This window comes from Cellulomonas pasadenensis (assembly GCF_047229365.1).
GTDB lineage: Bacteria > Actinomycetota > Actinomycetes > Actinomycetales > Cellulomonadaceae > Cellulomonas.
The window spans coordinates 1-54,979 of the sequence record NZ_JBFTEP010000001.1; the positions used below are offsets into that span (position 1 = coordinate 1).

The 54,979-nt window shown below is 73.6% G+C and carries 59 protein-coding genes and 1 pseudogene; 22 read left to right on the forward strand and 38 right to left on the reverse strand.

Translation table 11 applies throughout. The features are described from left to right. Positions 1 to 867 (reverse strand): sigma-70 family RNA polymerase sigma factor (locus tag AB6N23_RS00005; protein WP_412863551.1); only part of this gene is annotated, 867 nt, incomplete at its 3' end. 261 nt (positions 868 to 1,128) lie between these two features. On the opposite strand from AB6N23_RS00005, the gene AB6N23_RS00010 reads away from it, so the two are divergent. Together AB6N23_RS00010 and AB6N23_RS00015 are read left to right on the forward strand one after the other, a co-directional pair. Beyond that, complete coding sequence (locus AB6N23_RS00010) at positions 1,129 to 1,992, forward strand: hypothetical protein (protein ID WP_412863553.1); 864 nt, start codon at positions 1,129 to 1,131, stop codon at positions 1,990 to 1,992. A 122-nt stretch (positions 1,993 to 2,114) separates the two neighbouring features. Then, positions 2,115 to 2,858, forward strand: coding sequence for a BUD32 family EKC/KEOPS complex subunit (locus AB6N23_RS00015; protein WP_412863555.1), 744 nt, complete (start codon positions 2,115 to 2,117; stop codon positions 2,856 to 2,858). A gap of 79 nt (positions 2,859 to 2,937) precedes the next feature. Here AB6N23_RS00015 and AB6N23_RS00020 read toward each other — a convergent pair whose 3' ends face one another. The 3 genes from AB6N23_RS00020 to AB6N23_RS00030 form a co-directional block, all read right to left on the reverse strand. Next, a complete protein-coding gene (locus tag AB6N23_RS00020; protein WP_412863557.1) occupies positions 2,938 to 4,065 on the reverse strand; it encodes an FUSC family protein in 1,128 nt (375 codons plus the stop codon). Positions 4,066 to 4,163: 98 nt separating this feature from the next. Further along, complete coding sequence (locus AB6N23_RS00025; protein ID WP_412863559.1) at positions 4,164 to 4,460, reverse strand: DUF1540 domain-containing protein; 297 nt, start codon at positions 4,458 to 4,460, stop codon at positions 4,164 to 4,166. Between the two features lie 213 nt (positions 4,461 to 4,673). Beyond that, positions 4,674 to 5,114, reverse strand: a complete 441-nt coding sequence (locus AB6N23_RS00030) for a winged helix-turn-helix transcriptional regulator (protein WP_412863561.1) — start codon at positions 5,112 to 5,114, stop codon at positions 4,674 to 4,676. A gap of 132 nt (positions 5,115 to 5,246) precedes the next feature. Here AB6N23_RS00030 and AB6N23_RS00035 point away from each other — a divergent pair, with 132 nt between their 5' ends. Continuing rightward, the gene (locus AB6N23_RS00035; RefSeq protein ID WP_412863563.1) at positions 5,247 to 6,122 is read left to right on the forward strand and encodes an aldo/keto reductase family oxidoreductase; all 876 of its coding nucleotides are present in this window, start codon (positions 5,247 to 5,249) and stop codon (positions 6,120 to 6,122) included. Positions 6,123 to 6,220: 98 nt separating this feature from the next. Here AB6N23_RS00035 and nrdF read toward each other — a convergent pair whose 3' ends face one another. The 5 genes from nrdF to AB6N23_RS00060 form a co-directional block, all read right to left on the reverse strand. After that, positions 6,221 to 7,201 (reverse strand): class 1b ribonucleoside-diphosphate reductase subunit beta, encoded by a 981-nt coding sequence (nrdF, locus tag AB6N23_RS00040; RefSeq protein WP_378207312.1) that lies wholly within the window; start codon positions 7,199 to 7,201, stop codon positions 6,221 to 6,223. Positions 7,202 to 7,257: 56 nt separating this feature from the next. Beyond that, positions 7,258 to 9,405: a class 1b ribonucleoside-diphosphate reductase subunit alpha gene (nrdE, locus tag AB6N23_RS00045; protein ID WP_412863565.1), complete on the reverse strand. Its 2,148-nt coding sequence runs from the start codon at positions 9,403 to 9,405 to the stop codon at positions 7,258 to 7,260. After that, positions 9,375 to 9,791, reverse strand: a complete 417-nt coding sequence (gene nrdI, locus AB6N23_RS00050) for a class Ib ribonucleoside-diphosphate reductase assembly flavoprotein NrdI (RefSeq protein ID WP_412863567.1) — start codon at positions 9,789 to 9,791, stop codon at positions 9,375 to 9,377. The genes nrdE and nrdI overlap by 31 nt, the downstream gene beginning before the upstream one ends. A 194-nt stretch (positions 9,792 to 9,985) precedes the next feature. Then, positions 9,986 to 10,231 carry a glutaredoxin-like protein NrdH gene (gene nrdH, locus AB6N23_RS00055; RefSeq protein ID WP_378207303.1) on the reverse strand — a complete coding sequence of 82 codons (246 nt, stop codon included), beginning with the start codon at positions 10,229 to 10,231 and terminating at the stop codon, positions 9,986 to 9,988. A gap of 509 nt (positions 10,232 to 10,740) precedes the next feature. Next, complete coding sequence (locus tag AB6N23_RS00060) at positions 10,741 to 10,968, reverse strand: chemotaxis protein CheW (RefSeq protein WP_412863569.1); 228 nt, start codon at positions 10,966 to 10,968, stop codon at positions 10,741 to 10,743. A 533-nt stretch (positions 10,969 to 11,501) separates the two neighbouring features. Between AB6N23_RS00060 and AB6N23_RS00065 the strand changes: the two genes are divergently transcribed. Beyond that, positions 11,502 to 12,977: an AAA family ATPase gene (locus tag AB6N23_RS00065; RefSeq protein ID WP_412863571.1), complete on the forward strand. Its 1,476-nt coding sequence runs from the start codon at positions 11,502 to 11,504 to the stop codon at positions 12,975 to 12,977. A 96-nt stretch (positions 12,978 to 13,073) separates the two neighbouring features. Here the strand turns inward: AB6N23_RS00065 and AB6N23_RS00070 are convergent, their stop codons facing one another. The 8 genes from AB6N23_RS00070 to AB6N23_RS00105 all read right to left on the reverse strand — a co-directional run bounded on the left by AB6N23_RS00070 (position 13,074) and on the right by AB6N23_RS00105 (position 21,527). Continuing rightward, positions 13,074 to 14,939: an AAA family ATPase gene (locus AB6N23_RS00070; protein ID WP_412863573.1), complete on the reverse strand. Its 1,866-nt coding sequence runs from the start codon at positions 14,937 to 14,939 to the stop codon at positions 13,074 to 13,076. A 193-nt stretch (positions 14,940 to 15,132) separates the two neighbouring features. Beyond that, positions 15,133 to 15,618, reverse strand: coding sequence for a heat shock protein transcriptional repressor HspR (locus tag AB6N23_RS00075; RefSeq protein ID WP_412863575.1), 486 nt, complete (start codon positions 15,616 to 15,618; stop codon positions 15,133 to 15,135). Between the two features lie 26 nt (positions 15,619 to 15,644). After that, positions 15,645 to 16,643 (reverse strand): DnaJ C-terminal domain-containing protein, encoded by a 999-nt coding sequence (locus AB6N23_RS00080; protein WP_412863577.1) that lies wholly within the window; start codon positions 16,641 to 16,643, stop codon positions 15,645 to 15,647. 43 nt (positions 16,644 to 16,686) lie between these two features. Beyond that, positions 16,687 to 17,331, reverse strand: a complete 645-nt coding sequence (grpE, locus tag AB6N23_RS00085) for a nucleotide exchange factor GrpE (protein WP_412863579.1) — start codon at positions 17,329 to 17,331, stop codon at positions 16,687 to 16,689. Beyond that, positions 17,328 to 19,199 carry a molecular chaperone DnaK gene (gene dnaK / locus AB6N23_RS00090; protein ID WP_378201277.1) on the reverse strand — a complete coding sequence of 624 codons (1,872 nt, stop codon included), beginning with the start codon at positions 19,197 to 19,199 and terminating at the stop codon, positions 17,328 to 17,330. The genes grpE and dnaK overlap by 4 nt, the downstream gene beginning before the upstream one ends. A gap of 605 nt (positions 19,200 to 19,804) precedes the next feature. Further along, entirely contained in the window at positions 19,805 to 20,329 is a 525-nt protein-coding gene (locus tag AB6N23_RS00095) for a hypothetical protein (protein ID WP_412863581.1), read from the reverse strand. 231 nt (positions 20,330 to 20,560) lie between these two features. After that, entirely contained in the window at positions 20,561 to 20,905 is a 345-nt protein-coding gene (locus AB6N23_RS00100) for a hypothetical protein (protein ID WP_412863583.1), read from the reverse strand. Between the two features lie 283 nt (positions 20,906 to 21,188). After that, positions 21,189 to 21,527, reverse strand: a complete 339-nt coding sequence (locus tag AB6N23_RS00105; protein WP_412863585.1) for a DUF7674 family protein — start codon at positions 21,525 to 21,527, stop codon at positions 21,189 to 21,191. 313 nt (positions 21,528 to 21,840) lie between these two features. On the opposite strand from AB6N23_RS00105, the gene AB6N23_RS00110 reads away from it, so the two are divergent. The 3 genes from AB6N23_RS00110 to AB6N23_RS00120 all read left to right on the forward strand — a co-directional run bounded on the left by AB6N23_RS00110 (position 21,841) and on the right by AB6N23_RS00120 (position 24,825). Further along, positions 21,841 to 22,512: a class I SAM-dependent methyltransferase gene (locus AB6N23_RS00110; protein ID WP_412863587.1), complete on the forward strand. Its 672-nt coding sequence runs from the start codon at positions 21,841 to 21,843 to the stop codon at positions 22,510 to 22,512. An 81-nt stretch (positions 22,513 to 22,593) separates the two neighbouring features. After that, positions 22,594 to 23,811 carry an MFS transporter gene (locus tag AB6N23_RS00115; protein WP_412863589.1) on the forward strand — a complete coding sequence of 406 codons (1,218 nt, stop codon included), beginning with the start codon at positions 22,594 to 22,596 and terminating at the stop codon, positions 23,809 to 23,811. An 87-nt stretch (positions 23,812 to 23,898) separates the two neighbouring features. Continuing rightward, positions 23,899 to 24,825 (forward strand): DNA polymerase III subunit beta family protein, encoded by a 927-nt coding sequence (locus tag AB6N23_RS00120; RefSeq protein ID WP_412863748.1) that lies wholly within the window; start codon positions 23,899 to 23,901, stop codon positions 24,823 to 24,825. 195 nt (positions 24,826 to 25,020) lie between these two features. On the opposite strand, the pseudogene AB6N23_RS00125 reads toward AB6N23_RS00120, so the two are convergent. The 8 genes and pseudogenes from AB6N23_RS00125 to AB6N23_RS00160 all read right to left on the reverse strand — a co-directional run. Further along, positions 25,021 to 25,695, reverse strand: a pseudogene (locus AB6N23_RS00125) (phosphotransferase family protein); the annotation flags it as partial. Between the two features lie 178 nt (positions 25,696 to 25,873). Next, a complete protein-coding gene (locus AB6N23_RS00130) occupies positions 25,874 to 26,137 on the reverse strand; it encodes a hypothetical protein (protein WP_412863591.1) in 264 nt (87 codons plus the stop codon). A gap of 578 nt (positions 26,138 to 26,715) precedes the next feature. Continuing rightward, positions 26,716 to 27,015, reverse strand: a complete 300-nt coding sequence (locus tag AB6N23_RS00135) for a hypothetical protein (protein WP_412863592.1) — start codon at positions 27,013 to 27,015, stop codon at positions 26,716 to 26,718. A 263-nt stretch (positions 27,016 to 27,278) separates the two neighbouring features. Further along, positions 27,279 to 28,025 (reverse strand): hypothetical protein, encoded by a 747-nt coding sequence (locus AB6N23_RS00140; RefSeq protein ID WP_412863594.1) that lies wholly within the window; start codon positions 28,023 to 28,025, stop codon positions 27,279 to 27,281. 380 nt (positions 28,026 to 28,405) lie between these two features. Beyond that, positions 28,406 to 29,284: a nuclease-related domain-containing protein gene (locus tag AB6N23_RS00145; protein WP_412863596.1), complete on the reverse strand. Its 879-nt coding sequence runs from the start codon at positions 29,282 to 29,284 to the stop codon at positions 28,406 to 28,408. Between the two features lie 105 nt (positions 29,285 to 29,389). Then, complete coding sequence (locus tag AB6N23_RS00150; RefSeq protein ID WP_412863598.1) at positions 29,390 to 29,788, reverse strand: VOC family protein; 399 nt, start codon at positions 29,786 to 29,788, stop codon at positions 29,390 to 29,392. A 188-nt stretch (positions 29,789 to 29,976) separates the two neighbouring features. Further along, complete coding sequence (locus AB6N23_RS00155) at positions 29,977 to 30,270, reverse strand: DUF72 domain-containing protein (RefSeq protein ID WP_412863600.1); 294 nt, start codon at positions 30,268 to 30,270, stop codon at positions 29,977 to 29,979. Between the two features lie 102 nt (positions 30,271 to 30,372). Next, positions 30,373 to 31,371 carry an NAD-dependent epimerase/dehydratase family protein gene (locus AB6N23_RS00160; RefSeq protein WP_412863602.1) on the reverse strand — a complete coding sequence of 333 codons (999 nt, stop codon included), beginning with the start codon at positions 31,369 to 31,371 and terminating at the stop codon, positions 30,373 to 30,375. A gap of 125 nt (positions 31,372 to 31,496) precedes the next feature. On the opposite strand from AB6N23_RS00160, the gene AB6N23_RS00165 reads away from it, so the two are divergent. The 4 genes from AB6N23_RS00165 (at position 31,497) to AB6N23_RS00180 (ending at position 34,953) form a co-directional block, all read left to right on the forward strand. Then, the gene (locus tag AB6N23_RS00165) at positions 31,497 to 32,009 is read left to right on the forward strand and encodes a hypothetical protein (protein ID WP_412863604.1); all 513 of its coding nucleotides are present in this window, start codon (positions 31,497 to 31,499) and stop codon (positions 32,007 to 32,009) included. Positions 32,010 to 32,839: 830 nt separating this feature from the next. Continuing rightward, the gene (locus AB6N23_RS00170) at positions 32,840 to 33,739 is read left to right on the forward strand and encodes a lytic polysaccharide monooxygenase (RefSeq protein WP_412863606.1); all 900 of its coding nucleotides are present in this window, start codon (positions 32,840 to 32,842) and stop codon (positions 33,737 to 33,739) included. Between the two features lie 148 nt (positions 33,740 to 33,887). Then, positions 33,888 to 34,454 carry a dihydrofolate reductase family protein gene (locus AB6N23_RS00175; protein WP_412863608.1) on the forward strand — a complete coding sequence of 189 codons (567 nt, stop codon included), beginning with the start codon at positions 33,888 to 33,890 and terminating at the stop codon, positions 34,452 to 34,454. A 253-nt stretch (positions 34,455 to 34,707) separates the two neighbouring features. Further along, positions 34,708 to 34,953 carry an iron chaperone gene (locus tag AB6N23_RS00180; protein ID WP_412863610.1) on the forward strand — a complete coding sequence of 82 codons (246 nt, stop codon included), beginning with the start codon at positions 34,708 to 34,710 and terminating at the stop codon, positions 34,951 to 34,953. A 189-nt stretch (positions 34,954 to 35,142) separates the two neighbouring features. Here AB6N23_RS00180 and AB6N23_RS00185 read toward each other — a convergent pair whose 3' ends face one another. Beyond that, positions 35,143 to 35,838, reverse strand: coding sequence for a TetR/AcrR family transcriptional regulator (locus AB6N23_RS00185; RefSeq protein WP_412863612.1), 696 nt, complete (start codon positions 35,836 to 35,838; stop codon positions 35,143 to 35,145). 93 nt (positions 35,839 to 35,931) lie between these two features. Between AB6N23_RS00185 and AB6N23_RS00190 the strand changes: the two genes are divergently transcribed. Next, on the forward strand, positions 35,932 to 36,351 hold the full coding sequence (locus AB6N23_RS00190) for a hypothetical protein (protein ID WP_412863614.1): 420 nt from the start codon (positions 35,932 to 35,934) through the stop codon (positions 36,349 to 36,351). 111 nt (positions 36,352 to 36,462) lie between these two features. Continuing rightward, complete coding sequence (locus AB6N23_RS00195; RefSeq protein ID WP_412863616.1) at positions 36,463 to 38,082, forward strand: cellulase family glycosylhydrolase; 1,620 nt, start codon at positions 36,463 to 36,465, stop codon at positions 38,080 to 38,082. Between the two features lie 97 nt (positions 38,083 to 38,179). Here the strand turns inward: AB6N23_RS00195 and AB6N23_RS00200 are convergent, their stop codons facing one another. From AB6N23_RS00200 to AB6N23_RS00220, 5 genes are all read right to left on the reverse strand, one after another. Continuing rightward, the gene (locus tag AB6N23_RS00200) at positions 38,180 to 38,731 is read right to left on the reverse strand and encodes a hypothetical protein (protein ID WP_412863618.1); all 552 of its coding nucleotides are present in this window, start codon (positions 38,729 to 38,731) and stop codon (positions 38,180 to 38,182) included. Between the two features lie 35 nt (positions 38,732 to 38,766). Further along, positions 38,767 to 39,744, reverse strand: a complete 978-nt coding sequence (locus tag AB6N23_RS00205) for an alpha/beta fold hydrolase (RefSeq protein ID WP_412863620.1) — start codon at positions 39,742 to 39,744, stop codon at positions 38,767 to 38,769. A gap of 174 nt (positions 39,745 to 39,918) precedes the next feature. After that, positions 39,919 to 40,368 carry an HIT family protein gene (locus AB6N23_RS00210; RefSeq protein WP_412863622.1) on the reverse strand — a complete coding sequence of 150 codons (450 nt, stop codon included), beginning with the start codon at positions 40,366 to 40,368 and terminating at the stop codon, positions 39,919 to 39,921. Positions 40,369 to 40,515: 147 nt separating this feature from the next. Next, positions 40,516 to 41,352, reverse strand: a complete 837-nt coding sequence (locus tag AB6N23_RS00215) for a hypothetical protein (protein WP_412863624.1) — start codon at positions 41,350 to 41,352, stop codon at positions 40,516 to 40,518. A 54-nt stretch (positions 41,353 to 41,406) separates the two neighbouring features. After that, complete coding sequence (locus AB6N23_RS00220) at positions 41,407 to 42,087, reverse strand: VOC family protein (RefSeq protein WP_412863626.1); 681 nt, start codon at positions 42,085 to 42,087, stop codon at positions 41,407 to 41,409. Between the two features lie 147 nt (positions 42,088 to 42,234). Here AB6N23_RS00220 and AB6N23_RS00225 point away from each other — a divergent pair, with 147 nt between their 5' ends. Together AB6N23_RS00225 and AB6N23_RS00230 are read left to right on the forward strand one after the other, a co-directional pair. Beyond that, the gene (locus AB6N23_RS00225) at positions 42,235 to 42,756 is read left to right on the forward strand and encodes an ATP-binding protein (protein ID WP_412863628.1); all 522 of its coding nucleotides are present in this window, start codon (positions 42,235 to 42,237) and stop codon (positions 42,754 to 42,756) included. A 74-nt stretch (positions 42,757 to 42,830) separates the two neighbouring features. Further along, positions 42,831 to 44,000 carry a VOC family protein gene (locus AB6N23_RS00230; RefSeq protein WP_412863630.1) on the forward strand — a complete coding sequence of 390 codons (1,170 nt, stop codon included), beginning with the start codon at positions 42,831 to 42,833 and terminating at the stop codon, positions 43,998 to 44,000. Between the two features lie 32 nt (positions 44,001 to 44,032). Here the strand turns inward: AB6N23_RS00230 and AB6N23_RS00235 are convergent, their stop codons facing one another. Then, entirely contained in the window at positions 44,033 to 44,965 is a 933-nt protein-coding gene (locus tag AB6N23_RS00235; RefSeq protein ID WP_412863632.1) for a cold-shock protein, read from the reverse strand. Between the two features lie 349 nt (positions 44,966 to 45,314). Between AB6N23_RS00235 and AB6N23_RS00240 the strand changes: the two genes are divergently transcribed. Next, positions 45,315 to 46,580, forward strand: a complete 1,266-nt coding sequence (locus AB6N23_RS00240) for a benzoate/H(+) symporter BenE family transporter (protein ID WP_412863634.1) — start codon at positions 45,315 to 45,317, stop codon at positions 46,578 to 46,580. A 21-nt stretch (positions 46,581 to 46,601) separates the two neighbouring features. Here AB6N23_RS00240 and AB6N23_RS00245 read toward each other — a convergent pair whose 3' ends face one another. Beyond that, the gene (locus tag AB6N23_RS00245) at positions 46,602 to 47,612 is read right to left on the reverse strand and encodes a BUD32 family EKC/KEOPS complex subunit (protein WP_412863636.1); all 1,011 of its coding nucleotides are present in this window, start codon (positions 47,610 to 47,612) and stop codon (positions 46,602 to 46,604) included. Between the two features lie 68 nt (positions 47,613 to 47,680). On the opposite strand from AB6N23_RS00245, the gene AB6N23_RS00250 reads away from it, so the two are divergent. Beyond that, complete coding sequence (locus AB6N23_RS00250) at positions 47,681 to 48,454, forward strand: 2-phosphosulfolactate phosphatase (RefSeq protein WP_412863638.1); 774 nt, start codon at positions 47,681 to 47,683, stop codon at positions 48,452 to 48,454. A 28-nt stretch (positions 48,455 to 48,482) separates the two neighbouring features. Continuing rightward, positions 48,483 to 48,740, forward strand: a complete 258-nt coding sequence (locus AB6N23_RS00255; RefSeq protein ID WP_412863640.1) for a maleylpyruvate isomerase N-terminal domain-containing protein — start codon at positions 48,483 to 48,485, stop codon at positions 48,738 to 48,740. On the opposite strand, the gene AB6N23_RS00260 is transcribed toward AB6N23_RS00255, so the two are convergent. After that, positions 48,737 to 49,546 (reverse strand): carbon-nitrogen hydrolase family protein, encoded by an 810-nt coding sequence (locus AB6N23_RS00260; RefSeq protein WP_412863642.1) that lies wholly within the window; start codon positions 49,544 to 49,546, stop codon positions 48,737 to 48,739. The two genes, AB6N23_RS00255 and AB6N23_RS00260, sit on opposite strands and share 4 nt — an antisense overlap. Before the next feature lie 79 nt (positions 49,547 to 49,625). Further along, positions 49,626 to 50,168, reverse strand: a complete 543-nt coding sequence (locus tag AB6N23_RS00265; protein ID WP_412863644.1) for a VOC family protein — start codon at positions 50,166 to 50,168, stop codon at positions 49,626 to 49,628. 194 nt (positions 50,169 to 50,362) lie between these two features. On the opposite strand from AB6N23_RS00265, the gene AB6N23_RS00270 reads away from it, so the two are divergent. Then, the gene (locus AB6N23_RS00270) at positions 50,363 to 50,890 is read left to right on the forward strand and encodes an AAA family ATPase (RefSeq protein ID WP_412863646.1); all 528 of its coding nucleotides are present in this window, start codon (positions 50,363 to 50,365) and stop codon (positions 50,888 to 50,890) included. 91 nt (positions 50,891 to 50,981) lie between these two features. Here the strand turns inward: AB6N23_RS00270 and AB6N23_RS00275 are convergent, their stop codons facing one another. Then, positions 50,982 to 51,554, reverse strand: coding sequence for a TetR/AcrR family transcriptional regulator (locus AB6N23_RS00275; protein ID WP_412863648.1), 573 nt, complete (start codon positions 51,552 to 51,554; stop codon positions 50,982 to 50,984). Between the two features lie 60 nt (positions 51,555 to 51,614). On the opposite strand from AB6N23_RS00275, the gene AB6N23_RS00280 reads away from it, so the two are divergent. Continuing rightward, positions 51,615 to 52,745 carry an FAD-dependent monooxygenase gene (locus AB6N23_RS00280; protein ID WP_412863650.1) on the forward strand — a complete coding sequence of 377 codons (1,131 nt, stop codon included), beginning with the start codon at positions 51,615 to 51,617 and terminating at the stop codon, positions 52,743 to 52,745. Positions 52,746 to 52,773: 28 nt separating this feature from the next. Here the strand turns inward: AB6N23_RS00280 and AB6N23_RS00285 are convergent, their stop codons facing one another. Next, a complete protein-coding gene (locus tag AB6N23_RS00285) occupies positions 52,774 to 53,154 on the reverse strand; it encodes a VOC family protein (RefSeq protein ID WP_412863652.1) in 381 nt (126 codons plus the stop codon). A gap of 37 nt (positions 53,155 to 53,191) precedes the next feature. After that, complete coding sequence (locus tag AB6N23_RS00290) at positions 53,192 to 53,635, reverse strand: hypothetical protein (RefSeq protein WP_412863654.1); 444 nt, start codon at positions 53,633 to 53,635, stop codon at positions 53,192 to 53,194. 79 nt (positions 53,636 to 53,714) lie between these two features. On the opposite strand from AB6N23_RS00290, the gene AB6N23_RS00295 reads away from it, so the two are divergent. Further along, complete coding sequence (locus AB6N23_RS00295) at positions 53,715 to 54,044, forward strand: ArsR/SmtB family transcription factor (protein ID WP_412863656.1); 330 nt, start codon at positions 53,715 to 53,717, stop codon at positions 54,042 to 54,044. Continuing rightward, positions 54,041 to 54,742 carry a cation diffusion facilitator family transporter gene (locus tag AB6N23_RS00300; protein ID WP_412863658.1) on the forward strand — a complete coding sequence of 234 codons (702 nt, stop codon included), beginning with the start codon at positions 54,041 to 54,043 and terminating at the stop codon, positions 54,740 to 54,742. The genes AB6N23_RS00295 and AB6N23_RS00300 overlap by 4 nt, the downstream gene beginning before the upstream one ends. Positions 54,743 to 54,979 lie beyond the last annotated feature (237 nt).

Here is a 54,979-nt window from a genome sequence, read left to right on the forward strand (position 1 = left end):
GCCCACCACGGGCTGCACCGCGAGCGCCGCCGTGCCGGCCGCGATCCCGCCGCCGACGGGCAGCGGGTGGCGCAGCGCGGCGACGCCGACGATCCCGAGGACGAGCGGCGCGACGACGGCGCGCATGCCGTGGTTGACGTCGCCGAGCTCGAGGACGAGCGCGCGGCAGTCGCCGCACTCCTCGAGGTGCCGCTCCACCTGCGTGGTGTCGCGCGTGCCGAGGCCGCCGCGCACGTACGACCCGAGCTTGCCGGCGACGCCGCGGCAGCCGCCGTCGAGCGGGTCCTGCAGGTGCTGCTGGAGGTAGGCCTGGCGCAGGCCCTCGCGCGCCCGGTACGCGAGCGCCGCGGTGCTGTTCGCCGTCAGCCCGAGGACGGGCGCGATCTCGGCGGGCGTGAGGCCCTCGACCTCGGAGTGCCACAGCACCGCCTGCCACCGCTCGGGGAGCGACCGGAAGGCGCGGGCGACGACGCTGCGCTCGAACCCGGCGAGCGCGGGGCCCTCGGCGGCCTCGACGGGCGTCGCGGCCGTCTCGAGGGTCGCGACGTCGTCGGTCGGCTCGACGCGCCGGCCCTGCTTGCGGTGCACGGTCGCGGTGCGCCGCACGGCGGTGAAGAGGTACGCGCGGAACGCGACCTCGGGGCCGGCGCCGCCGCGGATCGCCCGGTGCACGGCGGCGAACGCGTCGGCCACGACGTCCTCGGCGTCGGCGGTCGAGTCCGTGTACTGCCGGGCCACGACGAGCGCGGCGCCGGAGTGCCGCTCGTAGAGGCGCCCGAACGCGTCCGACCGGCCGGCGCGGGTGGCGCGCAGGAGCGCGGCGTCGTCATCGTCGATGACACCGTCCGTGCCCGCGTCACGTACCACGCCGGGACCCCCGTCGAAGCCTGGTTCCGACGGCAAGCGTGCCATAACCGACTCATCGGATGAACCCGGCGGATCACCGGTGGACGCCCGCCGACCCCGCGGCCGGTGCGGGTCGCCGCCCGCCCCCGTCCGGACCAGCACGGACGCCGAGCTGGACGCCGGACGGGTGAAATGGCGGCGCGCTGCGCCGAGCGGGTGAAGAACGGCAGATCGCGAGCCGGACCGGCGTCATACCCGGCCCCGTGCGCCCTCTCATCCGGCGTGACGACCCACATCGGCAAGGACGGGCGCGCCCTCCCGGAGGGCCTGCGCGAGCGGTGGCGCGAGCGGAGCGTGGGCTCCGTGTGGCGACGACCGTCCGACTGGTACCACCCGGCGGTGGACGCGCTCGTCGGCGCCGTGCTGCAGGACGCGGACCCGTCGACGCCCGCGTGGGACCTCGGCCGCGCGCGCGGGGAGAACGGCGTCGGCATCGGTGAGGCCGTCGACGACCTCGTCTGCCTCTACCGGTCGACCGGCCGGGCCGACCCGCCGATGGACGCGGTGCGCGCGCTGAACGAGGGCTGGGCCGACGCCCAGGCGGAGCTGGTGGTCGCGGGGTCGTGCGTCGACGCGGAGACGGGCCTGCCGACGCGGCAGTACCTGGGGGTGCGGCTCGCCGAGGCCTACCTCGCGGCGGAGCAGCAGGACGTCGACCCGGCGGAGCTGCACGGCCTCGCGGTCGTCGACGTGGCGGCCGGCGAGGTCACCGGGTTCCTGCGGGCGGCGCGGTCCGCGGCCGTGGGCGCGGCGCTGCGGTCCGTGTTCGGCACGGGGTACCCCATGGCGACGCTCGGCGGCGGCGTGTTCGTCGTCCTCACCCGCACCGACGACGACCTGGACGCCCAGGTCGCCGCGCTGCGCGCCGACGTCGCCGCGCGCGGCCGCGACGTCGACGTCCGGGTCGCGACGCGCCAGCCCGTCCGCGTGTGGCACGAGCCGCTGCCGGGCACGCACGCCGGGGCGCTGCACCGCCTGTCGGTGCTGGCGCGGCCCGAGCCGTGGACCGGCATCCCCCGGCCGGCCGGCCCGCCCGACCTCGGCGACCTCAGCGACGACCTCGGCGGCGACGACCCGACCGGGTGACGACGGGCACGTCCGGTGCGACGCCGCTGGTCGTGCGCCGGCCGGTCGCCACGTGACCCGGTCATGACCGGATCTCGACCCTGGGCGCGACACCGCGTCCACGGGAGGGTTACCGTCCTTCCATGCCTCCGGCCGACGTCGCCCCGACGGACCCGGCACGCGCTGCCGACGTCCCGGGCCGGCTGCTGACCTCCGGCGCCTCCGCGGACATCTACGCGGTCGACGACGACCGGGTCCTGCGGCGCTACCGCGACGGCCGTGACGTGGCGCCCGAGCGCCTGCTGCTCGACCACCTCGCCGCCCACGGCTTCCCCGCGCCGCGCGTCGACGACGCCTCCGGGGCCGACCTCGTGATGGAGTGGCTGCACGGCCCGACGATGCTCCAGGCCCTCGGCGCCGGCGAGATGTCGCTGCACGACGCGGGCGAGCTCCTCGCGGACCTGCACCGGCAGCTGCACGCGGTCCCCGCGCCCGAGGGCTGGCGCCCGGTCGGCGGCGGCGACGCCGCCCCCGGGCCGACGGTCGTGCACCTGGACCTGCACCCGGGCACGGTCGTGCTGACCGAGCGCGGGCCGTACGTCGTCGACTGGTCGCACGCGCGCCCCGCGACGCCCGACATCGACGTCGCGGTCACGGCCCTGCTCATCGCGGAGGTCGTCGTCGACGCGGGCGGCGACTACTCCCAGGCGGCGCGCGCGCTGCTCGCGTCGTTCCTGCACGCGAGCGACGACAGCCCGCTCGGGGCGCTCGACGAGGCGGCGGCGATGCGCGCGGCCGACCCGGCGCTCGTCCCCGGGGAGCGTGAGCTCGTGCAGGACGCGGCGGTGCTGATCCGCACGCTCGTGGAGCTCACCGCGCGGGACTGAGCCGGCGCGGGACGGCACGGCGGTCCGGCCGCGTCGCACCCGTCAGGCGTCGCGGGTCCGTCAGGCGTCGCGGGGTCCGTCAGGAGTCACGGGTCCGTCCGGGCCCGTCGTCCGCCTCGACGTCCTCGAGCGGGCTCTCCGACAGCCGGATGCGCTCGTGCGGCGTGAGCGCCGACAGCGACCGGCGCAGGGTCGTGACGACCGTCGACGCGACCAGCGCCACCGCCTCCGAGCCGTCGTCGCGCTCGTACCGGCGCAGCTCGGCCGCGAGCGCGCGGACCGCCCGGTCGGCGGAGCGCCGCCGGCCGGGCTCGTCGTCGCTCGTCGCGGCCTCGGCGGTCGTCGCGGCCAGCTCGCGGAGCGCGTCGGCCATGCGGGCGCGGAGCCCGGCCGGGAAGGCACGCACGCTGGTGCCCCACGGCCTGTCCTCCGACATCGCCTGGAGGTCGTCGACGAGGAGCACGACGCGCTGCAGCGCCCGGAGGTCGTCGGTGCGGCGCGCGACCGCGGCGGCGTGCCGGCGGCCGCGCGGGTTGCCGCGCGCGGCCTCCTGCAGCTCGTCCGTCGCCGACCGGGCGCGGGCGAGGGTGTCGGTGAGGTGGTCGCGGCCCGGCGGGTCCCCGGGGTCCTCGTCGTCCCCGGGGTCGAGGACGGCGGCGAGCTGCGTCAGCTGCTCGGCGCACGCGTCCCGCAGCGCGGCGAGGGCGCGGTCGGTGCGGTCGAGCGGCAGCGCGGGCCGGATCGCGCTGACGGCGACGGTGCACGCCGCACCGAGCAGGAACAGGCCGGCGTACGACGCGGCGTACCCGACCTCCTGCCCGTGCCCGAGCAGCAGCACGAACATGCCGGCGACCGGGACGTACGAGCGGCTGTCGCCGAGCCACGGCAGCCCCGCCAGCAGCATGCCGAGGCCGACGACGAGCGGGATCGCGAGCAGGCCGGGACCGAGCAGCTGGTCGGTGGCGACACCCAGCACGGCGCCGAGCAGGATCGCCGCGACCGTCCGGACGGCTGCCGACACCGAGTGGACGACGGCCGAGTACGTGGTCGCCACCGCGCCGAACGGCGCGTAGAACGCGTACTCGTCCACGCCCGGCAGCTGCCGCGCCACGACCCACGCGACCGTGGCGGCGACCGCCGCCTTGACGGCCATGTCGACGCGCGGGTGCCGCAGCAGCCGGCGGGCCGCCGCTCGGTCGGGACGCATCCGGTCAGTCGATCGGAGCGGGCGCGCCGCCGCAACCGGCGCCGCCGCGACCGGCGCGGCCGTCGACCGCTCCGGCCGACGGCCGCGCCGTGGGGTGGTCAGCGCGGGGCGAACGTCAGGCAGTCCGCCAGGTCGTGGCCCGCGCCCACCCGGATCGAGTCGGCGTTGCACTCGAGGTGGGAGTTGTGCCGGCAGTCCTGCCGCTGGCAGGCGCCGACGTGCGAGACGACCTTGTCGAGGCCGCCCTTCGCGCTCAGCGGGATGAACGTCGCGCACTGCGCGTCACCCGTGCCGCCGACCGTGATGGCCGCCGCGTGGCAGGAGTGGTGCTCGTTGTACGAGCAGCCGTCGACCGAGCACTCGGCGACGGGAGGAAGCTCTGCGAGGGTGCTCATGCCAGACCTCCGAGGGGATCGGATCCGTGCCGCAGCACGGCGTTCCCTCTCGACGGTAGACCTGTGGTGTGGATCACGCCACCAAGGAAGGACTGGCTCAGCCGCAGGTCAGAGGCACTTTTCAGGTGAGGCTACCCTGCCTTGCGGCGCGTCGGCGCAGGTCGCGGGCGCGCGCACGGGCGGTCACGGACGTGCCCGTGGGTGTGCGACCGGTCAGTCCCCGGACGCGTCGTACGCGGCCCTGCTCGCCGTGACGGCCTCGACGTTCGCCTCGGCCCAGAGCTTGATGCCCGCGACGGCCGCGCGCAGCGACAGGCCCAGCTCGGTGACCTCGTAGGTGACCGTCACCGGCACCGTGGGCGTGACCGTGCGGGTCACGAGACCGTCGCGCTCGAGGGTGCGCAGCGTCTGGGTGAGCATCTTCTGGCTGACGCCGACGAGTGTGCGGTGCAGCTCGGAGTAGCGCATCGGGCGCGGCGTCCCGCCGGCGCTGCCGGTCGGCCCCGCGTGGCCGCCGCCGAGCGCGCACAGCACGAGTGTCGACCACTTGTCGGAGATGCGGTCCAGCAGCTGCCGGCTCGGGCACGCCGCCAGGAAGGCGTCGTACCCGGGCGCGTCCGCCGCGCGCCGGGCGGCGGTGGTCGTCGTCGTCATGGTCCTCCTCGCTCGCGTCGACGCATGTTACGCACTTTCAGGTGCCTACTTCCCGTCGGAGAGCGGTCGGGCGAGACTCGGCGCGGCGCCATGAGGCGCCGCTCCTCTCCGACAGGTACAGAGGTACGACGCATGGCTCCCACTTCCACGACCACCCTCCCCGGCGGCACCTGGACGCTCGGCGACCTCACCGTGACGCGGTTCGGCTACGGCGCGATGCAGCTGGCCGGCCCCGGGGTGATGGGTCCGCCCGCCGACCGCGACGGCGCGCTGGCCGTGCTGCGCGAGGCGGTCGCGCTGGGCATCACCCACGTCGACACCGCGGACGCGTACGGGCCGCGCGTGACGAACGCCCTGATCCGCGAGGCGCTGCACCCCTACCCGGACACGCTGCACCTCGCGACGAAGGTCGGCGCGACCCGTGACGCCCAGGGCGGGTGGCCGCCGGCCCGCCGCCCCGACGACCTGCGCCGCGCGGTCGACGACAACCTCGAAGGGCTCGGCGTCGACGTGCTCGACGTGGTGAACCTGCGCCTCGGCGACGCGTCCGGCCCGGTGCCCGGCTCCCTCGCGGAGGCGTTCGAGACGCTCGTCGACCTGCAGCGGCAGGGCCTCGTGCGGCACCTCGGCGTCAGCAACGCGACCGCCGAGCAGGTCGCCGAGGCTCGGGGCATCGGCGATGTGGTGTGCGTGCAGAACATGTACAACCTCGCGCACCGCCACGACGACGACCTGGTCGACGACCTCGCGGCGGCCGGCATCGCCTACGTCCCGTTCTTCCCGCTCGGCGGGTTCACGCCGCTGCAGTCGTCGGCGCTGTCGGCGGTCGCCGCGCGGCTGCGTGCGACGCCGATGGCGGTCGCGCTCGCCTGGCTGCTGCAGCGGTCGCCGAACATCTTGCTGATCCCCGGCACGTCGTCGGTCGTGCACCTGCGGGAGAACGTCGCGGGCGCGGGCCTGGCGCTGTCCCCGGAGGACGTCGCCGAGCTCGACGCCATCGGCCGCTGACGAGCACGCGGACGAGGAGCGCCGGTACGACGACGCCCCGGCACGCGGTGCGTGCCGGGGCGTCCGTCCGCCGTGGCGTCCTCGGGGACGGGCCGGGTTCAGAAGTCCCAGTCGTCGTCCTCCGTGTTGACGGCCTTGCCGATGACGTACGACGAGCCGGACCCCGAGAAGAAGTCGTGGTTCTCGTCCGCGTTCGGGCTGAGCGAGGACAGGATCGCCGGGTTGACGTCCGTCTCGTCGCGCGGGAACAGCGCCTCGTAGCCGAGGTTCATCAGCGCCTTGTTGGCGTTGTAGCGCAGGAACTTCTTGACGTCCTCGGTGAGGCCGAGCTCGTCGTAGAGGTCCTGCGTGTACTCCACCTCGTTGTCGTACAGCTCGAAGAGCAGGTTGAACGTGTAGTCCTTGATCTCCGCGCGCTCGGCCGGCGAGACCAGCTCGAGGCCCTTCTGGAACTTGTAGCCGATGTAGTACCCGTGCACGGCCTCGTCGCGGATGATCAGGCGGATGAGGTCCGCCGTGTTGGTGAGCTTGGCGCGCGACGCCCAGTACATCGGCGCGTAGAAGCCCGAGTAGAACAGGAACGACTCGAGCATCGTCGAGGCGACCTTGCGCTTGAGCGGCTCGTCGCCCCGGTAGTACTCGAGGACGATCGCGGCCTTGCGCTGCAGGTTCTGGTTCTCCTCCGACCAGCGGAACGCCTCGTCGATCTCCTTGGTGGAGACCAGCGTGGAGAAGATCGAGGAGTACGACTTGGCGTGCACCGACTCCATGAACGCGATGTTCGTGTAGACGGCCTCCTCGTGCGGGGTCAGCGCGTCGGGGATGAGGCTGACCGCGCCGACCGTGCCCTGGATGGTGTCCAGCAGCGTCAGGCCGGTGAACACGCGGCTCGTCATCGTCTTCTCGGCCTCGGTGAGCGTGGCCCAGGACTGGATGTCGTTGGAGACCGGCACCTTCTCCGGCAGCCAGAAGTTGCCGACCAGGCGGTCCCAGACCTCGAGGTCCTTCTCGTCCTGGAGGCGGTTCCAGTTGATCGCCGACACGCGGTCGACCAGCTTGAGCTTCCCGGTGGGGCTCATCATGTCGGGATTCCTCGGTTCGTCGTGGTGGTCGAGACCTGCTTGTTGCGAATGCGTCACAACATGCAGCTGACGCAGCCGTCCACCTCCGTCCCCTCCAGCGCGAGCTGGCGGAGCCGGATGTAGTAGATGGTCTTGATGCCCTTCTTCCACGCGTAGATCTGCGCCTTGTTCAGGTCGCGCGTGGTGGCGGTGTCCTTGAAGAACAGCGTCAGCGACAGGCCCTGGTCCACGTGCTGCGTGGCCTCGGCGTACGTGTCGATGATCTTCTCGTAGCCGATCTCGTAGGCGTCGGCGTAGTACTCCAGGTTGTCGTTCGTCATGAACGGCGCCGGGTAGTACACGCGGCCGATCTTGCCCTCCTTGCGGATCTCGATCTTCGACGCGATCGGGTGGATCGAGCTCGTCGAGTGGTTGATGTACGAGATCGAGCCGGTCGGCGGGACCGCCTGCAGGTTCTGGTTGTACAGGCCGTGCTCCCGCACCAGGGCGGCCAGCTCGCGCCAGTCGTCCTGCGTGGGGATGTGCACGCCGGCGGCCGCGAACAGCTCGGCGACGCGGGCCGTGCGGGGCGTCCACTCCTTCTCGACGTACTTCGTGAAGTACTCGCCGGTCGCGTACTTCGAGTCCTCGAAGCCGTAGAACGACGCCTTGCGCTCCTGCGCGAGCAGGTTCGAGGCACGGATCGCGTGGTAGGCGACCGTGTAGAAGTAGATGTTCGTGAAGTCGAGGCCCTCGTCGGACCCGTAGTGGATCCGCTCGCGGGCGAGGTAGCCGTGCAGGTTCATCTGGCCGAGGCCGATGGCGTGGCCGCCGGCGTTCGCCTTCTTCACGGACGGCACCGACTCGATGTCCGTCTGGTCGGACACCGCGGTGAGCGCGCGGATCGCGGTCTCGACCGTCTTGCCGAGGTCCGGCGAGTCCATCGACAGGGCGATGTTCATCGAGCCGAGGTTGCAGGAGATGTCGCGGCCGACCTCGGCGTACGACAGGTCCTCGTTGAAGGTGGACGGCGTCGCGACCTGGAGGATCTCCGAGCACAGGTTCGAGTGCGTGATCTTGCCCTTGATGGGGTTCGCGCGGTTGACCGTGTCCTCGAACATCACGTACGGGTAGCCGGACTCGAACTGGATCTCGGCGAGCGTCTGGAAGAACTCGCGCGCGTTGATCTTGGTCTTGCGGATGCGCGCGTCGTCGACCATCTCGTAGTACTTCTCGGTCACGTCCACGTCGGCGAACGGCACGCCGTAGACGCGCTCGACGTCGTACGGCGAGAAGAGGTACATCGGCTCGTTCTTCTTGGCCAGCTCGAACGTGATGTCCGGGATGACGACGCCGAGCGAGAGCGTCTTGATGCGGATCTTCTCGTCCGCGTTCTCGCGCTTGGTGTCGAGGAACCGGTAGATGTCCGGGTGGTGCGCGTGCAGGTACACCGCGCCGGCACCCTGGCGCGCGCCGAGCTGGTTGGCGTAGCTGAAGGAGTCCTCGAGCAGCTTCATCACGGGGATGACGCCGGACGACTGGTTCTCGATGTGCTTGATCGGCGCGCCGTGCTCGCGGATGTTGGAGAGCAGCAGGGCCACGCCGCCGCCGCGCTTGGACAGCTGCAGGGCGGAGTTGATGCCGCGCGCGATGGACTCCATGTTGTCCTCGATGCGCAGCAGGAAGCAGGAGACGGGCTCGCCGCGCTGCGCCTTGCCGAGGTTGAGGAACGTCGGCGTCGCCGGCTGGAAGCGCCCGGAGACGATCTCGTCGACGAGGTTGGTCGCGAACTCCTGGTCACCCTCCGCCAGCGCGAGGGCGACCATCGTCACGCGGTCCTCGAAGCGCTCGAGGTACCGCTTGCCGTCGAACGTCTTCAGCGTGTACGAGGTGTAGTACTTGAACGCGCCGAGGAAGGTCTGGAAGCGGAACTTCTTGGAGTACGCGTACTGGAACAGCGACTTCACGAACTCGCGGTCGTACTGCGCGAGGACGGCCGGGTCGTAGTACTTGTTCTCGACGAGGTAGTCGAGCTTCTCCTCAAGGTCGTGGAAGAAGACCGTGTTCTGGTTGACGTGCTGCAGGAAGTACTGCCGCGCCGCCTCCCGGTCCTTGTCGAACTGGATCTTGCCGTCCGCGTCGTACAGGTTGAGCATGGCGTTGAGGGCGTGGTAGTCCAGCCCCGTCAGCTCTACGCGGGTATCTGCGACCGTCGCTGCCAAAATCGTCCCAATCCGTCGCGGACGCGCGTGACGTCCTCGGCTGTTCCCATGAGTTCGAACGCGTACAGGTAGGGCACGTGGCACTTCGCGGCCACGATGTCGCCCGCGATGCAGTACGCCGCTCCGAAGTTCGTGTTGCCTGCCGCGATGACGCCGCGGATCAGGGCACGGTTGCCCTCGTCGTTGAGGAACTTGACGACCTGCCGCGGCACCGCGCCCTCGCCGTTGCCCCCGCCGTAGGTGGGGAGCATCAGCACGTACGGCTCGGTGACACGCAGGAAGGGGTCGGTCGGCCGCAGCGGGATCCGCTGCGCCGGCACCCCCAGCTTCTCGACGAAGCGGTGGGTGTTGCCGGAGGCGGAGGAGAAGTAGACGAGCGACGCCATGGCGGGGCCCCTCTCCCTGTCTCGACCGTTCCCGGGCATGCCGCGGCGACCCTCACCGTGGCGGACGTGCTGCGGTCCGGCGGCCGAGGCCGCCGGACCGAGGAGTGCCCGCCGGGCCGACGCGGTTCGTGACCGGCGCCGACCCGGGGCGTCCGTGGGTCGGCGCGGGTGCGCACCGACCGGTGGGCGTCGCGTCAGGCGACCTGGCCGGCCAGCTGCTCCGCGAGCGCCTTGATGCGGTCGGGGCGGTAGCCCGACCAGTGCTCGCCACCGGCGACCACGACGGGCGCCTGCAGGTGGCCGAGCGACATGACGTAGTCGCGGGCGTCGGCGTCCTCGGAGATGTCGACGACCGTGTAGTCGTGCCCGAGCTTGTCGAGGGCGCGGTAGGTCGCCGTGCACTGCACGCACGCCGGCTTGCTGTAGACCGTGATCGTCATCGCGATGTCCCTCGATGCTCGTGTGGCTGATGTCCCCTGACGGCCCCGCCGACCGCGTCCCGAGCTGCGCAGGACCCCTGGCGCGAGGGCCGCCGAGCGGTCCCTGCCGGGGGTCCGCCGGCCTCGAGGGCGTGGGGGCGAACCGTCGATCTAGACACTACACCTGGGGTCTGACAGCGCCAACACCACTAGGTGTTGTGTTACAGACGTGTCGTTTTTCACCCTGTGCGGGCGCTCGTGCACCGGCTGTGGACGGCTCCGCGAGCCCCTGACGTGCACCTTCGTACACCCGCCCACCGACACGCCGACGTGCCGCCCACAGTCGTCCACAACCGTGCGGGCGACACCCCCACGGCCGTCCACAGGCGATGTGGGCGGGATGTCCGGATAGCACCCGTGCGAGGCCCGGCGCGTCGGACGGCGAGTCGCGCGGGCGCGACCCCCGGGACGCCGCGAGCCGCCCCCGCGGCGGTGCGGGGGCGGCTCGTGCGGGACGTGCGACGGGCGCGTCAGCCGATCGTCGCGAGGGCCCGGCCGAGGCCCGTCAGGACGACGAGGGTGAGGGTGGTCCACAGCAGGACGCTGCCGGCGAGGTAGCCGACGAAGCGCAGGCGCCGGCGCAGGTCGCCCTCGAAGTACGGGGCGGGCGCGTAGCGGACCGTCTCGCGCAGGTGGCGCAGGCGCGTGCGGACGGGCAGCGGGGTGGACGGTCGACGGGTGAGGGTCAGGACGGACACGGCGGACGCTCCTCGTAGGCGCGGGTGGACAACGGGGTGCCGGGGTCACCGGCCGTTCCATCGTCTCATCCAATGGGACGATGCACGGGTCCTAGGTCCTCCAGGACGGATGCGTTCGCCCATATCGGCTTGAGCCAGTCGGTGCGGGTGAAAGCCGTTCCACGGCCGAAGACACCGCCCTGCGATCCCTCTAGTGTTCAAGTGTGCTTCGACGACCGAGCAAGCGGCCCGACAACGAGCAAGCGCGCAGCGTCGGCTGCGCCGACGACTTTCGCTACTCGATCACTCGCGTCGACCTGACCGGAGGTGGGAAATTCGAGCTTCCTGCACCCGGAGTCACGGCCATCGTTGGAGGAAACAACGTAGGCAAGTCAACAGTCCTGAAGAACATCGCGCAGCATATCGCCAGGACTCCTGATGCCCCGTTAACCGGGTACCAACTTGTGGACGCTCTGACGAGCGCAAAAGCGGGTACGAGCGAAGACGTAATAGCATGGCTCACCGAGCGCGCACACCGTGGCACAAGCGCTCACGTGGCTGGATTCCTGGCCCCCGATGGGCAGATTCGGGCCACCGAGAGCATCGCGTTCCGCTGGGCTCAGTACGACCAACTTACAGACTCGCTCGCACCCTTCGTTGTCTACTTCGCCGACGCGAAGGGGCGCCTAAATTTCCCACATGAGATAGCACAGCGTCCCGACATTGCTGATCCGCCCGCTCATCCGCTACACAAACTGCAGGACGACCCCTCCTTGCTACAGGCAGTCAGCCGGCGCAGCCACGAGGTCTTCCGCCAGCCGCTGACGCTCGATCGCCTTAGTCAGTTGGCGAGACTGCGAGTAGGCGTCCCCGACGTCGCTCCGCCGACGATCGACGCCGTCACTCCCGAGTATCGCGCGGCACTCTCGAACTTGGTGCCGGTCTCGGAACAGGGCGACGGCATGAGAAGTTTCATGTCGCTATTGTTGCCATTGATAACCGGCATCTCGAAAGTTGTCATCATCGACGAGCCGGAGGCCTTCCTTCACCCGCCGCAAGCACGGGCGCTGGGTCGCACCCTAGCGGAACTAGCCAGAGACAAGCGACTGCAGATTGTGCTTGCCACCCACGACAAGAACTTGTTGACCGGCCTACTGGAACCCTCGGACGTCGAAGTGTCTGTCGTGCGCCTGACCAGAGATAACGATCGGGAAGTCAAAGCCCATCAACTCGACGACACCAGCCTGCGCACTATCTGGAGCGATGCAGCACTGCGATATACGAACGTGCTCGACGGGCTTTTTCATAGGTTGGTGGTTTTATGCGAGGCGGAGCGCGATTGCCACTTCTACACGGCAGCACTGGATTCGCTGAGTGACACCGAAGAGGTGGAGTTGCCGCCGAGCGAGGTACTCTTTGTGCCATCCGGCGGCAAGGACGGGATGGTCAAACTTGTACGCGCGCTGGGACAGATCTCCGTACCGGTCGTCGTTTCCCCAGATCTGGACGTGCTCGACGACGAAAACAAAATGCGCGCGCTGGTCGAGACGATGGGTCGATCGTGGCAAACTTTCGCTGCCGACTATAGGATCGCCACGCAGCCCTTTCGCCAGCACCGGACGCCTGCGCGCGCGAGTGACGTATTGCTGGCCATCGACGCCGTTCTTCGACCGCTCGGCGAGGCCCCTTTTTCGGCCGCCGCGCGAGAGAGTATTCTCGCTCACACGCGCCATGCTGAATCGCCGTGGAAGGCGCTCAAGCGATACGGGACCGAGGCGTTCCTCGGTGAAGCCGCAGGGGCGGCAGGTCGTCTCCTCGACTCCCTCGATCAGATCGGCATCGTGCTCGTACGTAGGGGGGAATTGGAGCGCATGGCACCGACCCTCGGCGTCGCCAAGGGCCCAGCGTGGCTCCCCGCAGCGCTGGATGCGATGGCGCACACCGACGAGCATGCGCAAGCTCACATTCGACGAGTCGTCGAGGCTGGTCGAGCGCTCATCGGAGCAATCGCGGCTGGGAAGGGATCCTGACCTGCTCACACTGACGGGATTGGTGACTCTGCCCGCTAACGCCCGCGTTTTCGACGTCCGCATTCCCAACCACATACTGGTGCCATAGTCGTGGCGTCAGGCGATGCGCAGGTGCTCCGCCGGCGGCGCCGGGCGGACGCCGTCGGGGCGGTCCGCGACGGCCTTCTCCAGCACGCCGGTGATCTCCTCGCCGATGAGCTCGTACCGCTCGAGCAGCGCGTCGCGCAGCGCCTCGACGAGGTCGCGGTTGCTCGCGAGCAGGCGCCGGACCGTCGCGCGGGCGCTGTCGAGGACGTCCTCCAGCTGCGTGCGGGCCAGCGGGTCGCCGATCACGGACGCCACGAGGTCCTTGTCCATGGCGGCGAACGAGACCAGCGAGCCCGTCATGCCGGCGGCACCCACCATCTGCGCCGCCGTGCGCGTCGCCGCCGCGAGGTCGGACGCCGGGCCCGTCGTCGTCTGCCCGAAGAACAGCTCCTCCGCGACCATGCCGCCCATCGCGATCTGCACCAGCGCGCGCAGGTCGTACTGCGTGCGCGTGTAGACCTCCTCGCAGTCGCCGTGCGCGAGCAGGCCCAGCGCGTTGCCGCGCTTGACGATCGTCAGCACCTCGAGCGTGCGGTTCGGCGCCACGAGCCACGCGGTGACGGCGTGCCCGGCCTCGTGCGTCGCGATCAGCGTGCGCTCCTGCGCCGTGTACGTCACCGGGTGCCCGATGCCGACGAGCTCGGTGATGCGCGCGTGCTCGACGTCGACGTACCGCATCGCCGAGTCGCCGCGGCGCAGCGCGTTGACGAGCGCCTCGTCGAGCAGGTGCTCGACCATGACGGGCGTCCACCCGTTCGTCGCCGCGGCGACGCGGTCGCGCAGCGCCGGCTCGTCGAGCTCCGGGTGGTGCGCGCGGCGCGCCAGGAAGTGGTCGACGAGCGCGCGGCGGCCGTGCGCGTCCGGCGGGTTGAAGGTGAGGCGGCGGTCGAAGCGGCCGGGCCGCAGCAGCGCCGGGTCGAGGTGGTCGGCGCGGTTGGTCGCGGCGATGAGCAGGATCGGCGCACGCACGGGCTTGCGCTGCTTGAGCTGGCGGTGCGACGGCAGCAGCAGGTTCACCGCGGCGATCAGCCGGTTGACGACGCGGTCGAGCCCGACCGGCTCGTCGAACGACTGCATCTGCACGAGCAGCTCGTTGACGACGCCGCCCGTGCCCTCCGACACCATCGCGTCGCGCACCACGCCCGTCCCGTGGCCGGTCAGCAGCGCCTGCGTCGACGGGACCGTCACGAACGCGGCGCGCTCCTGCATGCCGAGCAGGCCGCCGCGGCGCAGGGCGATCGCGTCGATCTCCTCGATGAACCCGATCGCGCCGCCCTCCTTGCGGGCGGCGGTGCGCAGGGCGCGGAAGTACGTGCGGATCTTGCGGGCCGTCGCGCCGTAGTACATCGACTGGAAGCTCGTCGCGGAGACGAACAGGAACGGCACGCCCGCCTCCGCCGCCATCGCCTTGGCGGTCAGCGTCTTGCCCGTCCCGGGCGGGCCCTCGAACAGCAGGCCGCGGCGCGGGGTGCCGCCCATCTGGTCGGCGAACCGGCGGTGCGTCTGGAACAGGTCGATGGAGCGGCGCACGTCGTCGACGATCGGGCCGATGCCGACGACGTCGTCGAGCGTGACGTCCACCTGCTCCGGCCGGTACGTGACGTGCGGCGAGCGGCCGGCGCCGACCTGCGTGCCGAGCAGCAGCGCGATGAGCGCGATGAAGAAGACGACCGGCGCGACCACGAGCGGGTCCACCTCGGGCAGCACCACGAGCGGGCGCCCGGTGACCGCCGCCCAGATGACGTACGCCTCGACCGCGAGCGCGACGACGCACAGGCGCACGACCCGGCGGCGGCGCACCCGCTCGCGGTCGGCGGCGATGTCGTGGGGCGCGAGCGTGGCGCGCGTGCCGGGCACGGCGGGGGCGTCGGTCACGGGCGGGCCCTTCGTCGGGGGCGCGGTCGCGCGGGGACGCACCGCCGGCGGCGACCGCGGACCGCGGCGGTCCGGCCATCGTCGTCCGGTATGTCCGGTTGCGACACCGCACGCCGCCCGGATCACCCGAACGGCCCAGACGGTCCCCGCCGACGGGTGGTCCGCAGGTGCGGCGGGCGGGCGTCCCGGCGCGTCAGCCGTCGCGGCGCTGCGCCGACGGGCCCGCCACGAGCTGGCGCGGCACCCACCGCGCCGTGCGGCGGGCGGGCACCGGCTCGGCGAGCGGGTGCCGGCGGTCCGCCACGACGTTGCCCGTCGGGTCGGCGGTGAACACGCGCCGGCCCGGGTCGACGAGCGTGCGCAGGAACTCGACCTGGCGGCGCAGCTGCCGCACCTCGGCCTCGAGCTCGAGGATGCGCTTGATCCCGGCGAGGTTGACGCCCTCGTCCTGGGACAGGCGCTGCACCTCGCGGAGCATCTGGATGTCCCGGTGCGAGTACCGCCGGCCGCGCCCGCGGGTGCGGCCGGGCTGCACGAGCCCCAACCGGTCGTACTGGCGCAGCGTCTGCGGGTGCATGCCCGCGAGCTGCGCGGCGACGGAGATGACGTAGATCTTGGCGTCGTCGTCCACGACCTGGTCCTCCTCCCGGTACCCGGGGCCCGGGCCGGCGGCGCGCATCCGCCAGGGGTGCACGCCGCCCGGCCTCAGCGCCTGGCCTCCGCCATGATGCCCGCGCGCACGTCCTCGCCGGACGTCGCGATGCCGAATGCTTGGACCGCCTCGCGGGCCGCGGCGCTCAGCTTCTGCGGGACGACGACCTGCACGGTGACGAGCAGGTCGCCGGTCCCCCGGCTCGTCGTGATGCCGCGGCCCTTGACGCGCAGCGTCCGCCCCGACGGCGTGCCGGCGGGGACCTTCACGCGCACGGTCGAGCCGTCGAGCGTCGGCACCTCGATGGTCGCGCCGAGCGCCGCCTCGTCGAAGGCCACCGGCACGGTCATGCGCAGGTTGTCGCCCTCGAGCGAGAAGACGGGGTGCGGCTCGACGCGCACGGTGATGACGAGGTCGCCGTCGGGCGCGCCGGGGTCGCCGGGCCGTCCCTTGCCGCGCAGGCGGATCTTCTGCCCGTCGCGCACACCCGCGGGGATGCGGGCGTTGACGGTGCGTCCCTCGACGCTCAGCGACACCGTCGACCCCTCGGCGGCCGTGCGGAACGGCAGCGTCGTGGTCGCGGTCAGCTCGACGCCCGGCTGCGGCCCGCGGGCGCCGAAGCCCCCGCCCCCGCCCCCGAACAGCCCGCCGAGGATGTCCTCGAACCCGGCCCCGCCGGCGCCGCCCGTCGAGTAGCGCGTGCGCCCGGCCGGGCCGTTCGCGCCGGCGCCGAACATGCCGCCGAACAGGTCCTCGAACCCGGGCGCACCCGCGCCGCCGCCGGGGCCGCCGGCGCCCGCCCGGAAGCGGGCGCCGCCGGCCATGGCGCGCAGCTGGTCGTACTGCTGGCGCTGCTCGGTGTCCGAGAGCACCGCGTACGCCTCACCGATGTCCTTGAAGCGGGCCTCCGCCGCGGCGTCCCCGGGGTTCTGGTCGGGGTGCAGCTGGCGGGCCAGCTTGCGGTACGCCTTCTTGATGGTGGCGGCGTCGGCGTCCTTGGGGACGCCGAGCACGGCGTAGAAGTCCTTCTCGAGCCAGTCCTGGCCGGTCACGGCGCCTCCCTCCCGCTCCGTCGGTGCATGGTGGTGATGATGGTCAGCCCTCCGGGTCCACGACCGCGACACGCGCGGCACGCAGGATCCGCTCACCCGCCCGGTACCCCGGCTGGAGCACCTGCTGGACGGTGGGCTCGGTGACGTCCGCCGAGTGCCCGTGCATGAGCGCCTCGTGGACGTTCGGGTCGAACGGCTCGCCGGCCTCGCCGTAGCGCTCGACGCCGAGGCGCTGCAGCGTCGCCTCGAGCTTCTCGGCGATCGACGCGAACGGGCCGGACAGGTCGCCGTGCTGGCGGGCCAGCGCGATGTCGTCCAGCACCGGGATGAGTGCCTCGGCCACCGACGCGACACCGCGCTCGTGCGCGGCGTTCGCCTCCACCTTCGACCGCTTCACGTACGCCGAGTACTGCTGCTCGAGGTTGTAGTGCGCCGCCTGGGCACGCTGCAGCTCCTCGAGCCGCTCGGCCGCGAGGCGCTCCGCCTCGGCCGGCGCCGCGTTCGCGGCCGCACCGGCGACCGCCTCGGCGGCCGCGTCGAGCACGGCCTCCTCGGGCGTCGGGTCGCGGAGCAGGTGCGTCTCCGGGTCGATCCGCCGCTTGTCGGTCACGCGCGGGGTCCCCTCCGGGGGGACGGACCCGCCCTGCGGCTGGTCCGTCCCCTCGGGGTGCTGCTGCTCGTCGGTCACTTCTTGTCGTCCTCGTCGTCGACGATCTCCGCGTCGACGACGTCCTCGTCGGAGGACGTGGAACCGGTCGCACCGGCGGTGTCACCCGCGGGCGCGTCACCGGCCGGCGACGCCTGGTTCTGCGAGTACAGCGCCTCGCCGATCTTCTGGCTCGCGGTGAGCAGCGCCGCGTGCTTGGCCTTGACGGCCTCGACGTCGGTGCCCTCGAGCGCGGTCCGGAGCTCGGCGACGGCGTTGCGGACGTCCGACTTCACGTCGTCGGACAGCTTGTCGTCGTTGTCCGTGAGGAGCTTCTCCGTCTGGTAGACGAGCTGCTCCGCCGTGTTGCGGGTCTCGGCCTCCTCGCGGCGGCGCTTGTCCTCCGCCGCGTGCTCCTCGGCGTCCTTGACCATGCGGTCGATGTCCTCCTTGGGGAGGGCCGAGCCGCCGGTGATCGTCATCGACTGCTCCTTGCCCGTGCCGCGGTCCTTCGCGGACACGTGCACGATGCCGTTCGCGTCGATGTCGAACGTGACCTCGATCTGCGGGACGCCGCGCGGGGCCGGCGCGATGCCGGTCAGCTCGAACGTGCCCAGCGGCTTGTTGTCCCGCGCGAACTCGCGCTCGCCCTGGAACACCTGGATGAGGACCGACGGCTGGTTGTCCTCGGCCGTGGAGAAGATCTCCGACCGCTTGGTGGGGATGGCCGTGTTGCGCTCGATGAGCTTGGTCATCACGCCGCCCTTGGTCTCGATGCCCAGCGACAGCGGGGTGACGTCGATGAGCAGGACGTCCTTGCGGTCGCCCTTCATGACGCCGGCCTGCACCGCGGCGCCGACGGCCACGACCTCGTCCGGGTTGACGCCCTTGTTGGGCTCCTTGCCACCGGTGAGCTGCGTGACGACCTCGGACACCGCGGGCATGCGGGTCGAGCCGCCGACGAGCACGACGTGGTCGATGTCCGCCACGTTGATGCCCGCGTCGCGGATGACCTGGTGGAACGGCGCCTTCACACGGTCGAGCAGCGACTGCGTCATCTGCTGGAACTGCGCGCGCGTCAGCTTGGTGTCGAGGTGGATCGGGCCGTTCTCGCTCATCGACAGGTACTGCAGCGAGACATTGGTGCTCGTCGCGGACGAGAGCTCCTTCTTCGCCTGCTCGGCGGCCTCGCGCAGACGCTGCAGCGCGATCTTGTCCTTCGACAGGTCGACGCCCGTCGTGTTCTTCACCTCGGTGATGAGGTGCGCGACGATCGCCGCGTCCCAGTCGTCGCCGCCGAGGCGGTTGTCACCGGCGGTCGCGCGGACCTCGATGGTGGAGAAGCCGTCGTCGTCCTTGCCGACCTCCAGGAGGGACACGTCGAACGTGCCGCCGCCGAGGTCGAAGACGAGGATGAGCTCGTCCTCCTTGCCGCGCTCCAGGCCGTACGCGAGGGCCGCGGCCGTGGGCTCGTTGATGATGCGCAGGACGTTGAGGCCCGCGACCGTGCCGGCGTCCTTGGTCGCCTGGCGCTCCGCGTCGTTGAAGTACGCGGGGACCGTGATGACGGCGTCCGTGACCGGCTCGCCCAGGTACGCCTCGGCGTCGCGCTTGAGCTTGCCGAGGATGCGGGCGCTGATCTCCTGCGGCGTGTACTTCTTGTCGTCGACCGTCGTCGTCCAGTCCGTGCCCATGTGGCGCTTGACCGACGCGATGGTGCGGTCGACGTTGGTGACGGCCTGCCGCTTGGCGACCTCGCCGACGAGCACCTCGCCGGTCTTGGAGAACGCGACCACCGACGGCGTCGTGCGCGACCCCTCGGCGTTCGCGATGACCGTGGGCTCGCCGCCCTCGAGGGTGGCGACCACGGAGTTGGTGGTGCCGAGGTCGATGCCGACTGCTCGTGCCATGTGTGATGCCTTCCTTCCGGGGCTCACGCCCCTGACTGCGACCACGTCTTGAGTCCGCTGCGCTCAAGTCTGCGTCCTCGGGGCGGCGGGCGCCAACTCGAGGGGGGCGAACTTGAGTCTGATGGGCTCAACTCTTCTGGAGGCGTGGTTGTTCCCTCAAGCCTGTCCCGCTTTCACCGAGGCAACGGCTGTGGGATCTCATCCGAGTCGGCCAGATCTCACGGAGTTGGCTACGGCAGGTTCGAATCTCACCGGCTTGGCCGAGCGCGATGCTCGACGCGTGGAGCCGCGCGCGGCTCCGTCCGCGGACGTGCCAGCCGAGGTTGTCGAGCGTGAGGTCGACCTCCCGAAGGACGACCTGCGCGACGTCGCGTGCGGGACAGCGATGCGCCTCCCACCGTCGTACGCGGGTCAGCGCAACTAACCGGAGTCGTTCTGGCTGACGACGAAGCGCGCGCACGTGGTCTACCAGAGCCTGCTCGATCTCGGATTGAGCTTCTCCGATTCGCGTCAGCGCCGCCCCGTTCTCCTGGCAACGACGATGGGCCTTTCACTCTCAGCCGGCGAGTTTCAAGGGAGCCTCGACGACATGAGGCGCCCGCGGCTCAGTAGCGCTTGGCGATGCGACGCGGGGCTGCGCGCTCCCCTTCCCCCGCGGGCGCGCTCGCGCTCCGTGCTCGCGCGTACTTGTCCTCGAACTCGAGGTCCGACGCTCTCTCGAGGTGGGCGGGCTCGGAGCCCTCTCCTAAGAGCCAGGTGCGCGGAGCCGAATCTGGGAGCTCGGAAGGTGGTGCACAGTGGTCGACGCAGCCCTCAGCGCTGGTGACGTCGTCGACAGGCGGGGCGGGCGATGCCGTCAACCGCTCGGGCGGCACGATCACATCTGGGGCGGGCGACGGTGCCACCGCGGTCGAGCGCTCGGCGTAGGCGCCGAACGCGGTGGGAACCGCGACTACCACGACGATGATCTTCAGCAGCAACCACGGCTGCGGGGCGTACGGGGTCAGGCCGCTCATCGTCCCGATGAAGAAGAAGAGTGCGGCGAACGCGAGCCAGACGGCCCCCGCAACAAGGAGCCCGCTGAACACGCCGGCGACCAGGGCGCCCAGGAGGTCCGCGACACGCTTCATATCTAAGGGTTCGGCACTAGCAGCAGGGCAGTTGAGCCGTGCACGAAGCGATGTGAGCCACCGGGCCGCCCAAACGCTCGGGCCCCGAAGCGCGCCCGGGTGATTCGGAAGGCTCCACCTCGGTGGGGCGCAGGATTGAGGATGCGGACAACTACGTGAGACGTGGCTCGTCTCAGCTAGTTGCCCCGCCCCAGGTGAAAGGAGCGAGCTCTGGACAACTCCAACGAGTCCCTACAACCGATCCTGTGGGTTCGCACGGGACCTGTCACCTTCGCGCGGAGTTGTCATCGGCGTGGCGTTCTTCGCAGGAAGTTGCCGCGGGTGTGACCGGGAGACGCGGCCGACGCTGCCCGACCGCCAGACGGCCTCGTCGTCGGTCCAGAGCAGTCGGCGATCAGTGGCGACCACGTCTAGCGCCGCTGCGCGCTTCGCGGCTTCGGTGGCGTGGCGCAGCTCGTCGGTGGCGGCACTCAGAAGCGGTGGCAGCGTGAAGGCGCAGGGCAGCGGCGGCAGCGCCATGGCGGTCTCGATCTGGTCGATGTGCGTGACCCAGGACGTCGCCCAACGCACCTTCACCGTGTCAGAGGTGATGAGCTCGCGGATCCCCTCGAGCAGCGCGGGCGCCCAACGGAGCTTGAGCTGGAACCCGTCAACCTAGGCGTACCGCTGGGACGGCGCCGCGGACCAGCCGGGCCTGGACATCGCCTTCAGGACGCCGTCGACGTCGAGCGTGGCGTTCTTCGCAGCGGTTGTCACGGGCGGACCACGCCTCGCCGAACGCGCCTGTCTGTGCACGAGCGCTCGTCAGCGGACGGTCCGCGGCGTTCCACCAGGAGCCGTCGCCCGGCCCAGCTGCTGGCTACCGGCCCAGTTCCGCCCTGAGCAGCGAAGGCCACTGCGCCAGCAGCTCGTCACTCTCACCGGGGAAGGCCCCGAAGTCCTCGACAAACGACACAGCCACCGCGTTGCGCACGTACTCGTCACCCTCGCGAAGGCCGCGCTCTGCCACAGCGAGGATGCGCCTCGTGAGGACCACGTCGCCGGCGCTGAAGGAGGCAACGACCAGACGCAGGACGTCGGCCAGCAGCAGGTGCAGGAGGACCACGTCGTCATCCTGATCGCGGTTCTCCGACACGAGGGGGCCCGCTTGCGGAGCCGCCGCCACCAGCTCGTCGACGAAGCGCTCGGCGGTCAGCACCGTGCCAGTGTGCCGCAGGTCAGTGAGGCAGGCTCGGGGACCACAAGGTGCTGGGCTGAGGAGTCGGACAGCTAGATGAGACGCGCCCCCGCTCACTTCGTCGTCTCACCGCACGTCGGGGCGCCGGGCTCCGGGCAACCTCGATGCGTCCCTACACGGAGCGCGACGGCTGTGGATCTCATCCGAGGCGTCCCGATTCCGGGTCTGCTCCCGACGATGACGTCGCCCTCGCGGGCGTAGTGGCGTTCGTCAGCCAGGGCAGCGTCACAGCAGGTCCGCGAGCAACCTCTCGGGTCGGTGCAGGACGTCGTACGTGCACTCGGCGTCCACGCCCGTGGACCGGCTCGCCGCGCTCGCGGACGGCGGGCGGGCGCTCGAGCTGGCCATCGGCACCGGCCGGGTCGCCGTCCCCCTCGCGGAGCGCGGCGTGCCCGTCGTCGGCATCGAGCTGTCGCGGCCGATGCTCGAGCAGCTGCGGACCAAGGTGGACGAGGCCACGGTCCCGGTCGTCGTGGGCGACATGGCGACCGCGGTGGCGCCGGGCAGCTTCTCGCTCGTCTACGTCGTCTACAACGCGATCCCCAACCTGCTGACGCAGGAGGAGCAGGTCGCGTGCTTCCGCAACGCCGCGCGGCACCTGGTGCCCGGTGGCCGGTTCGTGGTCGAGCTGTGGGTCCCGGAGCTGCGCAAGCTCCCGCCCGGCACGGGAGCCACCGTCTGGGCGCTCGCGCCCGGCTACATCGGCCTCGACACGTACGACGTGCTGCACCAGCGCGTCGTGTCCCACCACTTCTCCTTCGACGAGAGCCGCGAGGCCCGCCTCGGCCGCAGCCCGCACCGCTACATCTGGCCCGCGGAGCTCGACCTGATGGGTCAGCTGGCGGGCCTGACGCTCGAGAGCCGGCACGCCGACTGGTCCAAGTCCGAGCTCACCGCCGACTCGCGGTCGCACGTGTCGGTGTACCGCTCGCCGTCGACGCGGTAGTCGGCGCACACGGTCCTGGCCCGGCCCAGGACCGGCCGGCGCGGTTGACCCTCGACCGGGTCGAGGCGTGAGCGTGCCGCCATGACCGTCGTCGACGCACCGGTGCGCCCTCTCCCTCGCCCGTACCTCGCCTGGCTCTCCGGCTTCACGGTCGGGCGATTCGGTGACGCCGTCCTCGCCTTCGCGCTCGGCTGGGCGGCGTCCGGGCTCGGCGGGACGACGGCGGCTCTCGTGCTGGTCCTCAACGGGCTGCCGCGCCTCGTCCTGCTAGTCGTGGGAGGCGCGGTCGCCGACCGCGTCGGGGCGCGGCGGTTCCTCGTGGCCGGGGAGGCGGCGCTGCTCGCGTCGACGGTCCTCCTCGCGCTGACGCTGGCGCGGTTCGGACCCGCGACCTGGGTGCTCGTGACCTCGTCGCTGGCACTGGGCGCGGTGACCGCCTTGTGCCTGCCCGCCGCCGGTTCCATGCCTCGGCGCCTCGTCCCGGACGAGCAGCTGCCGCGCGCGCTCGCCCTCCGTCAGGGCGTGAGCCAGGTCGTGCTCATGGCGGCGGCGCCGTTGGGGGGCCTCCTCGTCGGCAAGGTGGGCCTCTCCCCGGTCGCGTGGGGCGCCGCCGTGTCGATCGGCGCCTCGCTGTGGGTCCTCGTCGCTGGGCGGGAGCTCTCCGGGCCGGCCCCGGCCGCCACCGTCGTCGCTCCGGGCCTCGGCCTGTCGGAGGGCTTGCGCGTCGTCGTCGGAACGCGTGCGTTGCGCACGGCGCTCGTCCTCGCGGGCGCCGGTGCGGCGCTGGTCCTGCCCGTCCCGTCCCTCCTCGTACCGCTGCTCGGCCGGGCGTCAGGATGGGGGCCCGGCCCGACCGGCGCGGTCGCCGGCGCGGTGGGGGTCGGAGCGATCTGTGCGGCACTTCGGGCGGCACGACGTCAGGCCCCTGCGCCCCGGCGCGGCGCAGCGTCGGCAGCGACCGGCCTCGCAGTGAGCGCGGTCGGAACTCTCCTCCTGACGACCGGTGCCGCGATCGACGGCTCCGGCGTCGTGGTCGCCGTCGTCGGCGGCTCGGTGTTCGGGTACGGGAACGGGACGTTCGCCGCGCGGCTCGCGCCCCTGCTCCTGGGTGGCGCGCCGCGCACGCACCTCGCTCGCGTGCAGGCGCTGGTGAGCCTGACACAGCTCGTGCCCGTGATGGTGACGACCACCGCGCTCGGCGCCCTGGCCGAGCGCACGTCACCGGGCTGGGCGCTGGGGGCGACGGCGGCGGCCCTGGCGGCGTGCGCGGTGTGGGCCCGCAGCCGGTCCGCGGGTTGACCCTCATGCCGGTCGAAGGCCCAGAGTGGCCCTGTGCACGACGACCTGCTCAGCATCGGGGCGCTGGCGCGCACCGGTGGCCCACCGGTGAGCGCGCTGCGGTACTACGACGCCGCAGGCGTGCTCCGGCCGGCACACGTCGACCCCGCGACGGGCTACCGCTGGTACACCTCCGGCCAGGTCCACGCCGCTCGCCTGCTCGCGAGCCTGCGGCAAGCAGGTCTGCCGGTGGCCGAGATGGTCGCCGTCCTCGACGCCCCGGACCAGGCGCACACCGTCCTGGCCCGTCACCGCCGACGGCTCGAGGCCGACCTCGTCGCCGCCTGTGCGCACATCGACGCGGCCGCCGACCTCCTGGCACAGCCGGCACGGTGCACCATCGCCACCGAGGACCTCCTCGCCGCGGTCACGGCCGTGCGGCACGCGGTGGGCGCCGACCCCCAGTGGCCCGGGCTCGCCGGGGTCCTGCTCCACCTCGACGGGACGGCACTGCGCCTCGTCGGCTGCGACCGGTCCCGCATCGCCGTCGCGACGGTGCCCGTGCGTCAGCCCTCGGGCTCGGAGGTCCGCGTCGTCGCGCCACTCGCGTTCCTCGACGAGGTCGTGTCTGCTGCGCTGCCCCCGGCTGGCCCCGTGGCGCTCGGACCGCACCAGCTGGAGGTCCTGGGGCTCCACGGCGAGCCGCTCGACGCGGCGTACCCGGACTACGAGCGGCTCCTGCGCGTGGACGGGTCCCGGAGCGTGACGGTCACGGCCGACGAGCTGGTGGAGGCCGCCGAGGGCGCGGACGACGTCGTCGTGGTGAGGCTCGACGGTGACCGCGTGGCGCTCGCTGCGCCCGGCGCGCACGACGCCTTCGGCTTCTCCCGGACGTTCCTGCTGGACGCTGTGCGCGCGGCGCGGGGCGAACACGTCGCCGTGGCCCTCGAGGACGCACGATCTGCCCTCAGCGTCTCCCCCGCCGACCGGCCGGACGACATCGGCCTCGTCATGCCCATCCTCTTGCGCCGGTGACACCTCCGGGCGCCGGACCCGGGCCGCCAGCGCGCCTCGGATGTCCTCGCGCTGCAGCATCCGCGCGCACCACGCGAAGTGCCCGTCCTCGCCGGAGGGTGAGAACGCGGTGCTGGTCGTGAGCGCGTACGCGGCTCGGTAGAGGCTGAGCAGCCGCGCGTCGTGGCCGAAGCGGCCGGCGAAGACGGTGTCGAGCCGGGCCTCGCTGGTGCGCGCGTGCGGGCCGTACATGTCGAACACCGAAGCGGTGACAGCAGCGTCGAACGCCGGGTCGCCGATGGTGGTGAGGAAGCCGAAGTCCAGCACGGCCGTCGGGCGGCCCTGGTCGTCGACGAGCACGTTCGCGGGGATGAGGTCACCGTGGACGAGCGTGGCGGGGCGTGGCCCCAGGGTTCGCAGCCGGTGCACCGTCCGGGCGGCGACCGTGCTGACATCGGGAACGGCCCGCTCCAGCACGTCCTCGGAGCGAGCGACGCGTCTCTCCACGAGCTCGGCCAGCTGCTCGGCGAACGACCGGGCACGGCTGAACGGTGGTTCCGCGCCGAGCACGGCGAGCGTGGCCAGCGTCGGTTCCGGGGCGACCTCTGCCAAGGTGGCGAGGACGTCGGCGAGGGCTACCGCCTCCCCCTCGGTGACCGGTGCTTGCTCGCCGACCGCGGGACGCATGGGCCGTCCGTGCAGGCGGCGTTCGACCGTCGCAAGCAGTCGGCCCTCGGCGACGACCTCCAGAACGTGGGGTGTGGCGATCGAGGGCCGGGCGGCCGCAAGGGCGCTCGTGAAGGTGTGGAGGGCGTCGATCTCGGCCCGTGCGCGGGCGTGCCAGACCTTGACCACCCGGTGGTCGTCCAGCGCGAGGACGATCCCCTCCATGCCGGAACCGAGAACCGCTCCGACCGGCAGGCCGTGTTCCTTGAGCGCGGACAGGGTCGAAGGATCCACGCGGGAACCGTATGCGCACAGCGAGCAGCGGGCGAGCACCGTGCTGGTAGGGGGCCCGGTCCACGGTCAGGGCACGCCCCGTCGGAACTGCGTCAGCAGAGAGGTCGGCCTACTCGGGGAGCATCGCGCGGAGCCGCTGCAGGCCTCGGGCGACGGCATGGCGGTTCTTGCGGCTCTTGACCCACGCGGGGAGCCGGCTGGCCAGGGAGGAGTTCCCCGGCTCCTGCTCGCGCAGACCGGCGGCGACGTACCGCTCCAGGAAGTCCAGGTGAGCCGCGTCGTAGGCCCACAGCACATGACCCTCGCACGGGGTCTGCAACCAGAGGTCGAGCCCGCGGAACCGCGGACTCTCGGGAACGTCCGCGTATCGCATCCGGAGCACGCCGTGACGGGTGACGGCGCCACACCCCTCGCAACGCACGGGAACCGGGCTGATGGCGCCCCGCACGCTCCGCTCGACAGTCGCCTTGCGGCCACACCGGCGGCACCGGCCCTGCACCACGGCGGTCGCCCGAGCACCGAGCGGCATCGGGCCGCCGCCCGTGCGGGCGAAGCCACAGGTCGAGCACGCCAACCGGGACGACGTCGCGACGGCTGGTGCGCCGCAGCGGGGACAGCGCACCAGGACCTGCGACGCCCGCAGGTACCGCATCGGTTCCTCACGGTCCCGGAAGCGAGGTAGCACGGTCACGGCTGAATCATGGCGGGCGCCGCAAGGCACGTCACCGGGAATGACGGTGAGGCGTGGTCACCATGACCGTGAGCGCCGACTCCCGTCGGCGCGGTCGAGGACGCCGACGGGCCGTCCGAGCATCGGCACGAGGAGAGATCGGCGGACCAGCGCGACCACCGTCGAGGACTCGGGCACGGAGCTGACGCGGTCGGCCCGTCGTGCACGTGTCCCACTGCGGCGCGACGCGGGCGTGGTGCCGTTCGCCAGCCGGGGCGGCGTCACAGCAGGTCCGCGAGCAACCTCTCGGGTCGGTGCAGGACGTCGTACGTGCACCCGGCGTCCACACCGACCGTGAGCGTCGCCGAGGACCGCTCCGTCACGAGCGTGCCGCCGCGCGCCGCGAGGTTCTCCGCGACGAGGGTCGCGACGTCGGTCCGCGTCGCTCGCCGCGCGACCAGCGCGCGCGTGAGCTCGCCGACGAGCCCGCCCTCGCGCTCCACGCGAGCGTGAGGGCTGCCGGGCAGCCGGAGGTCGAGGTGCACGATCTCGCGGGCGCGCACGTCGACGAGGAACGGCACGACGGTGCGCAGGCCGCCCGTGAGCGGGAAAGCGCCGGCGACGGCCGCGGGGTAGCCCGCCCCGCGCCGGTCCCGGTACTGGACGACGACGGCCGGGCCCGGCTGCGCGACCGGCTCGTCGGCTGAACGACTCAGACCTGAGCGGCATGTGCCCCCTCTGGTGCTCGAGAGGTGGAGCCGAGCGCAGCTCGAGCCGCGTACGTGACAGCCGTGGGTGTGAGAGCCGGTCAGCGGCATGACCGGATGTCGTGGTCACGCCTCCGCTACGTCAGGTCGGGGGGCTCAGGCAGGTTCAACCGTGTGGTGAGGCGACTGATGAGCGCGGTGACGTCCGCCCGTGCGATGCCTACGGGGTGGGTGCGATCGATCGTCTCGACCGGCCGCTCGATGGCGGCCGTCACCATGGCGCCGACCCGCACTCGAACGGCCGGCCGCGCTACGTCGAACCAGTAGAAGATGTTCGCCAGCTTGACCGGCGACCGTGACCACCACTCCGCCCACGAGTCGTCAGCCAGGAGATCGAGCAGCCTGCTGAGCTCGTCGAGATACGCCGTGGGCACGCCGTTGGTCGGTCCTCCTCCGACGACGCGCAACTCATGGGGTTGCTCGGGAGCGCTGGCCCCGCGCCCTTCAGCCGTCACCGGCCACCGCCGCACGCCGGCGCCGGCGCCGGCGCCGAGATCCTGCTCCACCGCCGCCTTCGCTTGGTGGAGCGCATTCGCCAGTGCGGTGCGGTTCCACCCGCGGGCGACGCCGAGTCTGACCAGGCCCGCGTGGAGCATGTCGGATACGAGCCAGCCGGCTTCGGCCGGTGAGGAAGAGTCCCAGTCGCGGTGCATTCGCGCGGTGAGGAGCTCCTGCCCGTCAGGCCTGTCGCAGTGCACGAGGACGGTGATCCCGGCGGCGTCAGGGCGGCTGTTCGGGTACAGTGCGACAGCGATCGATGATGCTGGCCCAGTGAGCCCGGACTGGGACACGGCCTGCTGGTAGTGCTCGGCGGTCAAGGTCACGGCCTCCGCCCTGGCCGGGGCCGCAACGGCAGCCGTCTGGTCGTGTACCCACAGGTGCCGTAGACGAGGCACAGCACGACCTCCTCCGGAGTTGCGGCGCCGTCGCGGGGGCCGCGCGATCCTGCGTCGCGACGAGCGGACGACGTGAACGGCGGCGGGTTCGAGCGAGCGTAGCCCTCGTCAACGAAGGCGTGAGCGAGCACTCGCACCGGCGAGCACGCGTGGAGCCGTCACGGTGCACCAGCTGCATCAGCGCGTCATTCGGGTGCACGACCGTGCGCCTCGCTCCCGAGCCCCCCGTGGCCGATCGGCCGGGCACACAAGAGGCACACCTCTCGGGTAGCGCGGCCCCCTCCTCGCAGGTCCTCGACCGGCTGAGTTCAACGCCACGTCGTGTCCCGTCGCGCGATGTCGCCGATCGCCTCGACCTGGCTGACGTCGAGTCGCGTCGGCAGGCCCTGCAGGTACGCGCGGAGTCGCCGCCGGGCGACCACGACCACTGCTCCGTCCCGTGGCTGCTGCTTCACGGTGAAGCCGCGGCGCGCACCCACCACTGCGATGACGCCCACCACCCCGACGGGGAAGCCGGCGTGCTCGGTCAGCAACCGCGACGCGCGACCGGCCTCGTTGCGGCTGTTGCGGACGTACGGCACCCGCTGGCCGTTGACGATGACGGTGTCGCCGCCGACCCAGACCGAGGCGTGCGGGTCTTTCTTGGCGTTCACGGTGAACACACCCGCCGGACCGATGAGCACGTGGTCGATGTCCGCGTCCCGATGCCCCACGCGCACGGCGTGCAGGACTCGCCACTGCGGACCGAGGGTCGCGATCTGCGCCGCGACCGCCTCCTCGCCGTCGGCGCCGATCCGCCACGCCCGTTCCTCGGTCCTGACGTCGAAGAGGCGCGCGAGGAAGCCCGTGAAGCGGCCCTGCGCGGCTCGTGCGGCGAGGGCCTGCTCGCGGGCGGCCCTACCGGGACGCGCACCGCTGATGTCGGACCACGCAGGAGGAGCTTCGGCCGAGCGCCGCTCGCGCGTTGCCGTCGGCGCCGCACCGAGGTCACCCGACGCGTCGGTGCCGCGCCGAGAAGTCAGGTGGGCGTCGATCGCTGCCTTCAGCAGCGGCAGGTTCGAGAGATCGTCGGAGTGGAACCGGCCCGTCTTCAGGTCGAGGTAACCCAGCGCCGTCCCACCGGCCGTCTCCGCGTACAGCCGCTCGTGCCCGTAGCGGGCCCACCGCCGCACGCTCCAGCTCGTCACCCTGCCCCCGTCGGTCGAGGCGGGCACCTGACGCCGCCATGTGCAGCAGATCGGCAGAAGCTGCCGGCACCTGAACCGCTGCCGGCGATGCCGGCTGGCGAACGATCACGCCTGCGCGGCCGCCTCCTCCTCCGAGCGCAGCACGCAGAAGAGGTTGCCCTCCGGATCCGCGAGCGTCACCCAGCCGGTTCCCGGTCCGTGGATCCCGCGATGGTCCTCGTGCAGCGTCGCCCCGTGCGCGAGCAGCGACCGGACCTCGTCATCGCGGTCCGAGGACCTGGGCCGGAGGTCGAAGTGCACGCGGTTCTTGCCGGGCGTCGGGTCCGGGACCTCGATGAAGAGGATCTGGTGGCCGGTCTGCGGGTCGCGGATGATGCACTCGTCGTCACCCGGGTTGTTGGGGTCGTCCTCGAGGTCCGAGTAGGCGAGCACCACCCGCCACCACTCGGACAGCGCATAGGCGTCGCGGCAGTCGACCGTCGTGTGCGAGACGAAGGCGCTCATGGCAGCACGCTCGCGCGGACGCCGTCTCCGAGCAAGGGCATTCGCTGGGTGACCCAGCCGAGCTGCCCGCAGGAAGCTCCGGGAGGCAGGCACCGGGAGGCAAGCACCGGAAGGCAAGCACCACGGCGTCCTGGACCGGCCGGTGCGTCGGCACCGGCGAACGAGGGACGTCGCCGACGGTCCGGCTGTCAGAGCAGAGCGAGGAACCGAGGTGTGGTCCGGAACGCCCCGACCTGGCCCCGTGCGCTGTCCGGCAGAGGCTGCTTCAGCCGCCGGTAGGTCCGGCTGCCGGACTCGTGGGTGACGACCTGCCACGCCTTGATCGTGAACTCGAAACCGGCCGGTACCTGGGCTCGCCAGCGCCTCAGCACGGCGTCGGACGGCGGTTCGTAGAACGTGTGCTGCACCTCGAGGACGGGGAAACGACGGACGTACGACGCCTGGGAGACCGTCCAGCCGCACAGCCCCACGTGAACACCCACCCGCCTGTCCCACCCGGCTGCAGCGCGGTCGGACCGGTGCCGCGCTCCGCATGATCGGGAGCGCCATGCTGCCGGTCCTGGCAGGCGCGTCTGCGCGGCCCGTCACAGCGGGCGGGGTCGGTAGGCCTCCAGGAGTCGTTCCGTGAGGGCCTCGAACTGCGGGTCGACCACCCGGCGCGCGGGGTCGGCGTCGTGCCACGCGACGATCTCGCGGGCGCCCTGCGCGAAGGGGATGCGGGGCGAGAACTGCGGGACCAGCCGCCGGATCTTCGTGTTGTCGAAGATCGTCGTGTGCGCCTTGTCGCCGAGGATCCCGGCGCCCAGCTCGGGGTCGGCCGCGGCGATCGCCTCGGACGCGACGTGCACGAGCCGCGGCTCGTCGACGCCGGCGGCCCGGGCCATCGCGAGGTGGATCTGGTCCCACGACGGCGCCTCGTCACCGGTGATGTGGAACGCCTCGCCGATCGCCTCCTCGCGCCCCAGCAGCCCGACCAGGCCGACCGCGACGTCGGCGCTGTGCGTGAGGGTCCACCGCGACGTCCCGTCCCCGGGGACGACGACCTCCAGGCCGCGGCGCATCCGGTCGACCACCGTCCAGCCGCCGTCCATCGGGACGAGCGTGGCGTCGTAGGTGTGCGACGGGCGCACGATCGTCATCGGCAGGCCGGTGTCGCGGTACGCGCGGACGAGGAGGTCCTCGCACGCGATCTTGTTCCGCGAGTACTCCCAGAACGGGTTGCGCAGCGGCGTCGACTCGACCACGGGCAGGTGCGTCGGGGGCGTCTGGTAGGCCGAGGCGGAGCTGATGAACACGTACTGCCCGGTCCGGCCCGTGAACAGGTCGAGGTCGGCCTGGACGTGCGCGGGGGTGAACGCCGCGAACTCGACGACGGCGTCGAACTCCTCGTCCCCCAGCGCGGCGCGGACCGACTCCGCGTCGCGGACGTCGGCGTGGAGCACGCGGGCGCCGTCGGGCACCGGACGCGTCGTCGACCGCCCGCGGTTGAGGAGTGTGACCTCGACGCCCTCCGCGACGGCCCGCCGGGCCGCCTCCGTGCTGATGATGCCGGTCCCGCCGATGAACAGGGCGCGCAGTGCCATGTCCGCAGGATACGGACCGGCGTGGCCGCCGCCGGACCGGTGAACCTGCTCGCCCGCCGTCGCCCCGGGCGGGCGACCTGTGGCACGGTGCTGGCCGTGGACCCCCGACCGGAACCCGACCCGAGGTGAGCTGGCACGCCCCGGACGACGCGATCAGGGCGGCGTTCCGGCAGCTGCGGGACGACCTGCGCACCGAGCTGTCCGACCGGGCGGCCGTCACGTCGCCGGAGCCTCCCCGTGGGGCCGGGCCCGAGGGCCGGGACTGGGACCCGGACGACGTCGCGATCACCCCGCGGGCGAGAGGCGCCGCCCGCGTCTGGTGGAGCCAGAGCGCGAGCAACGTCCAGGTCGGCGCGGGAGTCGGCGGCGCCTCCGCGAACTGGCAGCTCCCGCGCGACGACACGGCCGTCGCCGTCGTGCGCCAGGTGGTCGACGCCGCGGTCGCCGGCCGCGTCCAGCCCGGCTGGGGCGAGGTGGACTACGGCGGCCGGCTGGGCGTCGTGCGCGCCGGCTGCTGCCGCGTGTCCCTCCTCGACGGCACCCTCCTCGAGGACCGCAGCCTGGCCGCCCGTCAGCGCGCGCGGGTCTTCCCGGCCGGCCCCGTCGAGTGGGGGCCGTGGTCGGAGCCGTACGTGTAGCGCCACCCGGCGCCCGACGGAGGCGGCGGCACCAGGAGGTCGTCCAGATCGATCTGGGCGAAGCGAGCCGCGCTCAGCTCCTCACGGGCGGTGCGGACGCAGTCCGCCACGGCTGCGCTCCGACGTCGTCACCGTGCCGTCCCGGCGGGAGCGCCGGGTGAGGGAGCCACGCCTTCGGGTCATCGTTCCCCCTCGGTACGCCCGCACGGAGGTTCGGCGCGCACCACAGTGTCCAGGGCGGGTGCCGTCCTCGGCACCACCGATCGAGGGACGCCGCGGACGGCCGGCCCGGCACGCCAGGTCGCGGGGTTCGTGCGAGGTCGCGGGCTCGAACCCGCGTCCTCGCGAACGACCCGCGAGCTGGCCGGTGGAGCCGGTGCGGCCGACCCACGGGCCGCGCCACGTGCACTCCCTCGCTGGACACGTCGACGGGCGTACGGGGCCGACGGGGCCGAGGTGGCGTGCCGCGGCCGCCGTCGCCGGGGCGCGTCCCGGCGTCCACGACGGGCCGAGCCGGGTCGGTCTCGTGCCGTTCCGTATGGTGCCGGCGACGCGGGCACCATGACGCGAGGTCGCGGGCACCGTCCCAGATCGCGGGCTGGAACCCGCGCGCTCGCGCGCAGCCCGCGACCTCGCCGGTGGAGCCGGGTGGGCGGCTCCTCGCAGCCCGGGCGGAGGGACGAGCCCTCCGGGGGGTGCCCCGGACGCGTGGTTCGACCGACGTCGGCGCCCGTTGCTGAAACGGTTCTGCACCTGTCTGTCGGGATCGTCGGACCGTACGTTCGAACGCGCCGCTATGTCCGACCCCCCACCCGGTCGAGGTGACCCCCATGAGATCTGTCGCTCTTCCCCGTGCTCCGCGGTCCACCGCCGCACGGCTCCTGCTGTCCGTCATGACGGTGCTGGCACTGACGCTCGCGCTGCTGACCGCCGCTCCCCCGTCCGCCCAGGCGCACGGGTGGATCTCCGACCCGCCCAGCCGGCAGGACCTCTGCTACACCGGCGCCGTGAAGGACTGCGGCCCCGTCCAGTACGAGCCGTGGAGCGTGGAGGCCCGGAAGGGCTCGATGCTGTGCTCCGGCGGCGGGCGCTTCACCGAGCTCGACTCGACCCGCGCCTGGCCGCGGCAGGCGCTCAAGACCAACCAGACGTTCACCTGGGACATCGTCGCGAACCACTCCACGTCGACGTGGGAGTACTTCGTGGACGGCCGCCTGCACACCACGATCAACGACAACGGGGCGCTGCCGCCCAAGCGGTTCACGCACCAGATCAACAACCTGCCCGAGGGCAACCACACGATCTTCGTCCGGTGGAACATCGCCGACACGGTGAACGCCTTCTACCAGTGCATCGACGCGTACATCACGCCCGGCGGCAACCCGGCGCCGCAGCCGACGACCACGCCGACGCCCCAGCCGACGTCGACGACCCCGGCGCCGCAGCCGGGCACCGGCGCCTGCACCGCCACGGTCCGTGCCGCCAACTCGTGGGGCGGCGGCTTCCAGGGTGAGGTCACCGTGAAGGCGGGCAGCGCGGCGATCAACGGCTGGAAGGTCACCGTGAACGGCGCGACCATCACGCAGGCGTGGAGCTCCACGCTCAGCGGCAGCGACACGCTGGCCAACGCGGGCTGGAACGGCAGGCTCGCCGCCGGCGCCTCGACGACCGCGGGCTTCATCGCCAACGGCAGCGGCAGCGGCCTGACCGCCACCTGCACCGCCAGCTGACCGGTACCGACCGGCACGACGACGACCGGCCGGGGCGACGACGCCCCGGCCGGTCGTGCGCGTGCGGCACGTCGCCCGGCTGCGGCTCCCTTGCCGGTACCTCCGTGCCGCTGCCACCCTGGAGCCCCCGTCCGGCCGGAGGCCACCCATGGGCACGCTGATCTACGCCGCCAACGTCTCCCTCGACGGCTACCTCGAGGACGAGGGCGGCGCCTTCGACTGGTCGGAACCCGACGACGAGGTGCACGCGTTCTGGAACGAGCACGAGCGGGGCATCGGCACGTCGCTCTACGGCCGGCGCATGTACGAGACGATGCGGGTCTGGGAGACCGACGACTGGCTCGCGGACGAGCCCGCCGTCGTCCGGGAGTACGCGGGCATCTGGCGCGACGCCGACAAGGTCGTCTACTCGACGACCCTGCAGGAGGTGACGACGGCGCGGACCCGCATCGAGCGGGCGTTCGACCCCGAGGCGGTGCGACGGCTCAAGGAGGCGTCCGACGCGGACCTGAGCGTCGGCGGCGCGGCGCTCGGGGCCGAGGCGTTCCGGCACGGGCTCGTCGACGAGTGCGTGCTGCTCGTCTACCCGGTGCTCGTGGGCGGCGGCAAGCAGGCGCTGCCGCGGGGCGTGCGGCACGACCTGGAGCTGCTGGACCACCGACGGTTCGGCAACGGCGTGGTCCTCCTGCAGCACGCGGTCCGCAGCGCGGCCTGACGTCCGTGGCGCCCGGGCGGGAGCGTCGCGTCGCGACGAGGTCAGGGCGTGGCGGTGACGAGCCGCATCGCGCCCTGGCCGGACGCGCACGGGTCACCATGGCCAGGTCCCACCACCGACCCCGAGGGGGACGCCACCATGACCACGCCGGCCGACCAGGACGCCTACATCGCCGCCGCGCCCGAGCCGTTCCGGCCTGCGCTCACGGGGCTGCGCGCGATCCTGGCCCGCACCCCTGCCCGACGCGGAGGAGATGGTGGCGTACGACATGCCCGGCTTCCGGATCGGCGGCACGGTCGTCGCGAGCTACGCGGCGTTCAGCAGGCAGTGCGGGCTGTACGTGCTCGCCGACGCCGTCGCCCGGTACGCCGACGAGATCGCGGCCGCCGGCCTGAAGTCCACCAAGACCGGCATCACGTTCACGCCGCGCCGCCCGATCCCCGAGGACCTCGTCGAGCGGCTGGCACGGGCGTCACGGGAGACCGCCGCCGGCTCGTGACGTGGACGCCGGGCGCGCGAGGTCGCGGGGTGCGCGCGAGGTCGCGGGGTATGTCCGAGGTCGTGGGTCGCAGCCCGCGAGGTCGCGAGGTACCCGCGATCTCGCGTTTCGGCGGGGGCCGACCCGGTGGTCGCGCGGGACGTCCGTGGCTCACCGGCCGCGTCCGGGCGGGCAGGTGCCGACCGCGGGTCAGCCCGCCGCCGCGGCGAGCAGGCTCTCGACCTCCGTCTCCAGCAGGAGGCCGGCATCGAGACCCATGCCGGCGAGGGCGCCGGTGATCTCGAGCGAGACGAGGCCGTGGACGCGGGACCACGCGAGCACGGCGAGCCGGAGCGCCGCCGGGGGGAGGTCCCCGGGCGCGCCCATCCCCTGCGCCCAGCGGGTCAGCGCGTCGTCGAGCGGGGTGGCGCCGGCGGGTGCGGACGCCGCGGCGATCTCGCCCAGCGCGACGAGCACGGGAAGCATCCCCACGTTGACCGCGACGACGCCGGCCGGCGGGTCGGGGACGCCCCGCGACCGGTCGGAGAAGAGCATCGTGTACCGGCGGGGGTGCGCCGTCGCCCAGGCGCGGTAGGTGGTGAGCGCGAGCCGCAGGCGCGCGTGCGGACCCTCGTCCGTCGCGCCCCCGACGGCGTCCGCGACGGTCGAGCCGAGGTCCGCGTACGCGTCGACGACGAGCGCCGAGAGCAGTGCCTCGCGCGACGCGAAGTAGCGGTAGAGCGCCGGGGGCGTCATGCCCATGCCCTTGCCGACGGACGCGATCGTCACGTCGTGGGCGCCGCCCGCGTCGAGCAGCTCGAACGCGCGCTGCTTGATCTCGTCGACCGTCTGCTGCCGCAGGCGTTCACGGCGCGGGACGGGCTCATCGGCGGCGGTCGGCGACACATCGGCAGCGTAGTGCCGTTGCATCCGCTACGGCGCGACAGTAGCGTTATGGCGCGTAACCGAACTGAAGCACCGTAGCGACCAGGAGCCGTCATGATCACCACCACCGCCTCCCCCACCGTCGCCGCTCCGCCTCGGCGCGGCCCGGACCGCGTCGGCCGCGCGATCATGGCCCTCAACGCCGTCGCCGCCCTGGCCGCGTTCGCGAGCGGGCTGGTGATCACCGCCGGCGTGACGGACGACCGCCTCATCAGCGAGATGTGGCGGACGCTCGCCTACGTCGTCTTCGCCGGCATCTGGACGCTGCTCGCCGTCGCACCGCGGCGCCACCCGGGCCTGTGGGAGCTCCTGCTCTTCCACAAGGGCGCGGTCTCCGTCTACTCCTTCGCCATGTGGGACCGCCTGGCCGACGCGCCGGAGACGGCGCTCGTCGACCTGGTGGTCACGGTCACCACGGCGATCGCGTACGTCCTGTGCCGCGGCTGGCGCGCGTGGCGGCGACCCACGTCCTGACGTCGTCGGTCCGGACGTGCACCGGGCATGTGAAGCGCTTCGACGACTGCCCGCGGGGGCACGGGCCTGGTGGGATGCCGTGACCGTTGAAGCCCGTCGGAGGGAACTCCCGTGCACGTCCTGCGCAAGGTGCTGACCGCGACCGCGGCGGCTGTCGTCGCCGTCGTCGGCTCGATCGCCGTCACCAGCACGGCGAACGCCGCCGCCGGCTGCAAGGTGGACTACACCGTGGCCGGCCAGTGGCAGGGCGGGTTCCAGGCGGGGGTGCAGGTGACCAACCTGGGCGACCCGGTGACCACCTGGGACCTGCGCTTCTCCTTCGGCGCCGGGCAGACCGTCAGCCACCTGTGGAACGGCACCGTGACGCAGTCGGGTGCGGCCGTCTCGGTCCGCAACGCCGGCTACAACGGGTCGATCCCCACCAACGGGTCGGCGTCGTTCGGCTTCATCGGCACGTCGGCCGGGAGCAACCCCGCGCCGACCGGCTTCACGCTGAACGGCGTCGCCTGCACGGGCAGCCCGGTCACGCCGACGTCCACGCCGTCGACGTCGCCGACGTCCACGCCGACCCAGACGCCGCGGCCCACCCCGACTCCCACGCGGACGCCCACGCCGACGCCGACCCCCACCGGCGGGCCGGTGACCGTCGGCGCGACGCAACTCGTCGCCGACATGGGCGCGGGCTGGAACCTGGGCAACCAGCTCGAGGCGAACATCGACGGCGTCCCGAGCGAGACGGCGTGGGGCAACCCGGTCGTCACGGGCGCGCTCCTCGACCGCGTCAAGGCTGCCGGCTTCCGCACCGTGCGCATCCCCGTGTCGTACCTCGCGAAGATCGGCCCGGCCCCGAGCTACACCGTCGACGCCGCGTGGCTCGCCCGGATCCGGCAGGTCGTGGACCTGGCGTACGACCGCGGGCTGCACGTCGTCATCAACATGCACGGCGACGGGTACAAGAGCGTCGGCGGCGCCTGGCTCATCTGCGACGCCCCGAACCAGGACCAGATCAGGGACAAGTACCGGGCCGTCTGGCAGCAGGTGGCGTCGACGTTCCAGAACTACGGCGGCCGGCTGATCTTCGAGTCGATGAACGAGAACTTCGACGGGCAGTACGGCGCCCCGACGCAGCCGTGCTACTCGAACATCAACGCGTACAACCAGGTCTTCGTCGACACGGTCCGGCGGACCGGTGGCACCAACACCTCGCGGTGGCTGCTCGTGCCGGGCTGGAACACCAACATCGACTACACGACCGGCAGCTACGGCTTCGTCATCCCGACCGACCAGTACCGGTCGACGGCGATCCCCGCGGGCCAGCAGCGCCTCATGATCTCGGCGCACTACTACGACCCGTGGGACTTCACCGGCACGGAGAGCGGCGCGATCACGCAGTGGGGGCCGAACGCGGCCGACCGCGCGCGGACCTCGACGTGGGGCCAGCAGGACTTCATGGACGCGCAGCTGAAGAAGATGCACGACGCGTTCGTCGTCAAGGGCTACCCCGTCTTCATCGGCGAGTACGGCTCGATCGACAAGACGACGTTCGACGCGACGAACAACCGGTACCGCGCCGACTACGCCGGCACCCTCGTCGCGACGGCGAAGAAGTACGGCGCGGCCACCGCCTACTGGGACAACGGGTACAACGGCCAGTACGGGTTCGGGCTGTTCGACCGGCAGACCGCGACGGTGACGCAGCAGGGCATCATCGACGCCATCATGGGCCGCTGACCGCAGCCGACGCGCGCACCGCCCGCTGACGTCCTCCACCCGCGCACCGCCCGTCCGGTGCGCGGGTGGAGGCCGTCCACGCCGGCCGGAGGCAGCGTCACCGAGGCCAGGGCCACCACCGGCGGCGCGGAGCGGGTGCAGGAGCACGCGACGGGTCGGGCAGCGCCGCGCGCACGGCGTCATAGGTGTCCACGAAGCGGCGCAGCTCGTCGTCGTGCTGGTCCCGGTCGAAGACGAACGGTCCTCCCGGGATCCGGATCTCCTCCTCGCCGTCGTCCCACCCGGTGTCCCAGCCGAAGTCGTGCCAGACGACCTCGCGGTCCGTCCGCTCGACGGCGACCGACACCGCCCCGCACGCCAGATCGGCGCACGCCGCGCACACGTACAGAGGGACGCGACCGCCGGTGAGCTCGGACGGCATCTCGCCGAGCAGCTGCAGCGCACGGTCGACTCGCGCGACGGGCCAGTTGTGCACGAGAACCGGGACGTTCTCGCCGACGGGACCGAGCCCGCGGGCGTCGAGCGCGTGGTCCTCGGGGTCCGAGTACGCGAGGAGCTCGCGGAGAGGTCGGCCGTCGACGAACGGCTCCCAGTACGCGAGGCCGAACTTCTCCGAGATCCCCGGCACGAGGGTCAGCCGTCGGGTCACGTCGGATGGTCCCACGCCGGGTGCGGCTCGACCGGCTACCCGGCGTCGCGCTGCTCCAGCCACGTGCGGATGGCGTGGGTCGTCTCCTCGGGCCGCTCCTGCTGGATCCAGTGGCCGCAGTCGAGCTCCACGACCTCGACGTCCGGCACGAACGTCGTGAGGTTCGCGGCCCGCGCGACCGTGTCGCGCGTGCCGTGGATCATCAGCGCGGGCCGGCGAACGACCGGGTCGACGTCGGTTAGGAGGTGCCAGTTGCGGTCGAGGTTCCTGTACCAGTTCAGGCTGCTCGTGAAGCCGGACGTCTCGAAGGCGGCGATGAAGACGGCGAGCTCGTCCTCGCTCATCAGCGGCTCGCCGAGGGGCGCCTCCTGGCGAGCGAGGTCGATCAGCAGCATCCCGGGGCGCGGCCCCGTCCGCGGCTCGTCCTTGCGGTAGAGGTTGCGCAGGAACCGGTGCGTGTCCGCCTCGAGCACGGCGTCCGCGACACCGGGCTGCCGGTTGAGGTGGACGAAGTAGAAGTCGTCGCCGAGCACGTCCGCCATGCCCTCGACCCACGGCCGCTCACCGCGCTCCTGGTACGGCAGGCTCAGGGCGACGACCTTGTCGACCCGGTCCGGGTGCAGCAGGGCGAGCCCCCACACGACCATCGCGCCCCAGTCGTGACCGACGAAGACGGCGTCGTCGTAGCCGTAGTGGTCGAGGAGCCCCACGAGGTCGCCGGTCAGGTGCGCGATGTCGTAGTCGGTGACCTCGGGCGGTCGGGACGAGCCGCCGAACCCCCGCTGGTCCGGGGCGATCACGTGGTAGCCCGCCGCCACGAGGGCGGGGACCTGGTGGCGCCAGGAGTACGCGAGCTCCGGCCACCCGTGGCACAGGACGACGGGCCTGCCCGCGTTCTCGCGGCCGGCCTCGACCACCTCGAGCACGACACCGTCGACCGGCACGAGGGTGGGCTCGAGGAGGGCCGCGCGGTCGAGGTGGGACGGGGCGGAGGGGCTGGTCGGTGAGGTCATGCCGCCACGGTCGTCCCGGAAGAGGTCATCCGGTGACCGGTTCGTCACCCCGCTTCGACGACGGGCGCCGAACCGGCGGTCGTGCAGCACCGGCGCCCCGCGGTGCTGCACGAGCACCGGGTCGTCGGCCGGGCGGCGGACGATCGGCGCCCGGAGATCGGCGGGACGCGCCCGTCAGCCCGGTGACGCGAGGGCGTCCCTGACCGCGCGCGCGTCGCCGTCGAGGAGCGACCGCTCGCGCTCCACCGTGTCGGGAACGAGGGTCCAGCCGTCCCCCGCGTACCGCGGGATCACGTGCAGGTGCAGGTGGAACACCGTCTGGAACGCGACCTCCCCGTCGCAGACGAGGACGTTGATGCCCTCGCACCGCAGGGTCGAGCGGCGCAGCGCCCGTGCCAGGTCGTGCCCGACCGACCACACGTGCGCACCCGTCGCGCGGTCGAGGTCCTCGAGGCCCACCGCGTGCGTGCGCGGCACGACGAGCAGGTGGCCGCGCGTGACCGGCGCCAGGTCCATGAACGCCACGACGGTGTCGTCCTCGTGGACGACGCTCGCCTCGGCGCGCCCGGCCACGATCGCGCAGAAGATGCAGTCGTGCCCGGCCGGCGTCGCGTCCTGCGTCATGGGCAGCACCCTGCCAGGCCGTCACCCCGGCTGCCGACCGTCGGCAGGCCGCGAGGTCGCGGGAGTCGTGCGAGGTCGCGGGCTCTGACCCACGACCTCGCGGCGGACCCGCGACCTCGCCGCCGCGGCCGCAGGGGCGGGAACGCGTCAGCGGACGACCGGCAGCGCGTCCCGCCGGTTCGCGTAGGTGCGCGGGCGGAGCCGGACGGCGGCGCGCGGGCCGATCGTCAGGCGCAGGCCCAGCGTCGCGAGCACCCTTGCGACGTCGGCGGCGGCGAGCGAGCCGTGCCGCTCCAGCACGAGGTGGACGCGGCCGTGCGCGCGCTCGGCGCGGTGCAGCCCGAGCACGGTCGTCGAGACGGTCGCGTGCCGCGGGAACCGCGCGCGGGCCGCCGCCTCGTCGGCGTGCTCCAGCAGGACGAGCTCCCCGGCGTCGGCCAGCTCGGCGCGCAGCGCGTCGGCGCGCCAGTGCGCGGGGGCGTCCGCACCGCCGGTGACGTGCCGCGACCGGTTCGCCGACGAGACGGCGAGCAGCCCGCCGGGGACGGCGTCCGCGGCCGCCCTGAGGAACGCCTGCGACGGGCAGGCGTCGCCCGGCACGATGACCTGGGTCGTGGTCGTCCCCACGTCCTGCGCCGTGAGCCCGGGCGGGACGTGCGCCGCCGCGAGCCCGCGGAACCCGAACGGGCCGAGCGCGCAGAAGGCGTCGACGACGTCCGCGACCAGGCCGGCCGGCACGTCCCGCGGGAGGGCCGCGAGGTCGAACGCGTCGAGCACCCGTCCCGCCGGCGCGGTCAAGCTGCCCGTCTGGTCGTGAGGGCGGCCCTTGAGGTCGTTCAGCCGCCCGACGCCGTCACCCCGGGCGGTCAGGGCGTAGATGTTCGCGAAGCCGTGCGCGACGGGGCGGCCGTCGGCGAGCAGGCGCGCCGCGTGCGCGACGTCGTCGGGGCGGTCGAAGACGAGACGTGCGTGGTCGACGGGCATGCGGGCCTCCAGGTCTCATGAGGGAGGACCCGCGGGAGGCGCCACGGATACCGCTCAGGCGACGCAGACCACCCCGGTGTTGCCGTCCTGGTCGGCGATCACGGTCAGGGCCGGTGCGTCGCGGTCGTCGACGACCGTGCCTCCGGCGGCGACGACGGCCGCGACCCGCTGCTCGGCCACCTCCGGCGGCACGTAGACCTCCACGTGGAACCGCTGGCGCGCGTCCTCGCCGGCGTCGCCGAACCACAGGTTCGGGACCCGGCCCGTGGCGTCCCGGACCTCGTCGCTCGGCGAGCCGCGGCCCTGCGACGCGGCGTCCCCGGTGAGCAGGGCCGCCCACACCGGGGCGATCGTCCCGGGCTGCGCGGTGTCGAGGCCGAGCTCGACGACGCTGACCGCGGTCGGGTCGGCGACGAGCCCGTGGTCGGCGGCGACCTCGGTGATGCGGGCGGCCACGTCGAGGTCCTGCTGCGTCACCCACTCGACGAGGTGCTCGGTGCCCTCGTCGTCACGGTAGACGGCGTCGTCGCTGGTCAGCCTCAGGTCGACGTACCCCGGCCCGAGGGCCACGCGCGGGTGGTGCCCGGCCGCGTCGCACGCCTCGCCCACCGCGACGACGAAGCGGGCGCCCGCGCCGAAGTCGTCGACCCGGTAGCGGGCGTGCAGGCCCTGCGCCAGCTTGCGCCAGTCGGCCAGGCCGGCCGCCGCGATCTCGTCGCCGAACACCATGTCCATGGTCGGGACCCCGTTCGTGATCCGGTGCAGGACCCGCGCGCGTCGGCCGCCGCGCCGGCACCGGCGGCACGCGGTGACGCCCTCGGTCCGTCGACCGTAGGACCACGCCGGGCCGGGCGTCCAGGGCCGGGCGCTGGCGTGGCCGCCGTGATCGTCTGGCTGAACGGCACCCACGGCGTCGGCAGGACGACGACGAGCGCGCTCGTGCAGCAGCGGGTCCCCGGCTCCCGCGTCCTCGACGCCGAGAAGGTCGGCGAGACGCTCATGGACATCCGGCCCGGGCTGCCGGCGACCGACGACTTCCAGCACTGGGCACCGTGGCGGCCGCTCGTCGTCGACACCGCGCGACGCGTCCTCGAGTACACCGGCGGCACGCTCGTCATGCCGATGACCGTGCTGGTGGAGGCGTACTGGCGCGAGATCAGCGCGGGGCTCGCCGGCCACGGCATCCCCGTCCGGCACGTCGTCCTGCACGCCGAGCCGGCGGCGCTGCGGGCCCGCATCCTCGGCGACACGGTCATGGGCCCCTCCCCGTTCCGCCTCGCGTACGTCGAGCAGTACGCCGAGGCGGCGCGCACCTGGTTGCACGACGCCGCCGAGGTCGTCGACACCACGGACCTGACGCCGCCCCAGGTCGCCGACCGGGTCGTCGGCGCGATCGGCCGGTGAGCCGTCGCACCGTGCGGGCATCCGGAACGGATCCGTCCGGAATGGGCCCTACGGTGCCGGAGGAGGTGGTCGCCATGGACCGGGTCGAGACGGGGTGGCGCGTGGTCGACGGCGTCGCGACGGCGTGGTTCGAGGCGCCGTCGCTGACCGCTGCCGCCGCGCTGGCGGGACGGGTCGTGGAGGTGCTCCCCGACGTCGCCGTCGACGTGCGGGCGACGGGTCTGCGCGTGCGCGTCGACCCGCGGCACGCCGGTGCGCCGGCGGTGGTGCGGGAGCTCGGGCCGGCCGCGGACCCCGCGCCGCTGCAGCAGCTGGGCGTCGTGGTCGAGTCGCCGGACCCGTCGGCGGTGCGGCCGTTCTGGCAGGGCGTGCTCGGCTACGCGCCCGCGCCGGACGGCGGCCTGGTCGATCCGCTGCGGCGCGACCCCGCGCTGCGGATCCGGCAGCACGGCGAGGCACGGCCGCTGCGCAACCGCATCCACCTCGACGTCGTGCGGCCGGCCGCGGCGGTCGAGCAGGCGAGCCCGGGCGCGGCGTCCGGACCGTACGGGGTGCGTCACGCCGACGCGGACGGCAACGAGGTGGACCTGGTCCCGGGCGACGTGCTCGGCGACGGGCCGGGGACGGCGGACTGGCAGACCGTGTTCGGCGCGATGGCGTGCTACCGCACCACCTCACCGGCGCAGCAGCGCGACCTGGCCGCCGCGGCGGCGGCGCTGGCCGACGACGCCGGCTTCCCGCTGCTCGTCGACCTGCGCCCCGGGGTCGTGGTGCTGGACAGCGGCAAGGACCTGTGGGAGGAGGAGGCCCACGGCCTCGCGGTCGACTTCACCGACCTCGCCGGGCACCTCCAGGCCGCCGCCCGCGAGCTGGGCGCGACCGCGGACCCCGGTCTGCCGCGCCTGGTCCAGCTGTTCCTCGACGCCGCCGACGTCGCCGCGGTCCGCGCGTTCTGGATCGCGGCGCTCGGCTACGCCGAGGACCGGCGCGCCGGGCTCACCGACGTCGTCGACCCGCGGCGGCTCGGCCCGGTGCTGGCCTTCCAGGACCTCGACCCGTCCGAGACCGAGCGCCGCCGGCAGCGCAACCGCGTCCACGTCGAGCTCGCCGTGCCGCCGGACGCGGCACCGGGGCGTGTCGCGACGGCGGTCGCGGCCGGTGGCCGGGTCCTCGACGCGGCGGACAGCCGCTGGCGCGTCGCCGACCCGGAGGGCAACGAGCTGGTGGTCGTCGGCGGGCCGTGAGGACACGGGCCGTCCACCGGGTCGGCCCGCCGTCAGATCAGCTCGACGCCGTCCGCCTGCGGTCCGCGGTCGCTCTGCCGGACCTTGAAGCGGACGCGGTCGCCCTCCTCGAGCACCTCGGCGTCGCGGACGACCGACACGTGCACGAACAGGTCCGGGCCGCCGGCGTCCGGGGTGATGAAGCCGAAGCCGCGGTCCGCGTCGTAGCGCGCGACGACACCCTCGCCGCCGCGCACCGGTGCGCCGGACTCGCGCGGGCGGCTCGGCCGGCCGCGGTCGGGCGCCGGTGCGCGCCGGGGGGCCTGCCCGCCCACGAGCCGCACCTCGCGCGCCTGCGGACCGCGGTCGCTGTCCGTGACCTCGAACGTGATGCGGTCGCCCTCGACGAGCTCGGTGACGCCCATCAGCGCGCGGGCGTGCACGAAGACGTCCTCGCCGCCGTCGTCCCGCGTGGCGAACCCGAAGCCCTTGCCCGTGTCGAAGAACGTCACCGTGCCGTCGGCGCCGTCGGACGCGGCCGCCCGGCCGGCGTCGGGACCGAGCGGGAGCAGGTGGTCGGCCTGCGGCCCCTTCTCCCCCGGGACGACGAGGAACGCGACCCGCTGCCCCTCGGTGACCACGCCGCCGCCCACGATGGCGGAGCTGTGCACGAAGATCTCGCCGCCGCCGCCGTCGGGCGTCAGGAAGCCGTAGCCCTTGGTCGGCTCGTACCAGGAGACGGTGCCGAGCACCCCGAGGGCGGCGTCGGCGGGCACGTCGCCCGTGACGCGGACGCGGCGCGCGACCGGGCCGCGGTCACCCTCGCCGACCTCGAACTCGACCTCCTGGCCCTCGCGCAGCACCCGCGGGCCGTCGTCACCGACGATCTCCGACGCGTGGACGAACAGGTCGTCGGCGTCGTCCCCGAGGGCGAGGAAGCCGAAGCCTCGCTCGGCGTCGAACCAGCGGACATGTCCCTGCGGCACGGATGACTCCTCGTGTGAAGCGGCGGTTGCTGCCTCCAGTGTCCCCGACCGGACGCGGGTCGGCGTCCCGTCGCGCGTCCTGCACGCGTCGCGGCCCCGCGTGCCGGTCGTCGCGGGCGGGTCGCGCAGGCCCTACGGTCGACCGGTGTCGTGCTGACACCATGCCGGTCGCGGGGACCATGGCCGTCGCGACCGCACGCGCTGATGGGCCGGCTCCGGCGGGAGCGGATCCTCCGGCTGCTGACCTGTCCTGGTGCCGGGCGGGGCGAGCGCGGGAAGTACAGTCCCCCACGCGGCGCGCGCTCCCCACGCCGACCGGCCGGGCGTCGAGACAGAGGGACACCACAGCATGCGTCGTGCGACCCCCACCGACCCGGCGCCCGACGCGGCGCGCGGCGGACCGGAGGGGTGGTCGCGCCCCGTCTCCGCCGGCGTCGTCTCGGCGCTCGTCGGGTTCACCAGCGCGTTCGTCGTCGTCCTCGCCGGGCTCACGAGCGTGGGCGCCGACCCGGACCAGGCGGCGAGCGGCCTGCTCGCGGTCACCGTCACGATGGGGCTGTCGTGCATCGTGCTCGCGTGGTCGACGCGGATGCCGATCACCTCGGCGTGGTCGACGCCCGGTGCCGCGCTGCTCGCGACGACCGGCGTGGTGGACGGCGGGTGGCCCGCCGCGGTCGGCGCCTTCCTGCTCACCGGGGTGCTCGTCGTGCTGACCGGGCTCGTGCCGCCGCTCGGGGCGCTCGTCGCGCGCATCCCCACCTCGGTCGCCCAGGCGATGCTCGCCGGCGTGCTGCTCCAGCTGTGCCTCGGGCCGGTGACCGGGCTGGCGGCGAACCCGCTCGCGGTCGCGCCGGTCGTCGTCGTGTGGCTGCTGGCGCTCCGCTTCCTGCCCCGCTGGGCGGCACCGCTCGCGTTCGTGACGGCGGCGGTCGTCGTCGGCGTCCACGTCGCCGCCTCCGGGACGTCGGTCGACGGCGCCGCCCTCGTGCCGCGCGTCGCGCTGACCGCGCCGGTGCTCACGCTCGGCGGCGTGGTCGGCATCGCGCTGCCGCTCTACCTGGTGACGATGGCGTCGCAGAACGTCCCGGGCGTCGCCGTGATGAAGGGCCTCGGGTACGAGGTGCCGTGGCGCCGGTCGATGCTGGTCACCGGCGCCGCCACGATGCTGAGCGCGCCGGCCGGCGGCCACGCCGTCAACCTCGCCGCGATCAGCGCCGCGCTCGCGGCCGGCCCGGAGGCGGGCGAGGACCGGGACCGACGCTGGGCCGCGAGCGTGACCGCGGGCGGCGTCCTCGTCGTGCTCGGCATCGGTTCCGCCGCGTTCGCCGCCCTCGTGTCGCTGGCACCCGCCGGGGTCGTCGCCGCCGTCGCCGGGCTGGCCCTGCTCGGCACGCTGGCGTCGTCCCTGCGGGCGGCGCTGGCGGAGCCGGACGAGCAGGTCGCGGCCGTCGTCGTGTTCGTCACCGCCGCGTCGGGCATCGCCATCGCGGGCGTCAACGCCGCCTTCTGGGCGCTGCTCGCGGGGCTGGTCGTGCGGGCGGTGCTGGGGGTGCGGCGTCCGGCGGGCGACCGGTCGGCCGCGACGGCGGACGGGCGTGCGCCACGGGTCCCGTAGACCCGGCGCCGTCGCGACGCGCTACCGGCGCGGGTAGCGCGCGTGCAGGTCGCCGTCGACCAGGCGCCGGTGGAAGTCGTTCATGCGGGCCGCGGCGGGCGCGTGCCGGGCGAGGAGGCCCGCCACGTCCGCCGGGAGGTCCTGCGGGACGTCGCCGTCCGCGCACCGACGCACGTAGGCGTCACGGGCGGCGGGGAAGCCGCTCGCAGGCATGGGCACCCCGCACGACGTGGTGACGAGCCAGTTCACCAGCCGCGTCGCGGCGTAGTCGGCGTCGTGGTCGACGTGGTCGGCGACGAAGTCCCGCTCGGCGTCCGACAGGTCGAACAGCGGCGACGTCGCGAGCCCGAGGTCGACCAGGTAGACGCGCTCGTCGTCGGCCCGCATGTTGGCGAAGTGGCCGTCCATGTGCAGCAGCCCGCGGCTGCGCAGGAACGCGACCGCCTCGAGGAGCCGCCGCTCGAACGTCTCCGGGCACGCCGTGTAGTCGTCCAGCCGGTCGACGAGCGGGTCCGGCAGGTGCTCGAGGAACAGCACGAGGCTCGAGCGCGCAACCGCCAGCTCCTCGAGACGGGTCCGCACGGCCGGGTCGCCGCCGAACTGTGCGACCACCGCCTCCACGTCCCGGTGCTCGGCCGCGACGGGTGGACGCCCGGGGAGCACCCGCCAGTGGTGCAGCAGCGCGAACGACTCCGTCTCGCCGGCGAGGAGGCCCCCGGTCACGAGCCGGTTCGCGGCGAGCTCGCGCCACGCCCCGAAGCCCGGGCCGGCGAGCGGGTGCATGCCGTACTGGCAGGTGAGCGGCAGGCCGAACAGGTCCGCCGTGCTGCGCGGGTGCGCCAGCTCCCGGTCGGTGACCGGGACACGCTTCGCGAACACCGCGACGCCGTCGAGGTCGAGCACCGACGCGCCGCCGCCCACGCCGACGGCGCCGGCCGGGGCCGTGCGGAGCATCGACGCGAGGTCGTCGTCGCTGCGCGCGGCGAGCGCGGCCGACACCAGCTCGTGGCGGGCACGTCGGACGGCGAGCACCACGCCATCCTGCCGGTCGTCGCAGGGTCGCGACAGCATCGCCGGCGCCGCGACGCTACGTTCAGGCCGTGGACGGCGTGTTCGGGCAGGGCGGTCACGACGTGCGTCTGGACTGGGGCCCCGTGGGTGCCGCGGCGTGCGGGGGCGACGTCGGCGTGGTGGTCGACGTCCTCAGCTTCTCGACGACGGTCACGGTGGCCGTCGAGCGCGGCACGCGCGTGCACCCCTGCCCGTGGGACGACGAGCGCGCCCGCGCCCTCGCGGCCGAGCACGACGCCGTCCTGGCCGTCGGGCGGCTCGAGGCGGTGCGCGACGGTGCCGTCGTCGCCCCCTCGCTGTCGCCGGCCGGGCTCCTCGCCCTCGACCCGGTCGAGCGGCTCGTCCTGCCGTCACCCAACGGGTCGGCGTTGGCGGCCGCGCTGACCCTGGCGGGCTCCACCGTGGTCGCCGGGTGCCTGCGCAACGCCCACGCGGTCGCGACGTGGGTGGCCGGCGCGCTGGACGACGGCCGGACCGTCACCGTGGTGGCGGCCGGGGAGCGCTGGACCGGGGACCGGTCCCTGCGCCCGGCGCTGGAGGACCACCTGGGGGCGGGCGCGGTGCTGTCGCACCTCGTGTCGGCCGGCCACGGCGACCGCCTCAGCCCCGAGGCGTGGGCGGCGGCCGCGCTGTTCGACGCGTCGGCGGGGCGTCTGCGCCGGGTGCTGCACGACTGCGTCGGAGGCCAGGAGCTCGCCGGCCGGGGGTTCGCCGCCGACGTCGACGTGGCGGCGGACCTGGACGCGTCCACCGCCGTGCCGCTCCTGGTCGACGGCGCGTTCGTCGACGGCGCGCGGACCTGACCACGGCGGCCGGCTCCAGGATCGTCCCGTGGACGTCGTCGAGGAGATCGCCGACGAGCGCCGCGCCCTGGTCGACCAGGTCGCCGCCCTGACCACCGAGCAGCGGGCCACCCGGAGCCTGCGCCCGGCGTGGAGCGTCCACGACGTCGTCGCGCACCTGGTGAAGCCCTTCGAGGTGAGCACCCCGCGGCTCGCGCGCGCGGTGCTGCCGGCGGGCGACAGCGCCGACCGGGCGAGCGACCGGGTGACCCGGCGGCCGGCGCAGCGGCCCTTCGACGGCCGCTAGCCCGCGGCAGGGACGCTGTGCAGAGCGCGCGGACGCAGCTCCACGTCGAGCACCAGCAGCTCGGCGGCGTCCTCGCCGTACGGGCCCTGCCGCAGCGTCCGCCCGTCCCGGCCGACGGCGAGGGACGCACCGATGCACCGCCAGCCGTCCCACTCCCCGCCGACGACCGGCCCCACGTTGCTGACGCCGACCACCGGCATGTCGTGCGCGGTGGCGAGCTCGCGGTACGGCGCCTCCCACTCCGCGCCGTAGGGGTCGGACGTGTTGTCGTGCCCCGGCGGCACCGCCCACGCCGACGGGGAGAGCAGGATCTCCGCCCCCATGAGCCCCAGCGCGTGCCCCAGGCCCGTCGTGGCTGCCGAGTTGTCCGCGCAGATGTCGAGCCCGACGCGGCCGATCGGGGTGTCGGCGACCGCGAGCGAGCCGCCCGTCGTGTAGAGCGCGCGGGCGAAGTCGAGCTCGTGGATCTTGCGGTGCCGCAGCAGCAGCTCGCCGGACGCCGAGATCAGCACCGCGGCGTTGTGGACGCGGTCGCCCGCGCGCTCCGTGAGCCCGGCCGCGACCAGGACGCCGTGCTCGCGGGCCGCGGCGGCGAGGGCGTCGACGCGCGGCCCGGGGATCGGCTCGGCGAGCGTCGCCGCGCTGGCGTGCGTCCAGCCGAGGTCGAGGCACTCGGGGAGCACCACGACGTCGCACCCCGCGAGCGCGGCCGCACCGATGGCGGCGCGGGCGCGGGCGAGGTTCTCCTCCGGCCGTCCCGGGACGACGAGGAGCTGCGCCATCCCGACGCGGATCGTGCGGCTCACGTGCGTCCCTCCGTCCGCCGCCGGACGAGCGGCCCCGTCTTCCTACCACCTGGGAGGCGCCCGTCGGCGCGCGAAGGGGCTACCGCGGCTCCGCCGCACCGCCGGGTTCCGTGCCGAGGGACGGCATCGCCTCGAGGAGCGTCCGGTGGATGTACGCCAGGCCCGGGTCGGACCACTCCGTCGGGGCGTCGGCGTCGTCGGCCGCGGACCAGTCCCGGTCCGGCGCCTCGCCGTGCCGGTAGACCCACCACAGGTTCCCCCACGGGTCGGTCATCCGGGAGAGGACCGTGCCGAAGAAGTCGGTCGGCCGGGTGACGACCCGGGCGCCGCGCTCCACGGCCCGCGCGAGGGTCGCCTCGACGTCGTCGACGTCGACCTGGGTCAGCTGCGGCAGGAACGGCCAGCCGGGCTTGCGCTCCCCGAACATCAGGGTCGTGCCCCCGATCTCGAGCTCGGCGTGGAGCAGCAGGCCGTCCACGTCGACGGTGCGGGCGTCGAGGTGCTCCTCGCCGCCGAACACCTCCCGCAGGAAGGTGATCAGCCCGTCGGCGTCGCGGGCGACGAAGAACGGGTTCAGGGTCGAGAACCCGTCCGGGGTCGGGATGGCGTTCGTCGTGGTCATGGCCGTGCCTCCTTCGGGCGGGACGGTGGACGAGGTGCGGTGGGTCGGTGGTGCGCAGCCAGCGTCGTGCCGGTAGCGGTCAGCTCCTGACCTCGACCGGCGCCCGAGTTCGCGCGGGACCGCGTCGGTCCGTCGCAGCACCGCGAGGTGGCGCCGGCCGGGCGACCGACGAGGCGGACCGGGATACTCCCGGCATGGCCGATCTCGTCGTCGTCAGCGGTCCGCCCGGTGCCGGCAAGTCGACCGTCGCCGCCCTGCTCGTGGATCGCTTCGAGCCGTCGGCGCTCGTCACCGGCGACACGTTCTTCGCCTTCCTCGCCCGCGGTGCCCGGCCGCCGTGGCTGCCGGAGGCGCACGCGCAGAACGCGGTCGTGACGGAGGCGGCCGCCGCGGCGACCGGCCGCTTCGTCGCGGGTGGTCTGCACGTCGTCTACGACGGCGTCGTCGGGCCGTGGTTCGTCGACCGGCTCGCCGCCGAGGTCCCGGACCTGCACTACGTCGTGCTGCTGCCGCCGCTCGCCACGTGCCTCGAACGGGTGGCGACGCGCACCGGGCACGGGTTCACCGACGCCGACGCGGCGCGCCGCATGCACCGGGAGTTCGTCGCGGCGGACGTCCCGGCGCGCCACCTCGTCACCGACCCGGCCGCCGACGCCCCCGCGGTCGTCGACGAGATCACGGACCGCGTCCGCGCCGGCTCCCTGCGCCTGCGCGGCGACTGAGCGCGCGAGGTCGCCGGTTCGACGGCGAGGTCGCCTGCACCGACCGGCGATCTCGGTGCGGGACCGGCGACCTCGGCGGAGGACGGGACGCTCAGGCCAGCGCCGCGCGGGCGAGCCAGCGGGCGACGTCCGTGAAGGTGTCGCGGTCGACCGGTTCGGCGGAGCGCGCGCCGGCGATCCGCTCGAAGAGGACGCCGTCGAGCGCGGCGACCAGCCAGTCCGCGCGCTGCCGCGGGTCGGGCGCGCCGAGGTCGGACAGGACCTCGGCGACGGCTGCGCGGACCGCGGTGCCGCCCTCGTGCAGCGCGCGTGCGAGCTCCGGGCGGCGCAGCGCCGCGAGGAACAGCTCGTAGCGGCCGAGCTGGCGCGTGCGGTCGGTGGTGGCCCAGCGGTGCAGGACGTCGGCGAGCACGGCGGCGAGCGACGCCTCGTCGCCGGCGCGGAGCAGCGGCGTCATCGCGGCGATCTCGGCCTCGTCCTGGCGCACGAGGTCGTCGAGGCACGCGTCGAGCAGCGCCGCGCGGGTGCGGTGGTAGTAGGACGTCGACCCCGCCGGCAGCCCGGCGGCCTGGTCCACCGCGCGGTGGGTGAGCCCGCGCGCCCCCTCGGCGGCGAGGACCTCGAGCGCGTGGCGGGCGACGAGGCGGCGGCGGTCGGTGTCCACGCGGCGACTCTACCGACGTAGAGTTGCGCGCGGATCCTCTACGTTTGTAGAGTCCGGCGCATGACGCCTTCGGGAACACGCTCCGCCGCCGTCGTCGGCGCGGGCATCGCCGGCCTCGCCACCGCGGTCGCGCTGCGGCGCACGGGCTGGTCGGTCACGGTCCACGAGCAGGCCGCGACGCTGCGGGCCCTCGGCGCCGGGCTCGTCCTCGCGCCCAACGCCGTGCACGCGCTCGACGCGCTCGGCCTCGGCGACGCCGTCCGCGCGCGCGCCGTCCCGCTCGCGGGGTCCGCCCTGCGCCGCCCCGACGGCCGGCCCCTGTCGCGGCTCGACGCCGCCCGGCTCGCCGACCGGCACGGCGCCCCCGTGCTGGCGATCGAGCGCGCCGCGCTGCACGCGCTCCTCGCGGACGCGCTCGAGCCCGGCGTCGTCCGGTGCGGGACCCCGGTGGCGGACGTCGCCGCCCTGGCCGGGGAGCACGACCTGGTCGTCGCGGCCGACGGCATGCGTTCGCGGGCCCGCACGGCCGGCTGGCCGGACGCCCCGCCGCCGACGTACGCCGGCTACACCGCCTGGCGCGCGCTGGTGCGGACCGACGTCCCGGTGACGGAGGCGTCCGAGACGTGGGGCCACCGCGAGCGCTTCGGCGTGGTCCCGGTCGGCGTCGGCCTCGTCTACGTCTTCGCGACCGCCACGGTCCCCGCCGACGCGCACGCGCCCGACGGCGCCGCGGAGCTCGCCGAGCTGCGGCGGCGGTTCGGCGGCTGGCACGCGCCGGTCCCCGCGCTGGTCGACGCCGTCGACCCGGCGGCCGTCCTGCGGCACGACGTGCACGCCCTGGCCGGGGTCCCCACGACGTTCCACCGCGGGACCACCGTCCTCGTCGGGGACGCCGCGCACGCCCTCGAGCCCAACCTCGGCCAGGGCGCCGGCCTCGCGCTCGAGGACGCGGTGGTGCTCGCGCACCTGCTCGCCGACGCCCCGGTCGCGCCGGCGCTGGCCCGCTTCACGGCGGTGCGCCGCCCCCGCGCGGCACGGCTGCACGCGATGTCGGCCGCGCTGGGCCGGCTGACGCAGCAGACGGGTCCCGTCGTGGCGTCGGTGCGCGACGCGGCCGTGCGCCTCACTCCCCCGGCGCTCGCGCTGCGCGGGTCGGACCGGACGATGGGCTGGCGGCCGCCCGCGTCGTGAGTCGGGGCGCGTCGCCCGGGCCCCGCCGTCACGCCGTCGGCGGCTCGATCAGGTCCCACGCGCCGCCGTACAGGTCCTCGAACACCGCGACCGTGCCGTACGCCTCGCGCCGCGGCTCCTCGCGGAAGCGGACCCCGTGCCGGAGCATCCGCGCGTGCTGCGCGGCGAAGTCGTCGGTCTCGAGGAAGAACGCGACGTCGTCCCCCGCCTGCCGGCCGACCGGTGCGCCGTCGCCCGCGAGCGCCAGCACCAGCCCCGTGCCGCCGTCCGCCGGACCGACGACGACGCGCCGCCACCCGCCCGCGACGGCCTCGTCCTGGCGGAGCGTGAACCCGAGGGCGTCCACGAAGAACGCGAGCGCCTCGTCGTGGTCGTGGACGAGGAACGTGACGTCACGCAGCCGGATCATCCGGCGAGCGTAGGGGGCCGGTGGCGCGCCGGGGGCGTCAGCCCGCGCGCACCGCCAGCAGGAACTGCCCGCCGCCCGGCTCGACCTGCGCCGCGACCGGCAGGTCGGGCGCGAAGCGGGACAGCCGGTCGACCAGCCAGGTGGCGGCCGCGTCGGCGTCGGCGCGGCTGGGGCAGCGGGCGACGACCTCCCGCCCGCCCTTGCGGCGCAGCCGCTCGACGGTCTCGGCGATGGGCGCGGGGTCGACGACGAACAGCTCCGGCGACCACGGCACGACGGCCTTGACCGCGCCCTTGCGGGTGTTGCAGGCGCGGTGCGCGAGCCGCTCGACGCCGGTCGTCCCCTTCTTGCCCTTGACGATCCCGCCGGAGTCGACGCTGGGGCCGAGGTCGGAGTTCACCGAGGCGTCGGGGTCCACCGGCTCGTCGCAGAGCCAGCAGCGCCAGCCGTCCCGCTCGCCGACGTCGCTCAGGTTGCTCATGCGCGCACGGTAGCCCGTCGGCCGCGGTCGAGCGGGCGAGCCGTTCCTACGGTACAGCCGATGCTGTACCGTCCGTCGGGTGGAGACCGTGACCCTCACGCACAGCGCCGCGCTCGCCCGCCTCGGGCACGCACTGTCGGACGAGACCCGCACCCGGGTCCTGCTCGCGCTGCGGGAGGCGCCCGCGTACCCGTCGGACCTCGCCGACGCCCTCGGTGTCTCCCGCCAGGTCATGTCGAACCACCTCGCGTGCCTGCGCGGGTGCGGGCTCGTCGAGGCGGTCCCCGACGGCCGGCGCACCTGGTACCGGCTCGCCGACCAGCGGCTCGCACCGGCGCTCGGCGGCCTGCTGGCGCTCGTCCTCGACGTGGACCCGTCGTGCTGCACCGACGGGTGCACGTGCGCATGACCGCCGTCCCGCTCCGTCCCGGCCCGCTGCCCGCGCCCCGCCGCGCGCTGCTCGAGCGCCGGATCCGCTGGGTCGTCGCGGCGACGATCACCTACAACGTCGTCGAAGCGGTCGTCGCGATCGGCGCCGGGCGTGCCGCGACGTCGTCGGCGCTGATCGGGTTCGGCCTCGACTCGGTCGTCGAGGTGCTCTCGGCGGCCGCGGTCGCGTGGCAGTTCGCCGGCCGCGACCCGCACGCGCGCGAGCGCACGGCGATGCGCGTCATCGCGTTCTCCTTCTTCGGCCTGGCGGCGTTCGTCACCGTCGACGCCGTCCGCGCGGTGCTCGGTGCCGCCGAGCCCGCGCACTCCACCGTCGGCATCGTCCTGGCCGCCGTGTCGCTGGCCGTGATGCCCGCCCTCTCGTGGTTCGAGCGGCGGACCGGCCGCGAGCTCGGCTCGGCGTCCGCCGTCGCGGACTCCCGCCAGACGCTGATCTGCGCGTACCTGTCGGCGGTGCTGCTGGCCGGCCTGGTGCTGAACAGCACGCTCGGCTGGTGGTGGGCCGACCCGCTCGCGGCCGTCGTCATCGCCGGCTTCGCGGTCCGCGAGGGCGTCGAGGCGTGGCGCGGCGACGCGTGCTGCGCACCGGTCGGTGCGCTGCTGCGGCCCGACGCCGACGACGACGGGTGCGCGGACGGCTGCTGCGGCGACGGGTGATCATGCGTCGTCGCGAACGCCCGGCGCCGCCGCGTCGCACGGCCGCGCCGAAGGCTCGAAACGCGTCGAAGGCGCGTGAAGCGTTGCGGACGCCTGGTGTCCCGAACGCTTCACCCGAGCACCGCGCCGACCACGCCGTGCGGGTGGCCGGGTGACGTCGCGGGGTCGTGCAGCGTTCGTCACGCAGGGCGCGACCAACGCTGCACACCTCGCCCGGATGGCGGTGCGGACGGCCGC

Excerpts from the sequence above, each read along its gene's own strand:
- AB6N23_RS00175 (WP_412863608.1), top strand. The coding sequence starts at position 33,888 with ATGGGCACGCTGATCTACGCCGCCAACGTCTCCCTCGACGGCTACCTC.
- AB6N23_RS00265 (WP_412863644.1), bottom strand. The coding sequence starts at position 50,168 with ATGACCACGACGAACGCCATCCCGACCCCGGACGGGTTCTCGACCCTG.
- AB6N23_RS00015 (WP_412863555.1), top strand. The coding sequence starts at position 2,115 with ATGCCTCCGGCCGACGTCGCCCCGACGGACCCGGCACGCGCTGCCGAC.
- AB6N23_RS00240 (WP_412863634.1), top strand. The coding sequence starts at position 45,315 with ATGCGTCGTGCGACCCCCACCGACCCGGCGCCCGACGCGGCGCGCGGC.
- AB6N23_RS00210 (WP_412863622.1), bottom strand. The coding sequence starts at position 40,368 with ATGACGCAGGACGCGACGCCGGCCGGGCACGACTGCATCTTCTGCGCG.
- AB6N23_RS00130 (WP_412863591.1), bottom strand. The coding sequence starts at position 26,137 with ATGCGATACGCGGACGTTCCCGAGAGTCCGCGGTTCCGCGGGCTCGAC.
- AB6N23_RS00030 (WP_412863561.1), bottom strand. The coding sequence starts at position 5,114 with ATGACGACGACGACCACCGCCGCCCGGCGCGCGGCGGACGCGCCCGGG.
- AB6N23_RS00205 (WP_412863620.1), bottom strand. The coding sequence starts at position 39,744 with ATGACCTCACCGACCAGCCCCTCCGCCCCGTCCCACCTCGACCGCGCG.
- AB6N23_RS00115 (WP_412863589.1), top strand. The coding sequence starts at position 22,594 with ATGACCGTCGTCGACGCACCGGTGCGCCCTCTCCCTCGCCCGTACCTC.
- AB6N23_RS00190 (WP_412863614.1), top strand. The coding sequence starts at position 35,932 with ATGATCACCACCACCGCCTCCCCCACCGTCGCCGCTCCGCCTCGGCGC.
- AB6N23_RS00270 (WP_412863646.1), top strand. The coding sequence starts at position 50,363 with ATGGCCGATCTCGTCGTCGTCAGCGGTCCGCCCGGTGCCGGCAAGTCG.
- AB6N23_RS00285 (WP_412863652.1), bottom strand. The coding sequence starts at position 53,154 with ATGATCCGGCTGCGTGACGTCACGTTCCTCGTCCACGACCACGACGAG.
- AB6N23_RS00180 (WP_412863610.1), top strand. The coding sequence starts at position 34,708 with ATGGTGGCGTACGACATGCCCGGCTTCCGGATCGGCGGCACGGTCGTC.
- AB6N23_RS00025 (WP_412863559.1), bottom strand. The coding sequence starts at position 4,460 with ATGAGCACCCTCGCAGAGCTTCCTCCCGTCGCCGAGTGCTCGGTCGAC.
- AB6N23_RS00280 (WP_412863650.1), top strand. The coding sequence starts at position 51,615 with ATGACGCCTTCGGGAACACGCTCCGCCGCCGTCGTCGGCGCGGGCATC.
- nrdH (WP_378207303.1), bottom strand. The coding sequence starts at position 10,231 with ATGACGATCACGGTCTACAGCAAGCCGGCGTGCGTGCAGTGCACGGCG.
- AB6N23_RS00215 (WP_412863624.1), bottom strand. The coding sequence starts at position 41,352 with ATGCCCGTCGACCACGCACGTCTCGTCTTCGACCGCCCCGACGACGTC.
- AB6N23_RS00230 (WP_412863630.1), top strand. The coding sequence starts at position 42,831 with ATGGACCGGGTCGAGACGGGGTGGCGCGTGGTCGACGGCGTCGCGACG.
- AB6N23_RS00035 (WP_412863563.1), top strand. The coding sequence starts at position 5,247 with ATGGCTCCCACTTCCACGACCACCCTCCCCGGCGGCACCTGGACGCTC.
- AB6N23_RS00170 (WP_412863606.1), top strand. The coding sequence starts at position 32,840 with ATGAGATCTGTCGCTCTTCCCCGTGCTCCGCGGTCCACCGCCGCACGG.
- AB6N23_RS00290 (WP_412863654.1), bottom strand. The coding sequence starts at position 53,635 with ATGAGCAACCTGAGCGACGTCGGCGAGCGGGACGGCTGGCGCTGCTGG.
- nrdI (WP_412863567.1), bottom strand. The coding sequence starts at position 9,791 with ATGGCGTCGCTCGTCTACTTCTCCTCCGCCTCCGGCAACACCCACCGC.
- nrdF (WP_378207312.1), bottom strand. The coding sequence starts at position 7,201 with ATGAGCCCCACCGGGAAGCTCAAGCTGGTCGACCGCGTGTCGGCGATC.
- AB6N23_RS00075 (WP_412863575.1), bottom strand. The coding sequence starts at position 15,618 with ATGCGCGCCGCCGGCCCGGGCCCCGGGTACCGGGAGGAGGACCAGGTC.
- AB6N23_RS00220 (WP_412863626.1), bottom strand. The coding sequence starts at position 42,087 with ATGGACATGGTGTTCGGCGACGAGATCGCGGCGGCCGGCCTGGCCGAC.
- AB6N23_RS00020 (WP_412863557.1), bottom strand. The coding sequence starts at position 4,065 with ATGCGTCCCGACCGAGCGGCGGCCCGCCGGCTGCTGCGGCACCCGCGC.
- AB6N23_RS00160 (WP_412863602.1), bottom strand. The coding sequence starts at position 31,371 with ATGGCACTGCGCGCCCTGTTCATCGGCGGGACCGGCATCATCAGCACG.
- AB6N23_RS00300 (WP_412863658.1), top strand. The coding sequence starts at position 54,041 with ATGACCGCCGTCCCGCTCCGTCCCGGCCCGCTGCCCGCGCCCCGCCGC.
- AB6N23_RS00150 (WP_412863598.1), bottom strand. The coding sequence starts at position 29,788 with ATGAGCGCCTTCGTCTCGCACACGACGGTCGACTGCCGCGACGCCTAT.
- dnaK (WP_378201277.1), bottom strand. The coding sequence starts at position 19,199 with ATGGCACGAGCAGTCGGCATCGACCTCGGCACCACCAACTCCGTGGTC.
- AB6N23_RS00095 (WP_412863581.1), bottom strand. The coding sequence starts at position 20,329 with ATGAAGCGTGTCGCGGACCTCCTGGGCGCCCTGGTCGCCGGCGTGTTC.